The 56,914-nt window shown below is 67.5% G+C and carries 49 protein-coding genes, 1 tRNA gene and 1 pseudogene (2 of these 51 running past the window's edge); 32 read left to right on the top strand and 19 right to left on the bottom strand.

The features are described 5' to 3' along the window. A protein-coding gene (locus FHX72_RS06450; protein WP_338110059.1) for a dolichyl-phosphate-mannose--protein mannosyltransferase crosses the window boundary here: on the bottom strand, nucleotides 1-1,787 show its 5' portion. 46 nt of this gene lie to the left of the window's left edge; 1,787 of the gene's 1,833 nt are visible here — the first part of the coding sequence; its start codon is at nucleotides 1,785-1,787; the stop codon falls past the left edge of the window. Between the two features lie 69 nt (nucleotides 1,788-1,856). Here FHX72_RS06450 and rsmI point away from each other — a divergent pair, with 69 nt between their 5' ends. The 7 genes from rsmI (at nucleotide 1,857) to FHX72_RS06415 (ending at nucleotide 9,245) form a co-directional block, all read left to right on the top strand. Further along, a complete protein-coding gene (gene rsmI / locus FHX72_RS06445) occupies nucleotides 1,857-2,669 on the top strand; it encodes a 16S rRNA (cytidine(1402)-2'-O)-methyltransferase (RefSeq protein ID WP_068478689.1) in 813 nt (270 codons plus the stop codon). Nucleotides 2,670-2,738: 69 nt separating this feature from the next. After that, nucleotides 2,739-4,307, top strand: coding sequence for a methionine--tRNA ligase (metG, locus tag FHX72_RS06440; RefSeq protein ID WP_068478686.1), 1,569 nt, complete (start codon nucleotides 2,739-2,741; stop codon nucleotides 4,305-4,307). After that, nucleotides 4,304-5,278 (top strand): TatD family hydrolase, encoded by a 975-nt coding sequence (locus tag FHX72_RS06435; RefSeq protein ID WP_221186833.1) that lies wholly within the window; start codon nucleotides 4,304-4,306, stop codon nucleotides 5,276-5,278. Before metG ends, FHX72_RS06435 begins: the two co-directional genes overlap by 4 nt. Beyond that, nucleotides 5,275-6,126, top strand: a complete 852-nt coding sequence (gene rsmA, locus FHX72_RS06430; RefSeq protein WP_068478683.1) for a 16S rRNA (adenine(1518)-N(6)/adenine(1519)-N(6))-dimethyltransferase RsmA — start codon at nucleotides 5,275-5,277, stop codon at nucleotides 6,124-6,126. Before FHX72_RS06435 ends, rsmA begins: the two co-directional genes overlap by 4 nt. A 159-nt stretch (nucleotides 6,127-6,285) precedes the next feature. Further along, on the top strand, nucleotides 6,286-6,750 hold the full coding sequence (locus FHX72_RS06425) for a hypothetical protein (RefSeq protein ID WP_183623727.1): 465 nt from the start codon (nucleotides 6,286-6,288) through the stop codon (nucleotides 6,748-6,750). Between the two features lie 543 nt (nucleotides 6,751-7,293). Continuing rightward, on the top strand, nucleotides 7,294-8,613 hold the full coding sequence (locus tag FHX72_RS06420) for a hypothetical protein (RefSeq protein ID WP_183623725.1): 1,320 nt from the start codon (nucleotides 7,294-7,296) through the stop codon (nucleotides 8,611-8,613). A 35-nt stretch (nucleotides 8,614-8,648) separates the two neighbouring features. Next, entirely contained in the window at nucleotides 8,649-9,245 is a 597-nt protein-coding gene (locus tag FHX72_RS06415; protein WP_183623723.1) for a DUF1349 domain-containing protein, read from the top strand. 78 nt (nucleotides 9,246-9,323) lie between these two features. Here FHX72_RS06415 and FHX72_RS06410 read toward each other — a convergent pair whose 3' ends face one another. Then, nucleotides 9,324-9,731, bottom strand: coding sequence for a GNAT family N-acetyltransferase (locus FHX72_RS06410; RefSeq protein WP_068478658.1), 408 nt, complete (start codon nucleotides 9,729-9,731; stop codon nucleotides 9,324-9,326). Nucleotides 9,732-9,989: 258 nt separating this feature from the next. On the opposite strand from FHX72_RS06410, the gene FHX72_RS06405 reads away from it, so the two are divergent. The 4 genes from FHX72_RS06405 (at nucleotide 9,990) to FHX72_RS06390 (ending at nucleotide 14,740) form a co-directional block, all read left to right on the top strand. Beyond that, nucleotides 9,990-11,030: an LLM class flavin-dependent oxidoreductase gene (locus FHX72_RS06405; RefSeq protein WP_183623721.1), complete on the top strand. Its 1,041-nt coding sequence runs from the start codon at nucleotides 9,990-9,992 to the stop codon at nucleotides 11,028-11,030. Between the two features lie 19 nt (nucleotides 11,031-11,049). Further along, the gene (locus tag FHX72_RS06400) at nucleotides 11,050-12,390 is read left to right on the top strand and encodes an LLM class flavin-dependent oxidoreductase (protein WP_183623719.1); all 1,341 of its coding nucleotides are present in this window, start codon (nucleotides 11,050-11,052) and stop codon (nucleotides 12,388-12,390) included. A gap of 143 nt (nucleotides 12,391-12,533) precedes the next feature. Continuing rightward, nucleotides 12,534-13,883, top strand: a complete 1,350-nt coding sequence (locus FHX72_RS06395) for a M20/M25/M40 family metallo-hydrolase (RefSeq protein ID WP_183623717.1) — start codon at nucleotides 12,534-12,536, stop codon at nucleotides 13,881-13,883. 104 nt (nucleotides 13,884-13,987) lie between these two features. Then, nucleotides 13,988-14,740 carry a MerR family transcriptional regulator gene (locus FHX72_RS06390; protein WP_183623715.1) on the top strand — a complete coding sequence of 251 codons (753 nt, stop codon included), beginning with the start codon at nucleotides 13,988-13,990 and terminating at the stop codon, nucleotides 14,738-14,740. 102 nt (nucleotides 14,741-14,842) lie between these two features. Here the strand turns inward: FHX72_RS06390 and FHX72_RS06385 are convergent, their stop codons facing one another. The 3 genes from FHX72_RS06385 to FHX72_RS06375 form a co-directional block, all read right to left on the bottom strand. Further along, on the bottom strand, nucleotides 14,843-16,669 hold the full coding sequence (locus tag FHX72_RS06385; RefSeq protein ID WP_183623713.1) for an ABC-F family ATP-binding cassette domain-containing protein: 1,827 nt from the start codon (nucleotides 16,667-16,669) through the stop codon (nucleotides 14,843-14,845). 106 nt (nucleotides 16,670-16,775) lie between these two features. Beyond that, nucleotides 16,776-17,366: a MarR family winged helix-turn-helix transcriptional regulator gene (locus tag FHX72_RS06380; RefSeq protein WP_183623711.1), complete on the bottom strand. Its 591-nt coding sequence runs from the start codon at nucleotides 17,364-17,366 to the stop codon at nucleotides 16,776-16,778. Nucleotides 17,367-17,455: 89 nt separating this feature from the next. Continuing rightward, nucleotides 17,456-17,908 carry a YybH family protein gene (locus tag FHX72_RS06375; RefSeq protein WP_183623709.1) on the bottom strand — a complete coding sequence of 151 codons (453 nt, stop codon included), beginning with the start codon at nucleotides 17,906-17,908 and terminating at the stop codon, nucleotides 17,456-17,458. A 123-nt stretch (nucleotides 17,909-18,031) separates the two neighbouring features. Between FHX72_RS06375 and FHX72_RS06370 the strand changes: the two genes are divergently transcribed. The 3 genes from FHX72_RS06370 to FHX72_RS06360 all read left to right on the top strand — a co-directional run bounded on the left by FHX72_RS06370 (nucleotide 18,032) and on the right by FHX72_RS06360 (nucleotide 20,635). After that, a tRNA-Gln gene (locus FHX72_RS06370) sits at nucleotides 18,032-18,103 on the top strand. Nucleotides 18,104-18,177: 74 nt separating this feature from the next. Further along, the gene (glmU, locus tag FHX72_RS06365; RefSeq protein WP_183623708.1) at nucleotides 18,178-19,623 is read left to right on the top strand and encodes a bifunctional UDP-N-acetylglucosamine diphosphorylase/glucosamine-1-phosphate N-acetyltransferase GlmU; all 1,446 of its coding nucleotides are present in this window, start codon (nucleotides 18,178-18,180) and stop codon (nucleotides 19,621-19,623) included. 34 nt (nucleotides 19,624-19,657) lie between these two features. Beyond that, nucleotides 19,658-20,635 carry a ribose-phosphate diphosphokinase gene (locus FHX72_RS06360; protein ID WP_183623706.1) on the top strand — a complete coding sequence of 326 codons (978 nt, stop codon included), beginning with the start codon at nucleotides 19,658-19,660 and terminating at the stop codon, nucleotides 20,633-20,635. A 167-nt stretch (nucleotides 20,636-20,802) separates the two neighbouring features. Here FHX72_RS06360 and FHX72_RS06355 read toward each other — a convergent pair. Beyond that, nucleotides 20,803-21,483: pseudogene (locus FHX72_RS06355) on the bottom strand (response regulator). After that, nucleotides 21,480-22,199, bottom strand: a complete 720-nt coding sequence (locus FHX72_RS06350) for an ATP-binding protein (protein ID WP_221186723.1) — start codon at nucleotides 22,197-22,199, stop codon at nucleotides 21,480-21,482. Before FHX72_RS06350 ends, FHX72_RS06355 begins: the two are co-directional and overlap by 4 nt. 497 nt (nucleotides 22,200-22,696) lie before the next feature. Here FHX72_RS06350 and FHX72_RS06345 point away from each other — a divergent pair, with 497 nt between their 5' ends. Both FHX72_RS06345 and FHX72_RS06340 read left to right on the top strand, forming a co-directional pair. Next, complete coding sequence (locus tag FHX72_RS06345) at nucleotides 22,697-23,395, top strand: ABC transporter ATP-binding protein (protein WP_183623702.1); 699 nt, start codon at nucleotides 22,697-22,699, stop codon at nucleotides 23,393-23,395. Then, complete coding sequence (locus FHX72_RS06340; protein ID WP_183623700.1) at nucleotides 23,392-24,474, top strand: ABC transporter permease; 1,083 nt, start codon at nucleotides 23,392-23,394, stop codon at nucleotides 24,472-24,474. Before FHX72_RS06345 ends, FHX72_RS06340 begins: the two co-directional genes overlap by 4 nt. A gap of 138 nt (nucleotides 24,475-24,612) precedes the next feature. On the opposite strand, the gene FHX72_RS06335 is transcribed toward FHX72_RS06340, so the two are convergent. From FHX72_RS06335 to FHX72_RS06300, 8 genes are all read right to left on the bottom strand, one after another. Next, on the bottom strand, nucleotides 24,613-25,218 hold the full coding sequence (locus FHX72_RS06335) for an HD domain-containing protein (RefSeq protein WP_244963980.1): 606 nt from the start codon (nucleotides 25,216-25,218) through the stop codon (nucleotides 24,613-24,615). A 106-nt stretch (nucleotides 25,219-25,324) separates the two neighbouring features. Further along, the gene (locus FHX72_RS06330; protein ID WP_183623696.1) at nucleotides 25,325-26,716 is read right to left on the bottom strand and encodes a glycoside hydrolase family 32 protein; all 1,392 of its coding nucleotides are present in this window, start codon (nucleotides 26,714-26,716) and stop codon (nucleotides 25,325-25,327) included. Between the two features lie 82 nt (nucleotides 26,717-26,798). Continuing rightward, complete coding sequence (locus FHX72_RS06325) at nucleotides 26,799-28,412, bottom strand: ABC transporter substrate-binding protein (RefSeq protein ID WP_068478604.1); 1,614 nt, start codon at nucleotides 28,410-28,412, stop codon at nucleotides 26,799-26,801. A 68-nt stretch (nucleotides 28,413-28,480) separates the two neighbouring features. Then, a complete protein-coding gene (locus FHX72_RS06320) occupies nucleotides 28,481-29,353 on the bottom strand; it encodes a carbohydrate ABC transporter permease (RefSeq protein ID WP_235812661.1) in 873 nt (290 codons plus the stop codon). Between the two features lie 122 nt (nucleotides 29,354-29,475). Then, nucleotides 29,476-30,462, bottom strand: a complete 987-nt coding sequence (locus FHX72_RS06315; RefSeq protein ID WP_082775179.1) for an ABC transporter permease — start codon at nucleotides 30,460-30,462, stop codon at nucleotides 29,476-29,478. Beyond that, on the bottom strand, nucleotides 30,459-31,490 hold the full coding sequence (locus FHX72_RS06310; RefSeq protein WP_068478601.1) for a LacI family DNA-binding transcriptional regulator: 1,032 nt from the start codon (nucleotides 31,488-31,490) through the stop codon (nucleotides 30,459-30,461). Before FHX72_RS06310 ends, FHX72_RS06315 begins: the two co-directional genes overlap by 4 nt. A 181-nt stretch (nucleotides 31,491-31,671) precedes the next feature. After that, nucleotides 31,672-32,745 (bottom strand): alkene reductase, encoded by a 1,074-nt coding sequence (locus FHX72_RS06305; RefSeq protein ID WP_068478598.1) that lies wholly within the window; start codon nucleotides 32,743-32,745, stop codon nucleotides 31,672-31,674. A 174-nt stretch (nucleotides 32,746-32,919) separates the two neighbouring features. Beyond that, nucleotides 32,920-34,110 (bottom strand): ROK family protein, encoded by a 1,191-nt coding sequence (locus FHX72_RS06300; protein ID WP_338110058.1) that lies wholly within the window; start codon nucleotides 34,108-34,110, stop codon nucleotides 32,920-32,922. Nucleotides 34,111-34,237: 127 nt separating this feature from the next. Between FHX72_RS06300 and FHX72_RS19615 the strand changes: the two genes are divergently transcribed. The 5 genes from FHX72_RS19615 to FHX72_RS06280 all read left to right on the top strand — a co-directional run bounded on the left by FHX72_RS19615 (nucleotide 34,238) and on the right by FHX72_RS06280 (nucleotide 39,160). Beyond that, nucleotides 34,238-34,522, top strand: a complete 285-nt coding sequence (locus tag FHX72_RS19615) for a hypothetical protein (RefSeq protein ID WP_338110057.1) — start codon at nucleotides 34,238-34,240, stop codon at nucleotides 34,520-34,522. A gap of 9 nt (nucleotides 34,523-34,531) precedes the next feature. After that, nucleotides 34,532-35,518 (top strand): ABC transporter substrate-binding protein, encoded by a 987-nt coding sequence (locus FHX72_RS06295; protein WP_338110056.1) that lies wholly within the window; start codon nucleotides 34,532-34,534, stop codon nucleotides 35,516-35,518. A 174-nt stretch (nucleotides 35,519-35,692) separates the two neighbouring features. Further along, nucleotides 35,693-36,502, top strand: coding sequence for an ABC transporter permease subunit (locus FHX72_RS06290; RefSeq protein WP_183623692.1), 810 nt, complete (start codon nucleotides 35,693-35,695; stop codon nucleotides 36,500-36,502). Then, entirely contained in the window at nucleotides 36,502-37,395 is an 894-nt protein-coding gene (locus FHX72_RS06285) for a carbohydrate ABC transporter permease (protein WP_082775177.1), read from the top strand. Before FHX72_RS06290 ends, FHX72_RS06285 begins: the two co-directional genes overlap by 1 nt. A gap of 67 nt (nucleotides 37,396-37,462) precedes the next feature. Beyond that, nucleotides 37,463-39,160 (top strand): glycoside hydrolase family 13 protein, encoded by a 1,698-nt coding sequence (locus FHX72_RS06280; protein WP_183623690.1) that lies wholly within the window; start codon nucleotides 37,463-37,465, stop codon nucleotides 39,158-39,160. Between the two features lie 474 nt (nucleotides 39,161-39,634). On the opposite strand, the gene FHX72_RS06275 is transcribed toward FHX72_RS06280, so the two are convergent. Continuing rightward, the gene (locus FHX72_RS06275) at nucleotides 39,635-40,939 is read right to left on the bottom strand and encodes an HNH endonuclease signature motif containing protein (protein ID WP_183623688.1); all 1,305 of its coding nucleotides are present in this window, start codon (nucleotides 40,937-40,939) and stop codon (nucleotides 39,635-39,637) included. Between the two features lie 486 nt (nucleotides 40,940-41,425). Further along, nucleotides 41,426-43,423 (bottom strand): beta-galactosidase, encoded by a 1,998-nt coding sequence (locus FHX72_RS06270; RefSeq protein WP_068479571.1) that lies wholly within the window; start codon nucleotides 43,421-43,423, stop codon nucleotides 41,426-41,428. Nucleotides 43,424-43,498: 75 nt separating this feature from the next. Between FHX72_RS06270 and FHX72_RS06265 the strand changes: the two genes are divergently transcribed. Further along, nucleotides 43,499-44,530, top strand: a complete 1,032-nt coding sequence (locus FHX72_RS06265; protein ID WP_183623686.1) for an aldo/keto reductase — start codon at nucleotides 43,499-43,501, stop codon at nucleotides 44,528-44,530. Between the two features lie 8 nt (nucleotides 44,531-44,538). Here FHX72_RS06265 and FHX72_RS18825 read toward each other — a convergent pair whose 3' ends face one another. Further along, entirely contained in the window at nucleotides 44,539-44,970 is a 432-nt protein-coding gene (locus FHX72_RS18825) for a DNA glycosylase family protein (protein WP_068479567.1), read from the bottom strand. On the opposite strand from FHX72_RS18825, the gene FHX72_RS18820 reads away from it, so the two are divergent. From FHX72_RS18820 to FHX72_RS06225, 8 genes are all read left to right on the top strand, one after another. Next, nucleotides 44,954-45,388: a hypothetical protein gene (locus FHX72_RS18820; RefSeq protein ID WP_338110055.1), complete on the top strand. Its 435-nt coding sequence runs from the start codon at nucleotides 44,954-44,956 to the stop codon at nucleotides 45,386-45,388. The genes FHX72_RS18825 and FHX72_RS18820 overlap by 17 nt on opposite strands. A gap of 6 nt (nucleotides 45,389-45,394) precedes the next feature. Beyond that, nucleotides 45,395-45,688, top strand: coding sequence for a helix-turn-helix domain-containing protein (locus FHX72_RS18815; protein WP_338110054.1), 294 nt, complete (start codon nucleotides 45,395-45,397; stop codon nucleotides 45,686-45,688). Between the two features lie 284 nt (nucleotides 45,689-45,972). Then, on the top strand, nucleotides 45,973-48,558 hold the full coding sequence (gene nirB, locus FHX72_RS06250) for a nitrite reductase large subunit NirB (protein WP_068479593.1): 2,586 nt from the start codon (nucleotides 45,973-45,975) through the stop codon (nucleotides 48,556-48,558). Continuing rightward, nucleotides 48,555-48,974: a nitrite reductase small subunit NirD gene (gene nirD / locus FHX72_RS06245; protein WP_183623684.1), complete on the top strand. Its 420-nt coding sequence runs from the start codon at nucleotides 48,555-48,557 to the stop codon at nucleotides 48,972-48,974. The genes nirB and nirD overlap by 4 nt, the downstream gene beginning before the upstream one ends. Beyond that, nucleotides 48,971-50,206: a uroporphyrinogen-III C-methyltransferase gene (gene cobA / locus FHX72_RS06240; RefSeq protein ID WP_183623682.1), complete on the top strand. Its 1,236-nt coding sequence runs from the start codon at nucleotides 48,971-48,973 to the stop codon at nucleotides 50,204-50,206. The genes nirD and cobA overlap by 4 nt, the downstream gene beginning before the upstream one ends. Next, a complete protein-coding gene (locus FHX72_RS06235) occupies nucleotides 50,203-51,396 on the top strand; it encodes a uroporphyrinogen-III synthase (protein ID WP_068494484.1) in 1,194 nt (397 codons plus the stop codon). The genes cobA and FHX72_RS06235 overlap by 4 nt, the downstream gene beginning before the upstream one ends. A 59-nt stretch (nucleotides 51,397-51,455) precedes the next feature. Further along, a complete protein-coding gene (locus FHX72_RS06230) occupies nucleotides 51,456-52,208 on the top strand; it encodes a sirohydrochlorin chelatase (protein ID WP_183623680.1) in 753 nt (250 codons plus the stop codon). Nucleotides 52,209-52,357: 149 nt separating this feature from the next. After that, nucleotides 52,358-53,212, top strand: coding sequence for a formate/nitrite transporter family protein (locus FHX72_RS06225; RefSeq protein ID WP_068494530.1), 855 nt, complete (start codon nucleotides 52,358-52,360; stop codon nucleotides 53,210-53,212). Between the two features lie 450 nt (nucleotides 53,213-53,662). Here FHX72_RS06225 and gndA read toward each other — a convergent pair whose 3' ends face one another. Continuing rightward, the gene (gene gndA / locus FHX72_RS06220; RefSeq protein WP_068492730.1) at nucleotides 53,663-55,135 is read right to left on the bottom strand and encodes an NADP-dependent phosphogluconate dehydrogenase; all 1,473 of its coding nucleotides are present in this window, start codon (nucleotides 55,133-55,135) and stop codon (nucleotides 53,663-53,665) included. Between the two features lie 213 nt (nucleotides 55,136-55,348). Here gndA and FHX72_RS06215 point away from each other — a divergent pair, with 213 nt between their 5' ends. Beyond that, nucleotides 55,349-56,188: a hypothetical protein gene (locus tag FHX72_RS06215; protein ID WP_068479556.1), complete on the top strand. Its 840-nt coding sequence runs from the start codon at nucleotides 55,349-55,351 to the stop codon at nucleotides 56,186-56,188. Nucleotides 56,189-56,365: 177 nt separating this feature from the next. Then, nucleotides 56,366-56,914 carry the 5' portion of a 50S ribosomal protein L25/general stress protein Ctc gene (locus tag FHX72_RS06210; protein WP_068479554.1) on the top strand. It continues 51 nt past the right edge of the window, so 549 of the gene's 600 nt are visible here — the first part of the coding sequence; its start codon is at nucleotides 56,366-56,368; the stop codon falls past the right edge of the window.

Below are 56,914 nucleotides of genomic sequence, written 5' to 3'. Positions count from 1 at the left end.
GAGATCATCTGGCCGGTCCACACTGGCCAGAAGAGCACTGACACGAGCGCCATGACGACGAGCAGCACGCCGACGGCGGAGACGCCGATCGTTCGGGACGCCTGCGGGGTCTGGCGGTCGCCCGCGATGGTCTGGATGACCACGAGTGACGCGAGGATCATGAACGGCAGGAACGCGATCGCGTAGAAGTGGAAAACGGCCTGGCGTTCGAGGTACGCGAGCCACGGGAAGTAGCCGGCGCCGTAGCCGACGAGGATCGCGAAGTACTGCCACTTCGGGCGCAGGAAGCACATGATGATGAGGAACAAGATCGACACCGTGCCGAACCAGAAGATGATCGGGTTCGAGATCGACGTGATCGCCTCGACGCACTGCCCGACGTCGCAGGATGAGCCGTCGCCAGCCTCCGAGTAGACGTAGCTGAACGCGGTGGGACGGATGAGGAACGGCCACTCCTGCGGCCCAGACTGGTACGGGTGCTCGGCGCTCAGGCCGCGGTGGAAGTTGTACGCCTCGACCTGGTAGTGCCAGAGGCTCTGCAGGGGGAGCGGCACCCACGACAGCAGTCCCGTCCAGGCGTTGCCGGCCTGCTCGGCCCAGTCGCGATAGAAGCCGCCGGTCGTCGCGAGCCAGCGGGTCCACGTCGCGAGGTAGGTGAGGGCGGCGAGCGGCACGGTCAGGATGAACGAGACCGGGCCCTGCATGAGGATCGCGGCGGAGCCCCAGAACGTCACGCCGAGGCGCTTCCGCTCGATCATGTCGACAACAAGCGTGTACACGCAGAACGCGGCGAGGAAGTAGAGGCCGGACCACTTGACGGCCGACGCGGCGCCGAGGGTGACGGCGGCCGCCATGAGCCAGGGGCGCCACCAGAGGCGCGGCCCCCAGTCGGGCCCGACTGGCTTCACGTCGGGCGTGCGAGACGTGGTCGTGGCCTTCGTCGGAATCGGCTCGCCTTCGAGCCCCTCCTCCTTGCGCCACGCCATGATCTTCGTGCGCAGTTTCTTCTGCTGGTCCTCGCGGTCGAGCAGCACGAAGAGGAACGCGAGCAGCACGAAGAACATGAGGATGCCGTCGAGGATCCCGACCCGCGACATGACGATCGCGTGCCCGTCGATGGCGAGCATCCCGGCCCCGATCGTCGCGAGCACCGGCGAGCGGAAGAGCTTCTTCGCGACCACCCAGAGCAGCGGCACGGCGAGGGTGCCGACGAGGGCCACGCCGAACCGCCAGCCGAAGGGGTTGTCGGCGCCGAAGACGAGCATCCCGAGCCCGATGATGTACTTCCCGAGGGGCGGATGTACGACGTACGACGGGTCAGTCGTGTACCCGTTTGGGTCACCCGCGTTGAAGGCGTCGTTCGGGTTGTCGGGCCATTCGGCCTCGTAGCCCAGGTTGAGGAGCGTCCACGCATCCTTCACGTAGAAGGTCTCGTCGAAGATGAGGAAGTGGGCGCCGCCGAGGTTCCAGAATCGCAGGACGGCGGCGAGCAGGGTGACAACACCGAGGAGGATCCACTCGGTGCGCACGCGCAGCCGGAGCGTGCTCGTCACGCGGGCCCACAGGTCGTCGAAGACCGAGCCGCGCGCTACGGACACTTTCGGAGCTACCGCAGTAGCCGCAGGCACTGGCGCAGCCGAGCCGTCAGCCGCAGCCGAGCCGCTAGCCGCACCCGAACTGTCAGCATCGCCGTCAGCCGGAGCAGCGACTTGAGCCGTCGCAGAGGCCGTCGTCGCGGGTGACTTCGCCGCCTCGTCAGGTGTTCCGGTCTCTGCTTGCTCGCTCACCCAAGCAATCGTAGGGGGCGAGGTGCCAGACGCGTCGGAGGAGCCGAGCAGCGTGGGAGGATCGCAGCCATGATCATCCTCGCGGGCACCCCTATCGGGAACCTCGGCGACGCTTCGGCGCGTCTCATCGACACGTTCAAGAACGCCACCCTCGTGGCGTGCGAGGACACCCGCTCGACGGCGAAGCTGCTCGGGATGCTCGGAGTCGAGAATCGGCCACGCCTCGTGGCCCTGCACGAGCACAACGAGGACGAGCTCGCCAAGACGATCGTCGAGCAGGCGCGCGACTCCGACGTTGTGCTCGTGAGCGACGCCGGAATGCCGGGCATCTCGGACCCCGGCTACCCGATCGTCGCGCTCGCGGCGAAGGAAGGGGTGACGGTCACGAGCGTGCCCGGCCCGAGCGCCGTCATCACAGCGCTTGCGATCTCGGGCCTGCCTACCGACCGCTTCACGTTCGACGGCTTCCTGCCCCGCAAGGCGGGGGAGCGCGAGACGTTCCTGCGCTCGCTCGCGAACGAGCCGCGCACGGTCGTGCTGTTCGAGTCGCCGCACCGCCTGGCCCGGACGCTCGCCGACATGGCCGAGATCTGGGATGCTGACCGCCGCATCGCGGTCTGCCGCGAGCTGACGAAGCTCTACGAAGAGGTCAAACGGGGCACCGCGGCGGAGCTCGTGCCGTGGGCGGAGGAGGGCGTGCGGGGCGAGATCGTGATCGTCGTCGAGGGGGCTGCCCCCGCTGTGGTCGACGAGGCCGGGGCGCAGGCGATGGTCGCTGAGCTCGTGGCGAGCGGGATGCGTCTGAAAGAGGCGGCCGCTCAGGTCGCCTCCACGACTGGCATGAGCAAGCGAGACCTCTACCAGGGGCATCTCGCGAAATAGTGGTCCCGGGGTTGCTGCCCGGCGCACCTCGCGTCGTAACAGTCCCCAGCCGACAATAGGATGATCCCCATGGCTTCCGGCGAATCGTTCTACATCACGACACCGATCTTCTACGTCAACGACGTTCCTCACATCGGTCACGCGTACACGGAGGTCGCTGTCGACGCGCTTGCCAGGTGGCACCGTCAGCGCGGCGACACCACGTGGCTGCTCACCGGCACCGACGAGCACGGCCAGAAGATCATGCGGTCGGCGCTCGCCAACAACGTGACGCCGCAGGCGTGGGCCGACAAGCTGGTCAACGAGGCGTGGAAGCCCATGCTCGAGACCCTCAACATCTCGAACGACGACTTCATCCGCACGACGGACGAGCGGCACGAGACTCGCGTGCAGCGCTTCCTGCAGAAGCTCAACGACGCCGGCTTCATCTACGACGCCGAGTTCGAGGCGCTCTACTGCGTTGGCTGCGAGGAGTTCAAGCCGGAGTCGGAGATCGTCGCCGGCACTGGGCAGTACGAGGGCGAGAAGGTCTGCGCCATCCACTCGAAGCCGCTCGAACTGCTGCAGGAGCAGAATTACTTCTTCAAGCTCAGCGAGTTCCAGGACCGCCTGCTTGCGCTCTACGAGGAGAACCCCGAGTTCATCCAGCCGTCGTCGGCCCGCAACGAGGTCATCTCGTTTGTGCGTTCGGGACTCCGCGACCTCTCTATCTCCCGCACCACGTTCGACTGGGGCGTGAAGGTGCCGTGGGACGAGTCGCACGTGGTCTACGTGTGGTTCGACGCGCTGCTCAACTACATCACGGCCATCGGCTACGGCGACGACGACTCCGAGCTGGAGAAGTTCTGGCCGGCGCACCACGTCGTCGGCAAGGACATCCTCCGCTTCCACGCCGTCATCTGGCCGGCCATGCTCATGGCGGCCGGCCTCCAGGTGCCGGCTGGCATCTTCGCGCACGGCTGGCTGCTCGTCGGCGGCGAGAAGATGTCGAAGTCGAAGCTCACGGGCATCGAGCCGACCGAGATCACCGACGTTTTCGGGTCCGACGCGTTCCGCTACTACTTCCTGCGCGCCATCCACTTCGGCCAGGACGGCTCGTTCTCGTGGGAGGACCTGTCGGCCCGGTACCAGGCCGAGCTCGCAAACGGCTTCGGCAACCTCGCTTCGCGCGTCATCGCCATGGTTAACAAGTACTTCGACGGGGTCGTGCCGGAGCAGTCGACGCTGCTCGACTCCGAGCAGGCCATCATCGACCTCGCGACCGAGGTCGCGGCCAAGGCCGATGAGGCGATGCTCGCGTTCAATATTGACGGCGCGCTTGCGCACATCTGGCGGCTCGTGGATGCGCTCAACGGCTACATCACGGAGCAGGAGCCGTGGGCGCTCTCGAAGCAGGGCGACGAGGGGCGCGCGCGTCTCTCCGCAGTTCTCGAGGTCACGACCCGCGCGCTTGGCCACCTTGCCGTGCTCCTCAACCCGTTCATCCCGATCGCGGCCGAGAAGCTGTGGTTCGCGATCGGCGGAGATGGCGATCTCGCCACGACGCGCATCGACGACGCCTACAAGCTGGTCGGGTCGCGACCGCTCAGCGAGCTCCCGCCGCTGTTCCCGCGCATCGAGCAGGAAGTCCAGCGCTGACGGTGCCAGGTTCTCAGCAGGGCGAGGCGCAGCACGGCGACGGCGAGAAGCTGCGCCGCCGCTCGGCGAAGAGCGAGTCCGGGCACACGCGCATCCTCGCGTACCCGCCGTATCCGGAGGCACTGGATGTGCCCTGCTACGACAACCACACGCACCTCGAGATCGAGGACGGCGAGGAGGACGAGCGGCTCTCGCTCGAGGAGCACCTCGCTGCCGCGGTGGCCGCCGGTGTGAAGGGCGTTGTGCAGGTCGGCAACGACGTGCCCTCGAGCCAGTGGTCGGCGCGCATCGCCGCGACGCACGAGCGGGTGCTCGCGGCCGTCGCGTTGCACCCGAACGTCGTGCCAGAGCTCGCTGCGGCAGGCACGCTCGAGGACGCGATCGCGGAGATCGACCGCCTCGCGGCCGAGCCACGCGTGCGGGCCATCGGTGAGACTGGACTCGATTACTTCCGAACGCCGGAGCCCGCCGACCAGCGGTTGCAGGTCGAGGCGTTCGAGCGGCACATCGAGCTCGCGAAGAAGCACGGCATCGCCATGCAGATCCACGACAGGGATGCGCACGACGACGTCATCTCGACCCTCAAGCGGGTCGGGGCACCGGAGCGGACCGTCTTCCACTGCTTCTCCGGCGACGCCGACATGGCCCGCATCGCGGCCGACGCGGGCTGGTACCTCTCGTTCGCCGGAACGGTCACGTTCAAGAACGCCGCGTCCCTGCGGGAGGCGCTGTCGGCCACACCGATCGAGCGCATCCTGGTCGAGACGGATGCCCCGTTCCTCACCCCGGTGCCGTTCCGCGGGCGCCCGAACGCGCCCTACCTCATCCCGGTCACCCTGCGCGCGATGGCCGAGCACCTCGGCCTGCCCATTGATGAGCTGAGCGCGCAGGTCGGCGCGAACACCGAAGCTGTCTACGGCAGCTGGGACCTGGCGGCGAAGCCGGCATCGATCGAAGGAGCGACCGCATGAGCGCGAGCCTGCTTGGCGCCAACGAGATCCGCGAGCTTGCCGCAGAGCTCGAAGTGACCCCCACGAAGAAGCTCGGCCAGAACTTCGTGCACGACCCCGGCACGGTGCGGCGCATCGTGCAGACGGCGAAGGTCAAGCAGGGTGAGCACATCCTCGAGGTGGGGCCTGGCCTCGGTTCGCTCACGCTTGGCCTCCTCGAGACGGGCGCGAGTGTCACGGCCATCGAGATCGACGAACGTCTCGCGGCTCGCCTGCCGCAGACGGTTGCCGAGCACGCGCCTGGCGCGCAGCTCGACGTGATCGTCTCCGACGCGCTCCAGGTGCAGGATGTGCCAGGCGAGCCGGTCGCGCTCGTCGCGAACCTGCCGTACAACGTGTCGGTGCCGGTGCTCCTCCACCTCCTCGAGCGGCTCCCTTCGCTCGAGCGTGGGGTTGTCATGGTGCAGGCCGAGGTGGGGGAGCGCATCGTCGCCGGCCCCGGTTCGAAGGTGTACGGCTCGCCGAGTGTCAAGGCGGCCTGGTATGGAACCTGGTCGAGCGCGGGCCTCGTGGGACGCAAGGTCTTCTGGCCGGTGCCAAACGTCGACTCGATCCTCATCTCGTACACGGAACGTGACATGCGTCGCGGCTCGGAGGAGCTGCGCCGCAAGGTGTTCCGCATCGTCGACGCCGCCTTCGGGCAGCGCCGAAAGATGTTGCGCCAGGCGCTCTCACCGCTGCTCGGCGAGAACGCCGCCGCGACCTCGCTCGTGCTGGAGGCGTCCGGGATCGACCCCACCTCGCGTGGCGAGACGGTCGGGATCGACGACTACGTGCGCCTCGCCGAGGCCTGGAGCCCGGAGGCCTAATTCGCCGTCGTGACGGTCAGGCCGTGCAGGGTCCGCAGAGCCGCGCGGCAGGGCAGTTCTGCCCGGTCAGTGCCCTAGATCAGACCCCATTCCGGGAGGTAGGGTCGCAGCATCCGACCAACAACGGAGGTGAGCGGGGGGATACCTGGGGGTCGGCACATGGGAATTTTCGATCGCGCCAAGAGCGCATTCGGAGGCGGCAAGAGCAACGACGATTGGGCCGCTCAGGCGGTCGCGGCGCAGCAGTTCGCAAGCCAGCACCTCAAGGACGCCGGCTACAGCGACGGCGCCCCCGTGACCTCGGCCAACGTGGGCGAATTCAGCGGGCAGGCCTACGCCGACCGTGATGTGCTCACCGCCTACGGGCAGGAGCTGAATCGCATCATCGCCATCGGGCGGACGGGCCCAGCCGTCATCGTGGGCGCCGTCGACACTGGCGAACGAGTGGCAGGCAACCCCTGGTTCCAGCTCGACGTCGAGGTGACGCTGATCGGGGCGAGCCCCTACATCGTGTCGAAGCGCGAGATGGTCGCGCCCCAGTTCCTCGCGAACTACGCAGTTGGCACCGCGCACGGTGTGACGGTCGACCCGGCAGACGCGCAGAACATCGCCTTCACGAGCTGACCGTGGGCGTCTTCGGCGACATCGGGCGCCTCATGAAAGCTGGCCTGCAGTCGACGGCGCGCACCGACTACGCCGAGAACCTGCGGCAATCGGCCGATCTCGCCGAGGCGTACTCGGCCGGCACGCTCGACGGCACTCACGGAGCGGCGGGGGCGAATCCGTTCGAGAACATGAATATGTACGCGAGCATGGACGCGGTCGCTGGCACCGTCCTGAGCCTCGAACGTACATTCCGCGAAGTGCAGGGCGTTCCCGTCTACTCGGTGGAACTCGAGATCGAGGCCGACGGGCGCCCGCCATATCGCACCCGCTACGAGACGCTCATCGCGGCCGGCGCGAAAGCGAACTGGCAGCCGGGCAAGGTCCTGCCGTTTCGGGTCTCCAAGACAGACCCGCACCAGCTCATGCTCGGCCAAGCCACCGCGTCGGCGGAAAGATTCGGGCAAATTCGGGCTGGTTCGGGCCGACTTGATCTGACTCGGGCAGACTACGGGCCAGGCACCACAACGAAGTCGGTGCCCCGGAGCTTGGCAAGGAAGAGTCATGGACGAGTCACGGGCCACCGACGCCGACGTTCAGCAGCCGTCGCGCCGGGCGCGCACCATCACGATCACCGCGATAGTGGCGGTCCTCGCCCTCGTCGCCGGGTGGATCGTGCTCGGGTTCGCGGGTGAGCCCGACTCGACGGACGTGGCCTTCGTGGGCGAGTCGACGCTGCCCGGCTACCCGACTCGCGGCCCAGGCGCCGACCTCGACGATCAGCGGCCCCTCGTCGCCGCCGCCGAGCACTGGCGCGAGGCTGTTGAGGGCGGCGACTTCGAGCTTCCGAGGGGCCAGGTCATGGAGCTCCTGTGGGCCGGGAATGTGGATGCGACGAAGCTCGAGACCTCTGCCCTCAGGTCCGCGTTCTCGGCGGAACTGCTGATCCTCCGCTCCGACAACGCGGTCGCTGCCCTTGTCCGGCCACTCGACGGCACTGGCAGCGGCGACGAGACGGCCTTCTCGATGCTCGGCACCGCATCCATCGCCAGGAGCCGGTACGAGCGCGGCTTCACGGTCGCGAAGGGTGTGTTGCTCTTCAACGAGCGGATGCGGCCGGGCGCGTCGCTCGACACGGCCACGTTCTCAGCGGAGTCGGCGCCCGTCCTGGGTGAGTCCGGCACCGCCGACGGCCTCTTGCTCTTGGCATCGAGGTCGCTGCTGCGGATTCCCGACGCGGGTGGCCCGGCGGACGACGTGCGCGAAGGGTTCGCCTACGTGCACCCCAGTTCGGGACTCACGCTGCTGCAGACGGAAGACGCGAGCCGGGACTGGGCGGCGCTCACCGACTCCCTGCGGGGGAATCCCAGGTTCGCCGCACTGTCGCGAGGCATCATCACGGCGCGCGACGAGGGCCACGGGTTCCGACTGCGCGCGTCGATCCTCGACGAGCTGCAGTTACCGAGCGGTGCACCGCTCTCGCTTGTCGAGGTGGCGCACCTCGAGAGCCAGGGGCGCGGGTCCGGGGTCCTCTGGGCGACGGTCGTGGCGACCCGTGGAGACGACGATCCGACACTGCTTGGTGCTGGGCCGGTCGCGAGCCCCGTCAACGGTGCGCCGCAGCTGCCCGTCATCGCGGCGCGCTGGCTGCGTGACGACGCGGTTGACGTGCTCGCGGTGGCCGGGTCTCGCGACATCACCGGGTTCGAGGTCGTGGCCTCCGGCGGCACAACGAGGCGAGACGGGTCGAGCGGAGTCGTTGGGCGCGGCGAGCTCGGGCTCACGTGGGAGAACGCGGACGGCAGCAAGGTCACCAGGCCGGCGCTCGTGGTGATCGGTCGTTCCGAGGCGGGCCCAGTGCAGCCGCTCGAGCCAGTTAGCTGAGCGCGGACCCCGCGCGGACTGCTTGGATGACAGGCATGAACACGCAGAACGTCACGAACGTGCCCTGGAGCGACGGGCGCTGGACCAACGAGCCCGTGTCGGCAGACGTCGTCGACGGCGATCTCCTCGTCACGGCCACCGAGGGCAGCGATGCCTGGCGCACGACGTCGTACGGGTTCGTCCACGACACCGAGCACGCGCTGCTGCGTCCCCTCGAGCAAGAGTCGGCCGTCGAGGTCGAGTTCCTCGCGGACTTCAGCGAGCAGTTCGATCAGGCGGGCCTCTTCGTCAGAACGGATGAGACGAACTGGATCAAGGCGGGTGTCGAGCTCAGCGACGGTGAGGACCAGCTCGGCGCGGTCGTGACCAGGGGCGAGTCGGACTGGTCGCTTGCACCGGTTACGAGTTGGCGTGGGCGCCGCGTCACGGTGCGGGCGAGCCGGAGCGGAAACGCGGTCACCATCCGCGCTCGAGTGGATGCGGAGCCCTGGAGACTCGTGCGGGTCGCGCCGCTGGCCGCTGACGCGCCCGTGCAGGCCGGCCCGTTCTGCTGTGCGCCATCCCGCAGCGGCCTCGTCGTGCGCTTCCTCGCCTGGCGGTCCACCCCCGCAGACGCTTCGCTCCACGAGTGAGGTGCCGCGCCCGCGCCCGCGCCCGCGCCGCGGACCGGCCCGTTACGCCGCGCCGCTAGCGCCGCTAGCCGGCGAGCTCTAGCCCGCGAGCTCCAGCGAGAGCGCGAAGATCTGCGTCCAGGTCTCCTCGCCGTGCTCGAGCTCCGGGCGGCGCTCGAAGCCGAGCTGCTCGAGGAGGCGCTGCATGGCGACGTTCTCCTCGGCGACGTACGTGTCGATGCCGGCCGCGAGGTGCAAGTCGGCCCACGTGATGGCGGCCCGCGTGACGCGGGTGCCGATGCCGTTGCCACGCAGCTCTGGTGCAACCCAGAGCTCGTCGAAGACAAGCTCAGCACCGACGCCGTCGAGATCGCCGGAGAGCACAGCCGTCGCAACGACGCGAGTGCCGTCGAAGGGGATGGCGTGGAACTCCACGCGGTTGGCGCCCGCTCGGGTGGTGGTCACACGGACGGCGTTGCCGATCGACGTGTGCAGCCCGAGGCTCATTGCGGCGCCAGCCTGCCCGTCTCGACGCGCTGCTGGCACATGAAGTTCAGGCCTGTAGTCGTGTGTGTCATCTTCATGCTCCTTCCACGGTCGGGGTAGTGCGGTCCGCTCCTCGGTGGGGCGGGCTTGTGCTCGTGGTGGGTACCGTACGCCTCACTTCGCGGGGCGCGCATCCAGTGTTGCGTCAGAAGTCCTCCGGGGGCGGCAGGTGAAGCGCCAGCCGTCACACACTGACGCGCGGTTCGTATTCTGCAAGGCATGACTCACGAGAACCCGCCGTTTGCCATCGCCGTCGAAGCGGGCAGCGAAGGCGTCAGCCCGACGCGCATCCGCGCAGCCATCTCCGCCCTCGAGCGCTTCGGCGTGACGATCGCGACGTTCGAGGATGCCGGCTTCGCCGCCCTCGATGCGGATGCACCGCGACTGGATGCGATCACGCAGGCCGCGTTCGCCGCCCCGCTGTCGGGAGCGACCGGACTCGTGCCCCTCGTGCGCGTCTCGGCAGTCGAGCCCTTCCACCTCGCGACGCAGCTCGCGACGCTCGACTACGCGTCGCACGGCCGCACAGGCTGGATCGGCGAGGTCGACGGCAGCGAAGCGGAAGCCGCCGCCTTCGATCGCGCCCCGCTCGACGGGCCGGAGGCGCGCCGCACGGAACTGGACGACACCATCGAGGTGCTTGGCCGCCTCTGGGACTCGTGGGAGGACGACGCCGTCATCCGCGACGTCGAGACGGGCCGCTACCTCGACCGCGACAGGCTGCACTACGCCGACTTCGAGGGTTCACGCTTCAGTGTGAAGGGGCCCTCGATCATCCCGCGTCCGCATCAGGGCCTGCTCCCGACCTTCGCCGCGTACGGCTCGGCCGCGCCCGAACTCATCGACGTGGCGCTCATCCGCGAGCGCACGATCCTCGAGGCGAGCGCCGCGGCGGGGCAGGCCGACAACCAGGGCATCGCCAGAACGATCGTGGAGGTCGAGGTTTCGCTCGACTCGCGCGGACGTGCCGCGGCCGACCGTCTCGGGAACCGGGCGACCGACGCCGACGTGGCGGGGCGCATCCGCTACTCGGGCGACGCCGCGGGGCTCGTGGAGCTGATCACGGAGGTCGCATCGTTCGCGAACGGCGTGCGGCTGCTCCCGGTCGACTTCGACGTTGACGTCCAGGAGCTGGGCCGCGCCGTGCTTCCCGCGCTGCGCCGCGCCGGCGTCTTCACCTCGCCCAGGGCCGGCGAACATCTGAGGGATGCTCTTGGGCTCGCGCACCCTGCCAACCGCTACGCCGCCCAGGCGCTCTGACTCGCGAAGGACCAGCACGATGACACAGCACAGCACAGGCGAGACCCGGCCTTCGAACGCTTCGGGCGCAGGCCAGATCCAGTTCGGCGTCTTCTTCCAGGGGGTGAACTCGACCACCATCTGGTCGAGCGAGCAGAGCGGCTCTCAGACCGAGTTCGAGTCGTTCCGCCGCATCGCGCAGACGGCTGAGCGCGGCCTCTTCTCGGCGTTCTTCCTCGGCGAGGGGCTTCGCCTGCGCGAGCACCTCGGCAAGATCCACGACAACGACGTGGCCGGGCGACCGGACGGCATCACGCAGCTTGCCGCGCTTGCCCCCATCACCGAGAAGATCGGCCTCGTCGCGACGCAGAACACGACCTACAACGAGCCGGCCGACCTCGCGTACCGCCTTGCGAGCCTCGACCTCCTCAGCGAGGGGCGCGCGGCGTGGAACATCGTCACGACCGACAACGCGTGGACGGGTGCGAACTTCCGCCGTGGCGGCCACCTCGCGCACGAGCACCGCTACGACCGCGCGGCCGAGTTCGTGCGTGCCGCCAAGGAGCTGTGGGCGAACCGGGGCGGCGTCGACTTCGACGGCGAGTTCATCCGCTTCGTCTCAGACCGAGTCCTCCCTCAGAGCCCGCAGTCGAGGCCCGTCCTGTTCCAGGCCGGCGACTCGAGCCAGGGCCGCGACTTCGGGGCCGAGCACGCTGACGTCATCTTCTCCGCGCATCCCGAGCTGGAAGGCGCCACGGCGTTTGCCGCCGATCTCCGCGAGCGCCTCACGAAGTTCGGTCGCGCGCGGGACGAGCTTGCGTTCTTCCCCGGCGCGACTATCGTCGTCGGCGCAACGCCGAAGGAGGCCGAGGAGAAGGCGCGCTGGGTGCGCGAGCACCAGATCTCGCCCACGACGTCGCTGCGCTATCTCGAGCAGTTCTGGGGCAAGGACCTCTCGCACCTTGACCCCGACGGCCCGCTGCCCACCGAGGACCCGGTGGTCGCCGTCACCGACGGCACGCGTGGCACCGCGTTTCAGAACGCGAAGGCGCTCGAGCTCGCGCAGCAGTGGCGTGAGAAGTCCGAGGCGCTCGGCCTGTCGATCCGCGACTTCGTCATCCACCTGTCTTCGCAGCGCGGGTTCGTCGGCGGCGTCGACGAAGTCGCTGACACGCTCACCGACCTGGCACGCAGCGGGGCTGTCACCGGCATCAACCTGACGCCGTACCTTGTGCCGTCCGGTCTCGACGACATCGTCGACTTGCTCATCCCGGCGCTGCAGGAACGTGGCTCGTACCGCATCGAGTACCCGGGGACGACGCTGCGCGAGAACCTCGGCCTGCATGCCCTCGTCGAGGATCTGGTGCCCGCGGGCGCCTGAGGCTCCTCCCCAGAGCGCCGGCCGGCGCGCCATCGGCCGGGGAATGGGAGAGCGCGCCGCTTGCGGCGTCGCGCCCGGCGGCCACGTGACCCCGTGCAACGCCAAGGCACGTGGCTCCGCCACCTTTCACTCAAGATGGTGGGATGACTTCGCTTCGCGACGAGACAGTAGCCCTCCTGCAGCAGCTCATCCGCGCCGAGACCGTCAACGACGGTGCACTCGACTCGGGCAACGAGTGGCGCGCGGCGGCAGTGCTCGAAGAGTTCTTCGAGGGCAGCGGCGTCGAGCTGACTCGCGTCGAGCCGTTCCCCGGACGCGTCTCGGTCGTGGCGCGCCTCGTGGGCACTGACCCGCAGGCGGAATCGCTGGCGCTCGTCGGGCACACGGATGTCGTGCCCGTGAAGGCAGCCGACTGGGTGCATCCGCCGCACTCCGGCGAGCTGATCGACTGCGAAGTCTGGGGCCGAGGCGCCGTCGACATGCTCTTCCTCACCGCTTCGTACGCGGTCATCTTCAGGCGGCTCGCGACGAGCGGATTCGCGCCAACCGGTGATCTGGTGTTCGCGGCGGTTGCCGACGAGGAGCAGGGGAGCCGAGCCGGCGTCGGTTGGTTCTCCGAGAACGACTGGGCGACGGTTGCCGCGGACAACGTGCTCACCGAGTGGGGCGGCGCGCGACTCGGCGGAGTCGGCAGCACCGCCATCACGGTGGGCGTCGGCGAGAAGGGCGCGGCTCCGCGTCGGATCGTCGTGCGCGGCGACGCGGCGCACGCCTCCGCACCATGGGGGCGGTCGAACGCGGCCGTCACGCTGGCCAAGGTCATCGATCGACTGCAGGCCGGCGCCCCGAAGCCCCGCATCAGCGGGCAGTGGCTCGAGACGCTTACCGCGCTCGAGCTGCCCGCCGAGCTCAGCACACGCCTCGCCGACCCGCAGACGATCGACGACGCGATCGACGAGCTCAGCGCACATCCTGAGCTCGGCGAGCTCGCCCCATTCGTGCACGCCTGGACCCACACGACGGTCGCCGTCACGATCGTCGAGGCGGGCTCGAAGGTCAACGTCATCCCCGACAGCGGTTCGATCTCCCTCGACATCCGCGTGCTGCCCGGCGTCACCGCAGAAGACGTCGAGGCGCACCTCGCGTCGGTCGTCGCCGAGTTCCCCGGCCTCGTGAGCGTCGAAGGCGAGTGGTTCTCGCCGGCCAACGAGTCGGCCACAACAACTCGCCTGTACGCGCAGATCGAGGAGACGCTTGCCGAGTTCGTGCCAGGGGCCAGGCCAGCGCCGATCCTCGGCGTCGGCGGCTCTGACGCCCGCTTCTACCGCCTGCACGGCGCCAACGCGTTCGGCTTCGGCATCCTCAGCCCGGGGCTGACCTTCTCCGTCGCGCGCAACCGCTTCCACTCCGCGAACGAGCGCCTCGACCTCGAGTCGATCGACCTCACGGTTCGCGGCCTCGACCACGTCGTCAGGAACTTCCTCTCAGTGTGACGCTTGACCTTGACGTTGCGTCAACTTCTACAGTCGTTTTCGAGCGGTTGGCTTCTCCCGAAGATCGGGGGAGCCGCTTGCACGATCTGGGAGAGGATGCGGTCATGGAATGGTCGATCGGTGAGGTGGCGAAGCAGTCTGGCGTGACCTCACGCACGCTGCGGCACTACGAGAGCATCGGCCTGCTGCTGCCGAGCAGCACGGGCACGAACGGCTATCGCTACTACGACGAGGCCGCGCTGGTGCGGCTGCAGCGCATTCTGCTCCTCCGGGAGCTCGGCGTCGGCCTCACTGCCATCGCTGATGCGCTTGCCGGGCGAAGCGACGACGTCGCCGCCCTCGAGACGCACCTCGGATGGCTGAACGACGAACGCAGCCGCATCACGACGCAGATCGGATCGGTGCGCGCGACACTCGCCGCGCTCCAAGGGAAGGAGAAGCTCATGCCTGAGCAGATGTTCGAAGGGTTTGACCACACGCAGTACAAGGACGAGGTGGAGGAGCGCTGGGGCGCCAAGGCGTACGCCGACGGGGACAAGTGGTGGCGCGGCCTCGCTGAGGAGGGCAAGCAGAGGTTCCTGGAGGAGCAGACACGCATCCAGGATGCGTTCAGTGCGGCTCAGTCGGCCGGCCTCGGCCCGGGCAGCGACGAGGCGCAGGCAGCGGCCGCGCGCCAGTACGCCTGGCTCGGCGATAGCTGGCAGGGCAAGGCTCCGACGGCCGAGCTGTTCACGAACCTCGGCGAGATGTACGTCACCGACGAGCGGTTCGGGCAGAACTACACGCGCGTCCACGCCACGGGCGCCGAGTTCGTGCGCGACGCGATGCGCATCTACGCCGAGCGCAACCTCGCGTAGGGCGAGTGCCAGCCCTTCGAGTTGCCGCAAAGGGTCGCCATTCGCCGCGAATGGCGACCCTTTGGCGCAACTCGCGAGCTGCCTTGGAGGGGCGAGCTCAGGCTACGCCTCGAGGACCTCGGAGAGCTCGAGCCAGCGCTCCTCGAGGGCGTCGACCTCGGCGGCGAGCGCCTGGCGCTTCGCGGTGATGACACCGAGCCCCTCGTAGTCGCCCTGGTCGTGGGCAGCGAGTTCCTGATCGACCTTCTTCATCGACTGCTCGATCTTCTGGATCTTCCTCGCGATGCCCTGCACTTCCTTCTCGGCGCTACGGCGGTCGGCGCCGCCGATCGAGAGGCCGGAGGTGCTGGCGGCTGAGGCCGACGAGGAGCCGTCCGCGGCCGTATCCGTCGTGCTGGAGAGGGTTGCGGGGGCTGAGCCCTTGAGGCTGTTCGAGCGCAGTTCGAGGTACTGGTCGACGCCGCCTGGGAGGTGGCGGAAGCCGCCGTCCCACACTGCGTACTGCTGGTCGGTGACGCGCTCGAGCAGGTATCTGTCGTGCGAGACGACGAGCAGGGTGCCGGGCCAGGTGTCGAGGAGGTCCTCCATGGCAGCGAGCATGTCGGTGTCGAGGTCGTTGGTGGGCTCGTCCAGGATCAGGACGTTCGGCTCGTCGAGCAGGATGAGGAGCAGCTGCAGGCGGCGGCGCTGGCCACCCGAGAGGTCCTTGACGGGCGTCTGGAGCTGCGTGGTCGTGAACCCGAGGCGCTCCAGGAGCTGCGACGGCGTCATCTCCTTGCCGCCGGACACGTAGCTCGACTTCTGCCTGGCGACGACCTCACGGACGCGGTCGTTCTGATGCTCGTCGAGCTCGGCGAGGCGCTGGGAGAGCGTCGCGATCTTGACGGTCTTGCCGCGCTTCACCTTGCCGCTAGTCGGCTCGAGGGTGCCGGCGACGAGGTTGAGGAGGGTCGACTTTCCGGCGCCGTTCACACCGAGGATGCCGGTACGCTCACCCGGTGCGATGCGCCACTCGATGTCGCGCAGCACCTCCTTGTCGCCGAAGGTCACGCCGACGTCGAGCAGGTCGACGACGTCCTTGCCGAGGCGCGCGGTCGCGAGTTGCGACAACTCGATCGGGTTGCGCACGGGCGGCTCGTCCTCGATGAGCTGCGTGGCCGCCTCGATGCGGAACTTCGGCTTCGCGGTGCGGGCCGGGGCGCCGCGGCGCAGCCAGGCGAGCTCCTTGCGCATGAGGTTCTGGCGCTTCGACTCGATCGCGGCCGACTGGCGGTCGCGCTCGACGCGCTGCAGGATGTACGCGGCGTAGCCGCCCTCGAACGGGTCGAGCACGCGGTCGTGCACCTCCCACGTCGTCTGGCACACCGCATCCAGGAACCACCGGTCGTGCGTCACGACCACAAGCCCGCCCTGGTTCTTCGACCAGCGGGAGTTGAGGTGCCCCGCGAGCCACGCGATGCCCTCGACGTCGAGGTGGTTTGTGGGCTCGTCGAGCATGATGATGTCGTCGTCGCCGATGAGCAGGGCCGCGAGGGCCACGCGCCGCTGCTGGCCACCGGAGAGGTCGCCGATCTTGTCGGTCCACTCGAGGTCGCCGGCGAGGCCGTTCACGACGTCGCGGATCTTCGCGTCGGATGCCCAGTCGTGGTCGTCCATGTCGCCAACGATGGCCTGCTTGACGGTGAGCTCGGGGTCGAGGGTGTCGGCCTGGTCGAGCATCCCGACGCGCACGCCACGGCGCCGCGTGACCTTGCCGCCGTCTGGCTGGATGCGGTCGGCGAGGAGCTTCAGGAGCGTCGACTTGCCGTCGCCGTTGCGTCCGACGATGCCGATGCGGTCGCCCTCTTGGATGCCGACGGAGACGCTGTCGAAGACGACTCGAGTCGGGAACTCGAGATGGAGCGCTTCCGCGCCGAGGAGATGGGCCATCAGACAAGCTTAAGGCCGGGAGAGGACCACACCCTCCGAGCACAAGCACGAGCACGAGCACGAGCACGAGCACGAGGGCGGCGGGGCGAGAACGGGCGAGCTCTGCTCAGTGGGCCGGGTCGTCCATCCGGAGCGAGAGGGTGCGCAGCGCCGTCGCGAGGTCGTCGCGTGTTTCGAGGTCGAGCTCGGCGAGTAGTTCGCGCTCGGCGGCGACGAGCCGGGTCAGGGCCTCGTCGACGAGGTCGCGACCATCGAGGGTCATCGTGACGAGGATGCCTCGACCATCGTTCGGGTCGACCTCGCGAGTGACGAGGCCACGGCCCACGAGGCGGTTGATGCGGTTGGTCATCGTGCCGCTCGAGACGAGGTTCGAGGCGAGCAGGTGCTTGGGGCTGAGGCGGTGCGGGGAGCCGGCGCGCCGAAGGGCGGAGAGCACGTCGAACTCCCACAGCTCGAGGCCGGTTTCGGCGAACGCCGCCTTGCGGAGGGCATCGAGCTGCTTCGCGATGCGCTTCACGCGAGAGAAGATGCGGAGCGGGTCGACGTCGAGGTCGGGGCGCTCGCGCGACCAGTCGCGCACGATCGTGTCGACGGTGTCGACCGGATGTGCGGCGTGCGGGGACGGCGTTCCCGGGCTCAACTCAACCGCGGCGCGCGAAAAGTCACGCTGGTGAGTTGCACGTCGGGGGGCATCCATATGTTCCATTATGGCGATTCCCGCAGGCGCGAGCTGACGCGCCGGTGGTGGGGGCACGTAAAGGCGGCCGCAACGGGCGCGAGGTGGCCCTACGAGTTCGGGTGATGCGCGTCCACGTCCCGCTTCGTGCCGACGAGGCCGGACTCGGCGTCGACGGGCGCCGAGGTGTGCTCGTGTGCGATCACCCATTCGCCTTTGTGCTGCACGATCGCCCACGTGAGGCGGTTGTCCATCCACTCCTGCTCGCCTTCAGGGCTGTGCCAGGCATACCGCACGAAGCTCTCGACGACCACAACGTCGTGGTCTCCGTAGGCGCGCAGGTCGGTGAACGTTGCTGAGTGGGTGCCCGATTCGATGGAGTCGAACCAGCCGTCGAGGGAGGTGCCCCAGGATTCTGCGCCCTCGTGCGACCACGTGCTCCAGAGGTCGAAGACGCGAACATCCGGTGCGTAGAGCGACATGATGGCTGTCTTGTCGCGGCCCGTGACCGCTGCGGAGTAGGTGTCGGTGAATCGCTTGGCGATGGACATGGCTTCTGACATGACGCCTCCTCGGGGTTTCTGTGTCGACAGTCTGGCCCAATCACATCCACAGCACGACCGTGGCTGGCCCGCGGCCCTTCCGGTTCTGGCACAATTGGCGAGTGCACGCGTGAGCGAGCACGTTCCTCCTTGGTGTAACGGCAGCACGACAGCCTTTGGAGCTGTTAGGTCCAGGTTCGAATCCTGGGGGAGGAGCGGCGCGGGGGTGCTGCATGCCACCGTGGACCGTGATGGCGTTCGAATCACGGCGCCCACAACGAGGAGGATCTGTGACCGATCGAGAACTCGCAATCGTCATCCTGGCGGCTGGCCAGGGGACGCGGATGCGTTCGAGTACCCCGAAGGTGCTCCACCGACTCGGAGGGATCCCGCTCGTCGGGCACGTGCTGCACACGGCCGCCGAGCTTGGCCCGGCTCACACCATCACCGTGGTCCGCCACGACCGGGACCGTGTTGTCTCGGCCATCCAGGATCTTGCGCCTGACACGCAGTTCGCCGATCAGGATGATGTTCCCGGAACGGGCCGCGCGCTCGAGGTCGGCCTCGAGTCGTTGCCGGCGGACTTCGACGGCGTCGTCGTGGTCCTCTCGGGCGATGTCCCCCTTCTCGACTCGGGCACGATCGCCCGCATGATCGAGCAGCACCGCCGCGCGAAGAACCAGCTCACGCTGCTGAGCGCGTTTGTGCAGGAGCCGGCCGGCTTCGGGCGCATCGTGCGCTCGTCGGTCGGCGACTTCGACGAGATCGTGGAGCACAAGGACGCGAGCGAGGAGCTGCTGCGCATCTCCGAGATCAACGCGGGCGTCTACGCGTTCGACGCTCGCACGGTCCGCCAGGTCCTGAGCCGCATCAACGACTCGAACTCGCAGCACGAGAAGTACCTGACCGACGCGGCGAAGCTCATCAAGGCGGATGCGGGTCGCATCGAGGCGATTGCCGTCACCGATCCCGAAATTGTGCAGGGCATCAACGACCGCGTGCAGCTCGCGGAGGCGCAGCGCTACTACAACGCGCGCCAGATCAGGCGCTGGCAGCTCGAGGGGGTCACGGTGCACGACCCGGCGACGACCGTCATCGAGGGCAACGTGTCACTCGGTCGCGACGTCGAGCTCCTGCCAGGCACGCAGCTGCGCGGCGCGACGTCCGTTGCGGACGGGGCGGTCATCGGCCCAGACACGACGCTCGTCGACTGCGAGGTCGGGGAGGGCGCCGTCGTGAAGCGCACTGACGCAACGCTGAGCGTCATCGGGGCTGGCGCATCGGTCGGCCCGTGGGCTTACCTGCGCCCGAACACTCTCCTCGGAGCCGGCGGCAAGATCGGCACCTTCGTCGAGACGAAGAACACGCAGATCGGGGACGGCTCGAAGGTGCCGCACCTCTCCTACATTGGCGACACCGAGGTGGGCGTGAACTCAAATATCGGAGCCGGCACCATCACGGCGAATTACGACGGCGTGAACAAGCACCGCACGACGGTCGGCAGTCACGTGCGCTCCGGGTCGCACAACGTGTTCGTCGCCCCGGTTAGGATTGGCGACGGAGCTTACACAGGGGCCGGAACGGTGGTCCGCAAGGACGTTCCGGCTGGTGCACTCGCCATCAACGTCGCACCTCAGCGCAACGCTGAGGGGTGGGTGCTCAAGAACCGAGCAGGCACCGCCGCGGCCGAGGCCGCTGAGGCAGCCTCGTCGGGCGAATCCGAACCGAACGCGTAACAACAGAGCAAGCACAGGAAACGGGCGGTACAGCGTGTCTGGCATCATCACCTCCACTGAGAAGCGACTTGTTCTCGTCTCCGGCAGGGCTCATCCCGAGCTCGCCGAGGCAGTCGCGGCAGAACTCGGCATCGAACTGGGCGAGACCGAGTCGCGCACCTTCGCGAACGGCGAGATCTACGCTCGCTACGGCGAGAGCATGCGAGGGGCCGACGTGTTTGTGCTCCAGTCGCACTGCCCGCCGATCAACGAGTGGCTCATGGAGCAGCTCATCATGCTCGACGCACTCAAGCGTGCGTCGGCGAAGCGCATCACGGTCGTCGCTCCCTTCTACCCGTACGCGCGTCAGGACAAGAAGGGGCGCGGTCGCGAGCCGATCTCGGCCCGCCTCGTCGCGGACCTCTTCAAGGCGGCCGGAGCCGACCGCATCATGTCGGTTGACCTGCACGCGCCTCAGGTGCAGGGCTTCTTCGACGGCCCCGTCGACCACCTCTTCGCCATGCCTGTCCTGCTCGAGCACTTCCGCAAGAAGCTCGACCCGGCGACGCTCACCGTCGTCTCGCCCGACATGGGGCGCGTGCGCGTCGCCGACGTCTGGAGCGACCAGCTGGATGCGCCGCTCGCGATCATCCACAAGCGCCGCGACCCGAAGGTCGCGAACCAGGTGTCGGTCCACGAGATCGTCGGTGACGTGAAGGGCCGCGTCTGCCTGCTCGTCGACGACCTCATCGACACGGGTGGAACCATCGTGAAGGCGGCCGAGGCGCTCAAGGCGGCCGGCGCGATCGGCGTTGTCGTCGCGGCCACGCACGCCGTCTTCTCACACCCCGCTGTCGAGCGCCTCAGCTCGGACGCGATCGACGAGGTTGTTGTCACTGACACGCTTCCGCTCCCGCCAGAGAAGCGCTTCGAGAAGCTCACTATCCTGCCGATCGCGCCGACGCTCGCTCGCGCGATCACCGAGGTCTTTACCGACGGCTCGGTGACCTCGATGTTCGACGGTGCCGCGTAGCCAGAACGGCTGCCTGGGCTGACGCACGCCCCGTCGGAACCACTCGGTTCCGGCGGGGCGTGTGTGTTACTCGGTTGTTGCGTCTCTGGGTTCCTGCGTTTCTAGGCTCCTGGGCTCCTGGGCTTCTGTGTTCCAGGGCTCCCGGTCCCTGCGTCTCGGCGCGTCTGTCAGAGCCCGCCTGGCTCAAGCATCCCGCTCTCATAGGCGATGATCACGAGCTGCGCCCGGTCGTGAGCGTGGACTTTCGCCATGATGCGATTCACGTGCGTCTTGGCGGTGTGCGGCGAGATGAACAGGAGCTCGGCGATCTCGGCGTTGGAGTTACCGCGAGCGACGAGGAGGAGCACTTCGCGTTCGCGCTCGGTCAGCTGTTTGAGCTACTCGAACTGCGCGGGCATGACTGGCGACACTGTCGACGTTGCGCGGAGCACGTCCTTCGTGATGAGGCTGCGAGTAGCTGCAGGCGAGAGCAGGGCGTCGCCGGCGTGCACGGCACGAACGGCTCGCACAATGTCCTCGGGTTCGGCGCCCTTGCCGATGAATCCGCTAGCTCCGGCACGCAGGGCGGCGAGCAGGTACTCGTCCTCCTCTAAGGTGGTCAGGATGAGGACCCGCACGTCGGTGTTCTGGGGGTCGCCGCAGATGGCGGCGGTCGCCTCGATGCCGTCGAGCTCTGGCATCCGGATGTCCATGAGTACGACGTCGGGGTGCAGCGAGGCGACGAGCGCGACCGCCCCTCGGCCGTCGCGGGCCTCGCCGACGACCTCGACTCCGGCCTCGTTGCTCAGGATGTCTGTCACCGCTTGGCGGATGAGGGCCTGATCGTCGACCACGAGCACGCGGGTCATTCGAGCCCTCCTTGGGCAGAGGTGCTTGGCTGCGGCCGGTGTTGCCGTGGAAGGGTCACAGCGACACGGTAGCCGCCCGCCGCGGTGCCCGTCGTGACGCTGCCCCGCACAGACGCTACCCGCTCTCGCAGTCCGAGGAGCCCCAGGCCACCGGCTGCGCGGGCATCTGCCCCCTCTGCAGCGCGATCCGACGCCTCCCTGGAAATGGGACCGGAGATCGGGTTCGTGACGATGACGCTCAGCTCAGTGTCTGTCAGAGCCAGCAGGACGTGGGCGCGGTTCTCGGCGCCGTGCTTGTGCGCGTTGGTGAGGGCCTCCTGGACGACGCGGTGCGCGACGAGGCTCGTCGCACGTGAGACGTGCTCCATGTCGCCTTCGGATCTCAGGTTGACTTGGAGCCCCGCCTCGCCGAAGGACTCCATGAGGGCATCGAGCCGTTCGAGCCCAGGCTGGGGGACGGGCGTCGCCCCCGGGGCCTCCTCCTCCCTCGACCGCTCTGCTCGCTCGGCGCGTTCCGTGATGGCGACGATGTACTCGCGTCGGGAGCGTGTTGCGTCGCCGGCGGCGGCGGCGGCGAAGGCCAGCGTGACGGCGAACTGGATCGCGCGCGGGTCGAAGACGCTGCCGAGCGCCGCGAACAGGCTGAGGAGTGCGATGCCGAGGACGGCGCAGGCGGCCGTGATGATCGACCGGCGTCGGGTCGACTGCGTCGCCACGCTGAACATGGCGATAGCGGCGGCCAGGACAACGCCGGGGGAGAGCGTGCCCTGAGGGCTGTTGCTCCGTAGATCGCGAGCATCGCCGCCAGTACGGCGGCGGGCCAGCGTCGGCGGAATGGGAGCAGGACGGCCGGGGCGAGCACCATGACAAAAGCGAACGGGGTGCTCGGCCGGAACTCTTCGCCGCCGAAGGGCATGACGACGACCCCGACGATGAACAGGGCGGCCAGCGCATCCACAACCCACGAAGGCACTCGGGGGAGCATTCGGCTCGGGATTGAGGGCGGCGTGTGCGCCTCGGTCGGGCCCGGCACGGGAGAGCGGGAATCCTGCATGAACCCAGTGTGCCCGCCATGCCCGGCGCGCGCGTCACCCTTGCACGGCACGGCTGTACCGCAAGCGCGGTACACGGTGTCCGCGGAGGGGGGACGCGCGCCGAGCGGTTCGGGGCGAGCATCGAAGGGTCGAGTAATCGGCACGAGCTAGGAGGCAGCATGCCCGCACCGATCATCTCTGTCCGTGACGTACGTCGGTCGTACGGTCGCGGTCAGAACCGTTTCGAGGCTCTGAAGGGTGTGAGCTTCGACATCCGCGAGGGTGAGAGCGTTGCCATCGTGGGCAAGAGCGGCTCGGGCAAGTCCACGCTCATGCAAGTGCTCGCGCTCCTTGACGTGCCTTCCTCCGGCACCTTGGAGTTGGAGGCCACGGACACCCGCACCCTGCGCGGCAAGAAGCTGAACCGCACGAGGAACAAGACGTTCGGGTTCGTGTTCCAGGAGTTCTTCCTCACCCCGAACGTGTCGGTGCTGGAGAACGTCGTGCTGCCGATGAAGATCGCGGGTGTTCCGCGCGGTGAGCGGCGGCAACGCGGCCTGGCTGCGCTCGAGCAGCTCGAGCTCGACGACAAGGCGAAGAACAAGGCCCTCAATCTGTCGGGCGGACAGAAGCAGCGCACGGTGATCGCTCGCGCCCTCGTCAACAACCCGCGGATCATCTTCGCCGATGAGCCGACGGGCAACCTCGACACCGCAACGGGCGCGGTGGTCGAGGACATCGTCTTCGGGCTGAATCGGGAGAACGGGATCACGCTCATCGTCGTGACCCACGACGAGGAGATCGCGGCGCGCTGCGACCAGCGCATCCTCATCCGGGATGGGCTGATCGTCGAAGACTCTGCGCAGGTGGCCGCATGAAGACCCTGGACCTCATCGGCACCGCCGTCTCGAACACGTTCCGGTCGAAGACACGTCTGCTGCTCACGATCCTCGCGATCTTCGTCGGCGCGTTCACGCTGACGCTCACCAACGGGCTCGGTACCGGCATCAACGCCTACATCGACGACACCGTGAACGGTGTCGGCGCGGCCGACACGATGACGGTCACGAAGACGAGCGAGGCCACGGGCTTCGGTACCGGGGACTCGGGCCCGGCCGAGTACAACCCGGACGCTGTGGCGAGCGCCGGCCCTCCCGGGGCGACAGTCACGGCGCTGCTGCCCGCGGATGTCGACGCGCTTGCCGGCATCGAAGGCATCGTCGACGTGCCGGCTACGAAGTCGCTGTCCGTGGACTTCGTGCAGGCGGGCGCAGGCACCAAGTTCGCGGTGGGGGCAGGCAGCCTCGTGGAGGGGCAGACGGTTCAGCTCCTGGCGGGCTCGGACCCCGACGACGCGAGCGGGGAGCTGCAGCTGCCGCTCCCGACGTCGTACGTCGAGCGGCTCGGGTTCGCCGATGCGGATGCCGCGGTCGGCCAGACCGTGACGATCGGCAGCACGGATGCGCTTCGCGGCACCCACGAGACGCAGGCGGTTGTCGTCGGCGTCGCCGAGGAGAGCATCGCCTCGCCCGTGATCGACGGGATCGTGCTCGTGCTCAATGCGTTCGCCGTGATCGCGCTGCTCGCGGCGAGCTTCGGCATCGTGAACACCCTGCTCATGTCGGTGCAGGAGCGAACGCGCGAGATGGGCCTCATGAAGGCCATGGGGATGGGCAGCGGACGCGTGTTCACGCTGTTCAGCGTCGAGGCCGCCTTCATCGGGTTGCTGGGGAGCGCGATCGGCGCTCTCGTGGCCGTGGTGGCCGGCACGGTCATCAGCGCGGCGCTGGCGACGACGTTGCTGGCAGACCTTCCGGGGCTGACGCTGATCGCGTTCGACCCGGTCTCGATCGGCGTGGTCATCGTTGTGGTCATGATCATCGCGTTCCTCGCGGGCACGCTGCCAGCGGCTCGGGCCGCGAGGGCGGACCCGGTGGAGTCGCTGCGCTACGAGTAGAACCGCTTCGAGGAACGGGCCCGGGTCAGTCGGGCCCGTTCTTCGCGGATGCTGTGCGGATGCCGTGCCGAATCCGTGCCGAATCTGTGCCGGTTCTCGCGGGGCGATTCAGATCTCCTGGCTACCCGAGTCTGCTGGCTACCCGAGCGGCTCGAGCGGGTTCTCCTCGAGCTTCCGGATGAGCCCGCCGTCGACGAGCCTGCGGGCGGAGGTGTCTGGCTTCCGGGCCGCCTGATCGCTCACGCACGCGCCGAACTCGGCGGCGAGGGTGCCACGCGGGTGCATCGAGAGGACCTCCCGCAGGAAGACCTCTGGCAGCGCGTCCGGTCTGCTGCCTGTGATGTCGAGCCCGGTGGCGCGCTCGAGCAGGTACCCCTCGAGGTCGAGGGCCGGGTCGACGCTCGGCCAGTTGTGGTGGACGATGACGTCGAGCGCGCGCTGGCGGCGTGAAGGTGCCCACCCCGCACCGGCGGTCAGGGCGACGGCGACGTGCCCGCCGGCGTGCTCGTAGGAGACGGTGTGGTTGTCGTACTCGGTCACCGTGCCGATGTCGTGCAGGAGCGCAGCGACGTAGAGCAGCTCGTGGTCGATGCCGTCGTGCCCCTCAGCCGCAGCAATGCCCTCCGCCCAGAGCCACGAGCGGATGGCATGGGCGGTGATCGCGGCGGACTGGTACTCGGTGGCCAACTCAAGTGCGCCTCGGGCGGCGGCGGAATCCGGCATGGGGAAGTCGGCGATGCGCATGGCCAACTGTCGCATATGGGGGCGCGTGGAGCCGAACGCGGGCTGGCCCGCTCACCGATGCGGTGTCGAGGAGCGGGCCCGTGCGGCGGGGCTCAACGCGTGGGCGTCACGTGTGCCGAACGGTGCGTGCTGACCGCAGCGGTGCAGCGGGGAACACCTGCTCCGTCACCGTCTGAGCTCCGTCGCCGAGGAACACCTCGATGACGGTCGCGTCGACCACGATCTTGACGTTCATCGGAGACTCCAGGTGCGTTCCGATGGGCACGCGGTTGGGTGCCGCGAAGGTCGAGTGGAAGTCGGTGAGCCCGCTGTCCCCGCGTTCGAAGATCAGGTGGGCGCCGGCTTCATCGCGCTCGAAGTGGATCCGAACTTGCTCGTGCCCCATCCCGTCGGTGTCGAGGACGATGGTCGAACGTTGGCCGAGGTCCAGGGGGATCAGGTGCTCGCTCACCGTCACGCCGTCTGCGCGCACTGGCAGGATCGGGGTCTGGCGAAGGCGGCAGCGACCGTCTGAGTCACGTGTCAGGCTGATCTCGCGGACCAGGGACATCGCAGAGCGCCAGGGTGCGGTCGGCGTCTCGTTCGCGTAGTCCCAGTTGCTTGCCCAACCGATCATGAGGCGGCGGCCGTCCGGGGTGTTGTTGAAGGAGACCGCGGCGTAGTAGTCGCGCCCGTAGTCGAGCCAGTCGTAGGACTCGAGATCATCGGATGTGCTGAGCCGTTCGGCGACGAAGGTGGTGCCGTCGAAGTCGCCGATGAAGTACTGCGTGCCGGAGCCCCCCGCTCTCGCACCGGGGTTCATGCTGACGATGAGCACCCAGCGGGTCTCGCCGGTTCCGTCCACGCGGAGCGGGAACAGGTCCGGGCATTCCCAGACCCCTCCGGTGGCGTGCGCCGGACCGAAGTCCGACGCGAAGGTCCAATCGATGAGGTTCGGCGAGGTGTAGAAGAGCACCTTTCGGGCGACAGCATCCACGACCACCATGACCCAGTTCCCATCGTCACCGCCGTGCCAGAAGACCTTGGGGTCTCGGAACTCGGAGGAGCCGATGTCGAGCACCGGGTTGCCGGAGTACCGAGTCCACGTGGCGCCTGCATCGAGGCTGTAGGCGAGCGACTGCGCCTGCAGCCCAGGCACGTCGCCAGTAGGTGGGCGGGCGCTCGTGTAGATCGCGACGAGGGCTGTCTCGCGGTCTGCGGCGAAGCCAGCAGTGTTCCTGCTGTCGACGACGGCGCTGCCGGAGAAGGCCATCTCCTGGTCGGTCGCGGGAATCGCGATCGGCTGCTCTGTCCACGTGACGAGGTCGGTGGAGGTGGCGTGGCCCCAGGAGATGTTGCCCCAGGTGCTGCCGAACGGGTTGGTCTGGAAGAACAGGTGGTAGGTGCCGTCGTAGTAGACGAGACCGTTGGGGTCGTTCAGCCAGCAGCTCTGTGAGGCGAAGTGGGCGGAGGGTCTCAGCGGGGTCGTGGCCGTTGTCGTCGGGGGAATCATGGTCATCGAGGGGGTTCCATTCCTGGGTGCACGCGGACTGCAGTGGGGATCGTGCGGCGAGACCGAGGTGGACCCGCCGCACGTTCGACTACTCGCCGCCCTGCTGGAAGCGGTCGTAGGCCTGCTGGTAGATGTCAGTCACCTCGGCGACGCCGAGGCCGTCGAGCTGGGCCGTGTATGTCTCCCACTCGGCGCCGATGTTGCCGTTCACCACCCAGCTGGCGAACTTCTCCTTCACGAGGCTGTTGATGTCCGTGAGCGCGAAGGCAGTTTGGTCGAGTTCCTCGTTCGAGAGGAGCACGGGCGGGTAGGCCTCATTGGCGGCGTATGGTGCGTAGTTCTCGGTGACAAGTTCCTGGCGCTCCTTCGCGCGGGGTTCGGGCGCGACGACTGTCTCGAAATCCTGGGCTGTGGTGATCTTCGGGCCGCCTGGGGCGACCTTCTGGCGACGCTCTCCCTCAGACTCACCCTCGGGGGCTGGGATCTGCACGAGGAGACCTGAGGGATCCTCTTCCAACGTCACACCGATGGGTCCCCAGCTCGACTGTGCGGACATGACGGGATCGAAGAGGCGGTCTGCCCACCGGATGGTGGCCGAGGGGTACTGATTCGCGCGCGTGAGGGCCATCGCACCGCGGTTGATCTCCTGGTTGTTGGAGACGCTGGCGAGGCGCTCCCCGTGTGTTCCCTCGAGAATGCCGACCAGCTCGTAGTCGGCGCTCTTCTCCTCGCCGACCATCTCCTCGAGTTCCCACCAGAAGAACGAGCCGAGGATGGGAGTCTCGGATTTGCCTTTGGAGAGGTAGGCGACGTCGTCTTGCGAGAACGACTCGGGGTCGATGATTCCATCCGAGTACCACTCGCCGAGCGCTTCGACGCCGGCGCGGTATTCGGGGGTGTTCGCCGTGAACTCGACCACTCCATCGCGGACAATGCGGTGGTCGTTGTTCTCCGGCTGGCCGCCGAGGGCCGTGATGAGGTCTGACGGGTTGGCGGCGAAGGAATCGGTGCGGAACGAGAGGGGAATCTCGTCTGCCTTGCCGTTGCCGTTGGGGTCGCCGGTCTTGAAGGCCTCGAGTGCGGCCTTGTATTCGTCGATCGTGCGCGGCATGGGAAGGCCGAGAGCGTCGAGCCACTTCTTGTTGATATACAGGAAGTTCGGATGCTGCAGGATCCCCAGTTCTTCTACGGACGGGAGCGTGTAGATGTGACCGTCGGACGCGGTGAGGGCAGCTCTGATGTCGGGCCGAGCGTCGAGGATGCCCGAGAGCGTCGGCGCATGCTCCGCGATGAGCTCTTCCAGGGGCAGCAACGTTCCGTTCGAGCCGTTCTGCACGATCTCGGAGTCGCTGAGGCCGGTGTTGAAGAGGACGTCCGGAAGCTCGTCACCCGCGAGCATGAGGTTCTTCTTCTCGGCGTAGACCTGCTCCGGCAGGTTGCGCCAGTCGATCGTGATGTTCGTGTCCGTTTCCCACTGCTGGACGAGCTCCATGGTGGCGTAGTCGGGAGCAAGCGGGGACTTGGTCCCGCCGAACGTGAGCGTCAGAGGCTCGGTGACGATGGGAAGACCGTCGGTGTTGAAGCCGTAGTCGGCTGAGAGGTCGGTGAGCTCTGCGCTGCCGCCCCCGCCAGAGCACCCTGTTAGAAGGAGGCCGCTGACGGTGACGAGGGCGATCGAAGTCGCGAAACGTCGCTGTTTCATAGTCGTTTTTCTTTCTGTCATGGTGGAGATGAGACGGATATGCCTGTTGGAATGACGCAGGAACGGGATCAGCTCTTGACCGCGCCGATCATTGCTCCCTTGGTGAAGTGCTTCTGCATAAAGGGAAGAACGATGAGGAGGGGGAGGCTCGAGATGACGATCATTCCGTATTTCATGAGCTCACCAAGGCGCTGGGCTGCTGCATAGGAATCGAGGGCGCCTGTGCCTCCCGCGGAATTCACCTCCGACTGGATCAGCACGTTTCTGAGGACAAGCTGCAGCGGATACTTGCTCTCGTCGTCGAGGTAGATGAGCGCGTCGAAGAACGCGTTCCAGTTCGCCACGACATGGATCATGATCATGAGGAAGATCAGTGGCTTCGAGAGTGGGAGCACGATCTGGAAGAAGAAGCGGAAATCGTTGGCACCGTCGAGCTGAGCGGCCTCGCGAAGTTCGCTTGGCACGTTGTTCTCGAAGAACGCTCGAGCGATTATGAGGTTCCAGACGCCGACTGCACCCGGGAGGACAACAGCCCAGATGGTGTCGAGCATCCCGAGGTCTCGGACGACGAGATACCTGGCAATCAGGCCTCCGTCGATGAACATCGTGAGGATGAAGACCAGCATGAGGAACTTCCTGCCGTAGAGGTCCTTCCTCGAGAGGGCGTAGGCGCCGCAGAGAATCGACACGACGCTGATGAGCGTCGCGACGCTGGTGTAGAGGACCGAGTTGCCGAACCCCTGCCAGATCGCAGCATCAGCGAAGATGTGTGCGTACCCCTCGAGCGTGAACCCCTGCGGCCACAACCACACGTTGCCGTTCAGGATCTCTGACGGCTCGCTGACCGACGCGATCACGATGAAGTACAGGGGGTAGATGATGGCCGCGATGGCAAGTATCAGGGTGCCTACCGCGAACACGTTGAAGATCGGGTCAGCCATGCGTCTGCGCCAGGATTCCTTCCGGCGACTGGCCGGTGGCGGGGACCCGGGGCGGTTCTGGGCGGGGATGTGGTGCTCGGTTGGCTCGTGCCGAGGCGCAGAAGTCGTAGAGGTCATGTTCGTCACCAGAGAGTCGACTGGCCTGCACGCTTCGCGACCCAGTTGAAGGTCAGGAGCAGCACCATGTTGATGAGGGAGTTGAAGAGGCCGATGGCGGCTGAGTAGCTGAACTGGGCCTGCTTGAGTCCGGCTTGGTAGACGTAGGTCTGGATGACCTCGGAGGTCGGCAGGTTGAGGTCTGTCTGCATGAGAAGGACCTTCTCGAAGCCGAGGTTGAAGAGGTTCCCGATCGCCAGGATGAAGAGGATCGTGATGACGGGCAGGATGCCTGGAATGTCGATGTGACGGATTCTCTGCCACTTGTTCGCACCGTCGACTCGGGCCGCCTCGTGCAGTGATGGATCAATGGCCGTCAGCGCGGCGAGGTAGACGATCATCGAGAATCCGGCGTTCTGCCAAATGTCGGAGCCGATATACAGGGGCCTAAACCATTCCGCTGATCCCATGAAGAAGACCGGGTCGCCGCCGAACACGGTTATGGCGTTGTTGACGATTCCAGAGCGTGGAGAGAACAGCAGGTAGATCATTCCGACAACGACCACGACGGAGATGAACGAGGGGGAGTAGAGCACTGTCTGAGTGAACTTCTTGAACCGCTCGCTCTGGAGCTGATTGACGATGAGCGCCAGGATGATCGGCACAGGAAAAGCGATCAGCAGACCCAGGGCGTTCAGTGTCAAGGTATTGGCGATCAGGCGCTCGAATTGAAACGAGTTGATGAACCGCTCGAAATGCTCGAGACCCACCCACGGACTTCCGGCGAACCCGTCCGCCGGGTTGTAGTCGCGGAACGCGATCTGCGCGCCGTACATCGGCCAGTACTTGAAGACCAGAACCGAGACGAGGGCAGGCGTTAGTAATACGTATAACTGCCAGCTGCGCAAGGCTCGACGGAACTCTGTCTTGAGATTTCGTCTTGGGTGCCTGGTCAAGAAGGGGCGACGGGGTTGCTTGCCCGTCTCCGCGGGGGTGGTGATCTTCGTGGTCATGCCTTGGCCTTTGCTACAGACCCGCGAGTAACGACGGTGCACTCGAGTGGGATGTGAAGGGATGGGGAGGGTGTTGGGTTGAGGAGGAGATCTATGGCGGTCCCGGCCATCTGCTCGTAGGGGAGAGCGACTGTGGACAGGCCTGGGTCGAGGTGGGGCGCGAGCATTTCGTGGTTGTCGAATCCGATGATCGAGCAGTCGTCTGGCACGCTCAGGCCGCGTGCCTCTAGGGCTCGGTAGGCGCCCCAGGCGGTCCTGTCGTTGCCGCAGAAGATCGCCGTCGGTCGGTCTTCGCCGTCCATGAGCTGAGCGGTCAGGCGGAGTCCGTCCTCGACGATTCCGGTGCCGGAGAGGAGCCAGTCCGGTCGTGCCGACAGTCCGGCCTCCGTGAGTGCTCTTCGAAACCCTGCGCGGCGACCGATGCCTGCCGGCAGGTCGCTCACTTCGGGCTGAATGTTGATCATGGCGATCTTGGTATGCCCCGCGTCGACGAGCTGACGTGTCGCGGCGTATCCGCCCATCTCCTCGTCGGGGAAGACGCTTGGGACGAGTCCCGCACGGTCCTGGGCGTTGACAACCACCGTGGGTACTCCGCTCAGTGCCTGGGGGACGTCGATGACGCGGTGGTACATGGAGGCGTAGACGACGCCGCGAACCCGGTAGGACTGCATCATCTCGACGGCTGCCTGCTCGAGTCCCGCGTCGTTGTAGGTGTCGACCGTCAGGATCACGTTGCCGTTCTCCCAGGCGAGGAGCTGTGCTCCCTTCAGGAGACCGCCGGCGAAGGGGGAGCTTGCCACCTCGTCTGAGATGAAGCCGATCATCTCGGACTCGCCGCTGCGCAGCGTCTTCGCGAAGGCGTTGGTTCGGTAGTCGAGGTCGCGCACGGCGTCGAGCACTCGCTCCTTGGTGGCCTCGGCGACGCGCGAGCCCGCGACGTTGTTCAGGACCAGCGACACTGTGGCCTGGGATACGCCAGCATGCTCCGCGACCTGTGCCATCGTGGTCGTCTTGGGGCGCCTCGCCATTGCCCACCTCCTTGTGGATCAGTTAATCGTATAACGCATGCTAGCACGGTGGATGGATCGCGCAAGGGCCGCGCCTGGATCGCGCACGCATCCCACCAGGCCCGAGGTGTAGGGGCACGGAACGCCGCCCGCCAGAGGTCTCTGGCGGGCGGCGTTCCCATCGGGATTCTCCTGCAGCTGCCTACGCGGAGAGGCGCGGGTAGTCGGTGTATCCGACCGCGCTGTCGCCGTAGAAGGTCGCCGGGTTCGGCTCGTTCTCGGGGTGGTCTCCCATCCAGCGCTCGACGAGGTCCGGGTTGGCGATCGCGAGGCGGCCGACGGCAACCGCATCCGCGTTGCCCTGCGTGACGAGGCTCTCGGCTTCCTCGCGGGTCGTCACACGGCTGAAGCCGCTGTTCGCGATGAAGGCGCTGCCGGCGCGCGCACGCAGGTCCTGGACGAGCTCGCCCTCTGGGTCGCTGTGGAGCACGCTCAGGTACGCGAGCCCAAGCGGGGCGAGGCCGTCGGTCACCGCCTCGTACGTCGCGCGCACGTCGGCGTCGTCGGCCTCGACGACGTCCTGGATGTTGTGGGCCGGGGAGAGGCGGACGCCGACGCGTCCGGCACCGATGGCGTCTGCGACGGCCGTCGTCACTTCGATGAGGAAGCGCGCGCGGGCGGCGGGTGATCCGCCGTACTCGTCGGTGCGCACGTTCGATACGGGCGACAGGAACTCGTGGAGGAGGTAGCCGTTGGCTCCGTGGACCTCGACGCCGTCGAGCCCAGCTTCGATGGCGCGACGTGCCGCATCCACGAATTCCTCGCGGACAATGGCGAGCTCGGCAGTGGTGAGCGCGTGAGGAACCGGGTACGGCTGCTTGCCGTTGGGCGTACGCACCTCGCCGTCGATCGCGACGGCGCTCGGTGCGACGATGCGTGGCGTGCCCGTGATATCCGGGTGCGACACTCGCCCGCCGTTCATGACTTGCATGACGATGCGGCCGCCCCTGGCGTGTACGGCCTCGGCGACCTGGCGCCAGCCTTCGACCTGCTCGGGCGTGACGATGCCCGGCTGCCCAGGATAGGAGCGCGACTCGGCGCTCGGGTACGTGCCCTCGGTGATGATGAGGCCCAGGCTTGCGCGCTGCGCGTAGTGCTCCGCCATAAGCTCGCCCGGAACACCCTCCGCGCTCGCACGCGTGCGAGTCAGCGGCGCCATGACGACGCGGTTGGCGAGCTCAATGTCGCCGAGGGTCAGAGGAGAGAAGAGGTCCACAGGTAGTGCCTTTCGGTTGAGGGCTGAACGCTGGTGCGCAGCCCCACAGTTCGAACAGCACGTGTTGCCGCCGCATTCCGAAAGGCGTGTCGCGGGAGTCGCGCTCGTCTCTCGCCGTCGTCCTCGCCCCGTGGACGTGCCCCGCGCAGCCGGGACACGTGCACGGCGGCGAGCCTAGAGATCGAGGATCCCGTCCCGGACGGACCGCAGGGCGTGCTGCACAGCGCCCACCGAGACGACGCCTGCGCCCAGCTCGGAACGGACAAGCTGCGGCACGGGCAGGTGCAGCAGCGCGGGCAACTCCTCGCGGGCGGCCGCGATGAGCCCCTCGGCTCCTGGCGCGATGCCACCGGCGACGATGACTCTTGCCGGGTCGAAGAGGCTTACCACGAGGCCGGCGATGCGTGCCAGCATGCCGCCGACCTCGGCGACGATGTGGCTCGCGTCGGCGTCGCCGTCCCTAGCGGCCTCGAGGACGAGCTTGCCATCGATGTCCTCGCCCGGCACGCTGAGGAGAGGGCTGCCAGGGGCCACCCTGTTCTGCGCCACGGCCGCCCGAGCGAGTCGCGACGCACGCAGGCCCAGCCCGGCGACCCCCTCCGCGCCAGCGACGAGCTCGAGTCCGAGCATCTCGCCGACGCCCCCGTGCGCCCCCCGCAGGAGTCGCCCGTCGACGACGATGCCGGCGCCGAAGCGCTCACCGCTGAGGAATGTCACGAAGTCGTTGCAGCCCACGCCGGCGCCGACGCTGCCCTCGGCGACCGCCGCGAGCAACGCGTCGTTCTCGACGCGGATGATCGGAACCTCGGCGTCGAAGACCGTCACGAAGTCGGGGTTCGTGCGCTGCCAGAACCCGTCGATGTGTGCGGGGGATAGGCCCCGAGCATCCACGGGGGCGGGGACGCCGATGCAGATCCCGGCCACCCCATCCAGGTTGTGGCCGGTCGTCCGCAGCTGCTCCGTGACGACACGGCGCAGGAGCTCTCGTCTGGTCAGGGGGGAGTCGGCTTCAGGGTCGACCTCCACCTGGCCCGAGCTGAGGGTCTTGCCGCGCAGGTTCGAGACGGTTGTGGTGAGGTGCTCGCGCCCCGCGTCGACTCCCACGACGACGGCCGCGTCCGACGTGAACTGGAAGCGCCGAGCCGGGCGGCCCTTCTGGTACGTGCCGTCCTGGCGGGAGTTGGGGAGCTTGGTCACCAATCCGCAGTCGGCGAGCTCGTCGAGTAGGTCGATGATCGTCGACCTGGTGAGGCCGATGCTCATCGCATCCGTCGCGGTGAACGCACCGGAGGCCCACGCGTACTCGAGCAGCAGCTGCAGGTTGGCGTGCTTGAGCGGCGGAGGTGTGCTGGGGAGTCGGAACACGGTGTTGACCTTTCGCTGACCGTGGGCTTACATTACCTCCAGCAGTAAATTTAGCGATAAAATTTAGTGTTCGTTTCAATGTCTGACCAGCCAGCACGGCTGCCAGCTCAGCCCAAGGGACAACGACGTGCCATCACCTTCGAAACGCTTCCGGCCCCGCGCCCTGCTCCGCGCCCTCGTGGCCGCGCTTGTGCTCGTGCTCACCGGTTCCGGCCTCGCCGCCTGTACCGCCACCGGCCCCACGGAAGTGCGCTTCCACCTCAGCAAGCCGGAGGCCATCCCGTACTTCCGCGAGCTCATCCAGGAGTACAACTCGTCGCAGAGTGAAGTGCGCGTGGTGCTCGACAGCTCCTCGAACCTGCAGGCGGGCTTTCTCCGGGGCAACCCACCGGACCTCGGCCTCCTCAACTAGAACATGGAGATGGCTCGGTTCATGGAGCGCGGTGCGCTCTCCGACCTCTCCGACCTGCCGGAAGCCGAGCGCATCCTCCCCGAGATCCAGGGCCTCGTCGACCAGTACGCGAGCTACCCCGGACGCACGAGCGTGCTGCCGTACTCGGTGATGGCGGCATCGGTCATCTACAACAAGGACATCTTCGAGGAGCAGGGGCTCGAGGTGCCGACGACTTACAGCGAGCTCATCGAGGTCTGCGACCAGTTGAAGGCGGCGGGCATCGACCCCTTCTACGCGACGTTCAAGGACCCGTGGACGGTCAGCCAGGGCTGGTTCGACTACACAGTCGGCGGCTCCATCGACGTCGCCGGCTTCTACGACGAGCTCAACGCGCTCGGTACCGAAGTCGGCCCGGACTCACCCGTATCGTTCGAGTCGACCATGACCGAGTCGGTCACGCGCATGACCGAGCTTGCCAGCAACTACACGAATGCGGATGCGGGCAGCCGCGGCTACGGCGACGGCAACGTTGCCTTCGCCGAAGGCAAGGCCGCCATGTACCTGCAGGGGCCGTGGGCGCTCGGCGAGATCGCGAAGACGAACCCGGATGCGCAGCTCGGGATGTTCCCGCTGCCCATGACCGAGAACGCCGACGACCGCGAGGTTCGGGTGAACATCGACCTCGCCGCCTGGATCCCCGAAGCGTCGAAGCACAAGGAGGAGGCGCGCGAGTTCCTGCAGTACCTCTTCCAGCCTGACGTGATCAACGCCTACAACGCCGCACAGCTCGGCTTCGGCACCACGATCGACGCCGACCCGGTCACCGATCCGCGGCTCGTCGAGCTGCAGCCGTACTACGAGAGCGCTGCCTTCTACCAGGGGCCGTCGAAGGCAATCCCGCTGACCATCCCCACTGAGAACTACATGCAGGGGCTCGTCACCGGGGGAGCGAGCGTCGATTCGACGCTCAGCACGCTCGACGCCGACTGGGCCCGCCTCGCGCTGCGCCAGTAGTCCCGCTCATGACAACGGCCAGCACTCGATCACGAACCGGAATGGAGACAACAGTGTCGACCACCACCGAGGCGATCCGCACCGACGAAGCAGCGCGCGAAGGGCAAGAAGCTCAGGCCACGCAGCACACGTCGAGTCGACCGCGTCCACTACCTCTTCCTCGTCCCGACGCTCGTGCTCTTCACGATCGCCATCACCATCCCCGCCGTCATCGGCATCTTCTTCAGCTTCACGAACTCCATCGGCTTCGGCGAATGGAACTTCGTGGGGATCACGAACTACGTCGCCATGTTCGGCGATCCCGCCATCTGGCAGAGCTACGGCTTCACGATGGGCTTCGCGGCCGTCACCGTGATCCTCGTGAACGTGCTCGCGTTCCTGCTCGCGGTGGGCCTCGTCGCGCGCATCCGCCTCAAGGCGCAACTGCGCACGATCTTCGTGATCCCGATGGTCATCTCCGGGATCGTCATCGCCTTCGTCTTCAACTTCCTGTTCTCCAACGCGTTTCCCGCGCTCGGACAGAGCCTCAATATCCCGTGGCTGTCGGAGAGTATCCTCGCGAACCCCAGCCTCGCCTGGGTCGGCATTGTCATCGTCACGGCGTGGCAGGCGATCCCCGGCACTCTGCTCATCTACATCGCCGGACTCCTCGCGGTGCCGGGCGACGTGTACGAGGCCGCCGAGCTCGACGGGGCGACGAAGCTGCAGCAGATGCTGCAGATCACGCTGCCGCTCGTCGCCGGCTACGTCGTCATCAACGTCATCCTCGGCTTCAAGAACTTCCTCAACGCGTACGACATCATCGTCGGCCTCACCGACGGTGGGCCCGGCACCTCGACGCGCAGCATCGCGATGACGATCTTCACCGGCTTCAGCGGAGGCGACTACGCCTACCAGATGGCAAACGCGACCTTCTTCTTCGTGATCGTCGTCGTCATCTCCCTTCTCCAGCTCCGCCTCACACAGGGAAAGAACCAACTCTGATGGCACTTCAGCAGCCCATCGTCAGCCGCGCGGGCGTGGCACCGGCGAGCAAGAATCTCGGCGGACGCCGTCGTGGCCGCGGCAGATGGTCGACGACGATCATCCTGCTCCTCTGCACCGTGACCGTGCTCATTCCGCTGTACGTCACCGTGGTGACGGCCTTCAAGACCACCTCGCAGGCCGTGAGCGGCAATGTGTTTGCGCTCCCTGCCCCGTTCAGTTTCGACGGCTTCGTCGAGGCATGGAACCTCACGAACTTCCCGCAGGCGTTCGGGGTCTCCGTGTTCATCACGGCGGGCACGGTCGCTGGCGTCATCCTGCTCGCGGCGTTCGCCTCGTACGCCATCACACGGAACTGGAACAACCGCTTCTTCCGAGGCTCGTTCTACTACCTGCTTGCTGCCATGTTCTTGCCGTTCCCGGCGGTCGCGCTGCCGCAGATCCAGATGAGCGGGCTCTTCGGCCTCGACAACCCGCTCGGTGTCATCATCCTGCACGTCATGTTCCAGCTGAGCTTCTCGATCCTGCTCTTCACGGCGTTCCTGCGGTCGATCCCTGGCGAGCTCGAGGAGAGCGCGCGGATCGATGGCGCCAGCACCTGGCAGACGTTCTGGCGGGTCATCTTCCCGCTGCTGGCCCCGATGAGCGCCACGGTCGGCATCTTCGCCTTCCTCGCCTCGTGGAACGACTTCATGATGCCGTCGCTCATCATCTCCGACCCTGCCATGCAGACGCTGCCCGTCGTGCAGAAGATCTTCCAGACGCAGTTCAGCAACAACTACAACGTGTCCTTCGCCTCCTACCTGATGGCCATGGCGCCAGCCCTGATCGCCTACCTGTTCACGCAGCGTTGGGTCATGGAAGGCGTCACGCAGGGCGCCGTCAAGGGCTGACGACGTTACTTCAGCTCCAGATTCTCGCCAACCACAGACCACCAACAGCCCAAGGAATGCCCCCGCTATGAGCTCGACCTTCTCGGCAGAGACCGACCTCCTCACCCGAACCAACCCGCACGACGCCGACTGGTGGCGCCAGGCGGCCGTCTACCAGATCTACCCGCGCAGCTTCGCGGACGCGAACGGCGACGGGCTGGGCGACCTGCCCGGCATCACCGCCAAGGTGCCGTACCTGCAGGGCCTCGGCATCGATGCCGTTTGGCTCAGCCCCTTCTACCCGTCGGAGCTCGCCGATGGCGGCTACGACGTCGCTGACTACCGCGACGTGGATGCGCGTCTCGGCACGCTCGAGGACTTCGACGCCATGGTCGCGGCGCTCCACGCCGCAGGGATGCGGGTCATCGTCGACATCGTGCCGAACCACTCGTCCGACCGCCACGAGTGGTTCCAGGCGGCGCTCGCGGCAGGGCCAGGCTCCCCTGAGCGCGACCGCTACATCTTCCGCGACGGCAAGGGCCCGGATGGAGCAGAGGCTCCGACCGACTGGGAGTCGGTGTTCGGCGGGCCCGCCTGGCACCGGGTTGAGGACGGCCAGTGGTACTTCCACAACTTCGCGGTCGAGCAGCCCGACTTCAACTGGGCGAACCCGGAGGTGCGGGCCGACTTCCTGCACACGCTTCGCTTCTGGTCTGACCGGGGTGTTGATGGCTTCCGCATCGATGTGGCCCACATGCTGATGAAGGACCTCAGCGGCGAGCTGCCGTCCAAGGCTGAGCTCGACGCGATGCCGTTCGACGGTCAGCACCCGATCATCGACCGCGACGACGTGCACGAGGTCTACGCCGAGTGGCGCAAGGTCTTCAACTCGTACGACCCGCCCCGGACGGCCGTTGCTGAAGCGTGGGTCGAGCGCGACCGTCGGCCGCGCTACGCCAGCCCCGAGGGGCTCGGGCAGGCCTTCAACTTCGACCTCCTCGAGGCTGATTTCGATGCTGCGCAGTTCTCGAGTATCGTCGCCGACAACCTCGAGCTGGCCGAGCGCTCGGGTTCATCGACGACTTGGGTGCTGTCGAACCACGACGTGGTGCGCCACGCGACTCGGTACGGTCTGCCGCATCCGGAGCGGAACGCGAAGGGGCACCCGCTCGCGAAGCACGGCTCGGAGTGGTTGCTGTCTGGTGGGGAGCGTCCGGTCTTGGACGCCTCGGGCGGCCTCAGGCGTGCCCGAGCGGCGACGCTGTTCACGCTTGGTCTGCCCGGCTCGGCGTACCTGTACCAGGGCGAGGAGCTCGGACTGCACGAGGTGGCACAGATCCCGGATGCGGACCGTCAGGACCCCACGTTCTTCCGCAACCCGGGCGTCGACATCGGCCGCGATGGCTGCCGCGTTCCCGTGCCCTGGGTGGCGGAGGGCCGGTCGTTCGGGTTCGGGGAAGCGGATGCGCACCTTCCCCAACCCGAATGGTTCGGCGCGTCTGCGGTCGAGGTTCAGGACTCAGACGATGCCTCCGTGCTCGCGCTGTACCGTCGGGCGCTCGCGCTGAGGCATGAACTGCAGAGCGGGGAGCAGCTCGAGTGGCTGCCGAGCGGGAACGATGCGGTGCTGCGCTTCGCTCGCCCGAACGGGTGGGAGATCGTCACGAACTTCGGCGCCGAGCCGTTCGAGCTCGGACCTGACGCCGAAGTGCTGCTGCGCAGCGACCTGGAGGAAGGGACGACGCTCGCGGGCGAGACCACCGCTTGGGTGCGCCGCCGCGACTAGTCAGCTCGGACGGCCAGCTCGGCTAGCCAGCTCGGCTAGCGAGCTCGGCTAGCGAGCTCGGCTAGCCAGTTCGGACAGTCAGTGTGGTGCGCCCTCTCTCGACCAGGGCTCTTTCGACCAGGGCTTTCTCGACCAGGGTCGTCTCTACCGGGGGAGAGGGCGTACCTCCGCGCAGAACATCGTCGGGTCAGAACGGTGGTGTTCTTGTCCGTCGTCCGAGTCCCGGCGATGGGTAATCGCCAGAGCCAGAGCCAGAGCCAGAGCCAGAGCCAGAGCCCGGGCTAATCCTCGCGTCCAGCTGCGGGGGCCGATCCGTCGGTCTGAAGAATTGACCGGTGGGTCTGAAGAGTTCGTCGGTGGGTCTGAAGATCATGCCGTGGGGTTCGGGTCTGCTGATGTAGACCTTCCCGCTTGGGGTGGTCCATTCGAGGACCCCGCCGCCGAGTTGTTTCACTTTCCAGACGGTGTGGTGTTTCACGATGTGGTGGTGTTTGCAAAGTCGCTGAGGTTCCAGACCGCGGTCTTGCCGCCGTATTGGTAGTCCTTGGTGTGGTCGAGTTCGCAGTTGATGGCGGGTTGTCGGCAGCCGATGAAGCGGCAGTGGATGTCGCGGGCCTGCAAGAACGCCCGCATTGCCGGGGACGGCTTGTAGGAGTCGACGGCCTGCACCGCCCCGGTGATGGGATGCGTGAGCACGCGCACGAAGGCTGGTGCGGTCGCGGCGAGGCGTTTCGCGTCTTCGATGGGCATGGGGGTCATGCCGTCGAGCAGTGCTGGTGCTTGTCCGGCTGTGGGCTTTTTGGTGAGTGCGGTCGTGATCGGGATGGAGAGTTGCACGTTGGCTTGGATGCCGGCGGCGGCGGAGTTGCCCATGGGGTCGCTGGTGAGGAGCATGTCGGCGACGACGTCGGACATGACCTCGTTGAGGCTGCGCTCGTCCGGCTCCTCGGCAGTCTCTGCAGTCGCGGCGCTCGCGCGGGCGTCGTCGACAGCGCCCCCGAACGCGCTCCCGCCTCCGGATGTCGCTGTTCCGTCTGCGGCTTTATCGCCGCCGTGGAGTGCAGCTCCGGGTTTCGGTCGCGCTTTGATGATCGCGAGCGCCTGCTTGCGCACTCGGTCCCGGATTGCGTGCGCGACGAACGTGTCCGTCGTGACCCGGAGGATGCTCATCCCGTCACCCAGATCCTCCACGGTCGCGCGGCGTTGTCGCTTCGCTCGTGCGTGGCGCTGGTCGATGGATTCCCCGGTGAGCTCTTCCGCGACCCGCTCCGCCGCCTTCTGCAGCGCCCGCGGTGGCAGCGGTTCTTGCCGGATGCGTTCGAGCATCACGTCCACGAACAGGGCTCGCCGTTCGGCTTGCTCGCTGGGGTCGTCGTGGTTGACCTTGAATCCCACCTCGACGAGTTTCTGCACCTGGGCGGGCGTCGCGACGTTTTTGTCGAGCGCGACGAGGAGGGCGGGGAAGTCGTCGCGCGTTTTCGATGCGAGCGCCAGCTGTCCTTGCGCGACCCCCGAGGACACCTTCACAAGCAACGCGACCTCGTCCGCGATCGAGCAGACATGCATGGCGGACTCCGCGCATCCGTCAGCGACATCGAGCGCGTGCCCGAAGTTGTACGCTGCCGCGTGCGCTCGCAACTGCAGTGCAGTACCGCTCGCGATCATCGCGGCCGCCTGCTCCTCCATCGCGAGGATCTCCGTGCGCCGGGCCGCGACCGACGCCGGGTCCGAGGGGTCAAACCCAAGGCCCGGAAGGTCGGCATCGCGGTGCTGTTGCATGCCCCCAACACTACGGACCACCACCGACATTTCGTGAGGGTCGTGGATAACTTCCCATCCCGAAGCTCGCCGTCCACAGGGGCCCTTCCGAGTTCTCCCCAAATCTGGAGTGAACTCAGGATCGCTAGTATTCGTATACGTGTTCTATCACTCGCACTCTTCTGCAGCGAAACGGAAGTAACTAAAAATCTTCGCGGAGTTTTCAACCAATCTCGACGCAGCGCGCGCTGCGGGCTCTAAATCGTCCGCCCGCGATGCCCCATGCGGTCCGGCCGTCTCTGACTCGCTCAGGTAGTCGCGGACTCAGAGTCGCTGTTCAGCAGCTCCGGGATCGCTGGGCGGCCGCACCCAGCCCTGCCGAGCATGTCGGAAGGCCTTTGGAGTGCGTGGAGCCATGCACTCTTGCGGAGTCGTCAACCCCGGGTCAAGATCCTGAGTGCCTCCAGCAACCTGATCTGGGACTATCCGGTTTCCTGGGCTGAACTCTCACCCCTGCTCATCACGAACGGCCACGACGCGGACGCTCCCCGCAGGCACTGGCTGGTCCGCCTCCACCGGGGTGCCGCTCAGCAGGTCCAGTCCTGAAACCCCGGCTCCCGCATCCGTCGCTCCGTGGTTGATCTGGAACACGTAGTCGACGCCCTCGCTTCGCCGGACGACGGTTTCGACATCGCCGATGGGGGAGTAGGCGACGCCTGCGTCGTCGAGGACCCCCGTCACGAACGCGTCGAGGTCGGGGCCGTCGATCGCCGTCGCGAGATACCACGCAGAGCTCTTCCCGAAGCTGTTCCGTGTCACCGCCGGACGACCTGCGCCAGGCCCGTCGGCGAACGCGGCGACGCTCGTTGCGCCCCGGAGCTCGATGTCGTCGCTCCAGATTCGCCCGCGCGACCCGTCGCTCAACGCGACTCGCTCGCCCGCACGCAGCGGCAGGAACTCCTCGATGACGAGTCCGAGTAGGTCCCTGAGCTGTCCTGGGTATGGGCCAGCGGGCACGTTGTCGTTCGTGGAGACGATGCCCGAGAAGTAGGAGAACGCGAGCGTGCCACCCTGCGCCGCGTACTCGCGGAGGTTCTCTGCGGCGTCATCCTCGATGAGGTACAGCGAGGGCGCGAAGACAGCGTCGTAGCTGCTGAGGTCGGCGTCGGGGTGCACGAAGTCGACCGTCACGCCGCGGTGCCAGAGGGCTGCGTAGAAGGCTTCGATCCGCTCCCGATGATCAAGGTCGACCGATGGTCGCCAGTCGAGGTCCTGCGCCCAGAACGACTCCCAGTCCCAGGCGATCGCGACCCGCGCATCCACTCGTGAACCCAGAACGGGCGCGAGTGCGGCGACGTCGGCGCCCAGGGCGACCGACTCCCGCCACTTCCGCGACGCCTCTCCGGCCTGCGGGATGAGTGCCGAGTGGAACTTCTCCGCGCCGCGTTGTCCTGCGCGAATCTGGAAGAAGAGCACAGCGTCGGCGCCGCGAGCCGCGTGCGCGAGGCTGTTGCGGCGCATCTCGCCTGGACGCTTCGCGATGTTGCGAGGCTGCCAGTTGACGGCCGAGGTCGAGTGCTCCATGAGGATCCACGGCTTGCCGCGCGCGAGCGAGCGCGTGAGGTCGGCGGCGCGCGACAGCTGGATGTGGTTGTTCTCCTGCTCGGCGGACAGGTAGTGGTCGTTGGCGACGATGTCGACCTCGTCTGCCCACTTCCACAGGTCGACGCTCGGGCACATGCCTGCCATGAAGTTCGTCGTGATCGGCTGCGGGGCGTGCTCGCGGATCGCGTCGCGCTCGGCGGTGAAGCACTCGAGCAGCGCTGCCGAGCTGAACCTCTGGAAGTCGAGGCGGTGGGCGGGGTTGCTCGCCGTGCCGGATGTCCGAGGCGCGTCGATCTCGTCCCACGAGCCGTAGCGCTGCCCCCAGAAGTTCGTGCCCCAGGCGGCGTTGAGTGCATCGAGCGACGAGTGGCGTTGCTGCAGCCACTGCCTGAACGCCCCGACGGAGGCGTCGTCGTAGCTCTCCGTGACCGGGGTGCCGTACTCGTTGTGCACGTGCCAGAGCACAACTGCCGGATGCTCGGCGTAGCGTTTCGCGAGCCTCGCCGCGATTGCGGTCGCGGCCTGTCGGTACTCCGGCGAGCTTGGGCTGACGATGCCTCGCGAGCCGAAGGCGAGTGGTATCCCGTCGCGGGTCACTGCACGAGCGTGCGGGTACTTGCGGTAGAACCACGCGGGCGGCGAAGCGGTCGGCGTGGCGAGGTCCACGTCGATGCGAGCGGCGTGGAGGAGTTCGACGATCTCGTCGAGCACGGAGAAGTCGTAGACGCCTTCCTCGGGTTCGAGGAGCGCCCACGAGAAGATGCCGATGCTGACGAGGTTGACTCCGGCCTCGCGCATGAGGCGGATGTCTTCATCCCAGACCTCGCGAGGCCACTGTTCTGGGTTGTAGTCGCCGCCGAAGCGGATCGTCTGGCGGCCGGGTATCCACGTCGATGTCATCACCCGGACAAGCTTACGTCATCGTAAATTCCTTGCGCCATTGACTTACGAATGCGAAAGTGGCTGAATCGGTGCATGACTGCAGAAGCTCGCGATGTGTACGGGGCCGCCCCCGATCGATACAAGCGGATGCGCTACGCCAAATCAGGGACGAGTGGCCTCAAGCTGCCAGAGCTCTCGCTTGGGTTGTGGCACAACTTCGGGCGCGAGCGGTCTCTCGAGATGCAACGCGCGATTATCCGCCGGGCCTTCGACCTGGGCATCACCCACTTCGACCTTGCGAACAACTACGGCCCGCCTCCCGGCTCTGCCGAGGAGAATTTCGGCCAGATTCTTGCGGAGGACCTTGCTGCCTACCGAGACGAGATCATCGTGTCCTCGAAGGCCGGCTATTCGATGTGGCCCGGGCCCTACGGGGAGTGGGGGTCGCGCAAGAGCGTGCTCGCCTCGCTTGACCAGTCGCTCACGCGGCTCGGGCTGGACTACGTGGACATCTTCTATTCGCACCGCTTCGACCCGGAGACGCCGCTCGAGGAGACGATGGGCGCGCTCGCAACGGCCGTGACCTCGGGAAGGGCGCTTTATGTGGGTGTCTCCAACTACAACCCGGCGCAGACGCGCGAGGCGGCGGGCATCCTGGCCGGGCACGGCATTCCTCTGACGATTCACCAGCCCCGCTACTCGATGTTCGACCGACACATCGAGGAGGGACTGCTGCCTGTGCTCGATGAAGTTGGCGCGGGTGGGATCGTCTTCTCGCCGCTGGCGCAGGGGTTGCTCACCGATCGCTACCTCGACGGTGAGGTGCCCGCGACCTCTCGCGCAGCGACGTCGAAGTTCCTCTCGGCGTCAGGCATCGACGACGAGTACCTGGCGCGCGCTCGAGCGCTCACTGAGATCGCGGCCGAGAGGGGCCAGACGCTCGCGCAGCTGGCGCTGAGCTGGGTGCTGCGTCATCCGCAAGTCACGAGCGCGCTTATCGGCGCCTCGAGTGTTGCGCAGCTCGAGCAGAACGTCGCAGCTCTGGACGCACCCGCGCTCACACTCGGGGAACTCGCGAAGATCGAGCCGCTGGCGGTGGATGGCACCGGCCAGGTCTCCAGGTAGCCGCTGTCCTAGGGGCGGCGGGGTGCCCGGCCGCGCGCGATTTCGTGCGTTCGCTCCTCTCGGGATGCGCGCAGGTGCACCCCGGCCCAGGCGCGGAACGGATGCCACGCCTGCGTGATCTGCTCGATGGTGCGGTCGGTCCCGTACTGTTCGGCGATCTCCGCCTCAAGGCGGCGCTCGTTCCGGGGGAGTACGTCGGGGAAGTTCGCTCCGCGGATGATGATCAGTTCTGCGGCGAATGGGCCGATCCCGAGGATCTCGCGCACCTGTCGGAGCGCCTCATCGGCATCCAGGGAGCGGAGTCGCTCGCCAGAGAGCACGCCGTCGAGTGCGGACGACGCGACGGCGCTGAGGTACTCGGCCTTGCGTCCCGGAAAGTCCAGGTCCAGGCTCAGCAGCGCCGCCGACGCCGACCTCATCGTCGTGCCGTCCTGGATCAAGGACGGCGTCCCACCTGGCCCCGCGCTGACACGGATGCTCCGGAAACGGCACGCCCTCGGCACACCGATCGTCGGTCTGTGCCTCGGCGCAAACGCGCTTGCCGACGTCGGGCTCCTCGCCGGGCGGAGCGCCGTCACTCACTGGACAAGCACGGCGGAGCTCGCGGCGCGGCACCCGGACATCGACGTCCAGCCGGCCGCGCTGTACCTCGACCACGGCGACGTCCTGACCTCGGCGGGCACTGCATCCGGGATCGACGCCTGCCTCCATATCGTGCGAACCAGACTCGGGTCGGAGGTCGCGAACCAGGTCGCCAGGCATTTGGTCGTCGCGCCGCACCGCGAAGGCGGCCAGGCCCAGTACATCGAGCGGCCGGTCGCTCTCGAATCCTCCGGGGGAGCGATCGCGTCGGAGTGAGCGTTTGTGCTCCAACACCTGGGCGAAGACCTCAGCGTCACCCGGCTGGCGGAGTCCGCTCACATGAGCCAGCGCTCGTTTGTCCGTGCCTTCCGCGAGACCACGGGGGCGACGCCTGCCGCCTGGGTGAGGTCCCGCCGACTCGACGAGGCGCGACGCCTGCTCGAGCGCAGCGACGCCTCGATCGACCAGATCGCCGATGCCTGCGGATTCGGCAGCCCGGTCACCTTCAGGCAGAACTTCGCAGCCGCCTTCGGCAGCACGCCATCGAGCTACCGGCGCCGCTTCGACGCTCGGTGAGAGCACCTGCCAGGCCCGAACGACAGGGTCGGCGATTTCCGGTTTCTCACTTCTCACACCCTCCGCGGAAAGGCGTGCCGAGGAAGTTGCCTCGGGGAAACAGGAGCACGCACCCCGCGAAACATGCGGTTTCTACGCTCTGAGCATGTCAGCGACCGACCGTCGCCGTTCATCCACGGAGGAGCCACCATGCGCACACCAACTCGAAGCAACCGAGACGAGCTGTGATGAGCACGAAACAAATGCCGCACGGTGACGAAACATCCCCGACCTACGCTCACGACATGCTCCCCCCGGCACCACGCTCTCGTCACGTCGTGGTGATCGGCGCGGGCATGGTCGCGCACCGCTTCATCGAGTCGCTTCGAGCGCAGGACTCCAACGGGGTGTGGGCGATCACCGTCATCGGCGACGAGCCGTGGCGTCCCTACGACCGGGTGCAGCTCACGAGTACCTTCTCCGGCGTCGACCCGGCCGCGCTGGAGCTGGGCAGGCCGCTCATGTGGTCGCACCCCAACGTGACGCTCCGCACCTCCGAGACGGTCACGAGCATCCACCCGGAGACCCGCACCGTCGTCACGTCGCTCGGCGCGACCGAGCACTACGACGAGCTGGTCGTCGCGACCGGGTCTGCGGCCGCGAAGCCGCCCATCGTCGGGGTGGATGCGCCGGGCGTGCACGTCTACCGCACGGTCCAGGATGTGGTCCAGCTCAAAGCGGAGGTTGCCGAGTTGTCACAGCGGCTCGGCCGCACCGTCCGCGGCGCGGTTGTCGGCGGAGGGCTCCTCGGCCTCGAAGCCGCCGGCGCCATGGTTGCCCTCGGAGCCACGTGCACCGTCGTGCAGTCGTCTGGCCACCTCATGTCGGCCCAGCTCGACGCCGGCGGCGGCGAAGCGCTCCGCCTCCTCATCGAGCACCTCGGCGTGGATGTGCGCACCGGGTCCCGCGCAAGCGCCGTCGTGCTCGACGCGGACGGCCGCGCCGCCGGGCTCGTGTTCCCCAACGGTGAGCCGGAGCCCGCCGACCTCGTCGTCTTCGCCGTCGGCATCACTCCTCGCGACGAGCTCGCCCGCGGCGCGGGGCTCGCGCTCGGCGCTCGCGGTGGCATCGAGGTCGACGAGGCCTGCCGTGCATCTGTCCCAGGCATCTCGGCGATCGGCGAGGTTGCCTCGATCGACGGCGAGTGCTTCGGGCTCGTGGCCCCCGGCTACTCCATGGCCGAGGTCGTCGCGAACCGGCTCACCGGGGGAGAGGCGACGTTCCCCGGTGTCGACCTCTCGACGAAGCTCAAGCTCACGGGCGTCGACGTTGCGAGCTTCGGTGATGCGTTCGCCGAGTCACCCGGAGCGCTCGAGGTCACCTACGCCGACCCTGTTGGCGGCGTCTACAAGAAGCTCGTCATGTCGGATGACGGCAAGGTGCTGCTCGGCGGCATGCTGGTCGGCGACGCCTCCGTCTACACCTCGCTGCGTCCCATGGTCGGTCGCGAGCTCGGCACCGACCCCGCCGCTTACCTGCTGCCCGCGGACGGCGTGCCCGAGGTCGGTGGAGACCTGCCTGACGACGCCACGGTCTGCTCCTGCAACAACGTCTCCGTGGGCGCGGTGCGCGGTGCGGTCACCGACCACGCCTGCACCGACCTCGCCGGGGTCAAGGCCTGCACCAACGCGGGGACCGCCTGCGGCTCGTGCGTGCCGCTCGTCAAGAAGATCTTCTCCGCCGAGCTCGCCAAGACGGGCGTCGAGGTCAGCAACGCGCTCTGCGAGCACTTCGCGCTCTCCCGGGCCGGGCTCTTCGACGCCGTGCGCGTCACGGGCCTCACCACCTTCACCGGCATCATCGAGCGGCACGGCAACGGCGGACGCGGCTGCGACATCTGCCGTCCGGTTGTCGCCTCGATTCTCGCCTCGCTCGGCAATGGGCACATCCTCAAAGGCGAGCAGGCCGCCCTGCAGGACACGAACGACCATGTCATGGCGAACATGCAGAAGGACGGCACCTACTCGGTCGTCCCGCGCATCCCGGGCGGCGAGGTCACCCCCGACGGCCTCATCGCGATCGGCGCCGTTGCGAAGGAGTACGGCCTCTACACGAAGATCACGGGAGGCCAGCGCATCGACCTCTTCGGCGCCCGCATCGAGCAGCTGCCGGAGATCTGGAAGAAGCTCATCGACGCCGGCTTCGAGTCGGGCCAGGCGTACGGCAAGGCGCTGCGCAACGTGAAGTCGTGCGTCGGCTCCACCTGGTGCCGGTACGGCGTGCAGGACTCGGTCGCCATGGCGATCTTCCTCGAGCTCCGCTTCCGCGGCCTCCGCTCGCCACACAAGCTCAAGTTCGGGGTCTCGGGATGCGCGCGCGAGTGCGCGGAAGCGCGCGCCAAGGACGTCGGCGTCATCGCCACCGAGAAGGGGTGGAACCTGTATGTCGGCGGCAACGGCGGTTTCACGCCCCGCCACGCGGAGCTCCTCGTCGAGGACCTCAACGACGAGCAGCTCATCACCGCCATCGATCGCTTCATCGGCTACTACATCCGCACGGCCGACCGGATGCAGCGCACCGCTCGCTGGATCGAGGACCTCGAGGGTGGCATCGACACGCTCAGGGCGGTCGTGCTCGAGGACAGCCTCGGCATCGCGGCAGACCTCGACGCCATGGTCGCGAACCACGTCGACAACTACAAGGACGAGTGGCAGGAGGCGCTGAACGACCCGGAGGTCATGCAGCGCTTCGTCTCCTTCGTCAACGCCCCAACCACCCCAGACCCCTCGCTCGGCTACGTGCCGGAACGCGGCCAGCTCCGCCCGGCCAACGACGCAGACCGCAGCGCAGGCACCGTGATCGCAGGAACGACCTTGGAGGTCCGACGATGACCATCGCATTCGACACCCGAAACGCCACCATCGACCACCCGTTCCACGAAAGCGCTCACCACTGGGTCGGCGTCTGCGCCCTCGCCGCCCTGCACCCCGAGCGCGGCGTCGCCGCCATCCTGGACGGAACCCAGATCGCCCTCTTCCGGCTCGGTGACGACCAGGTGTTCGCCGTGCAGCAAGCCGACCCGTACTCGGGCTCGCAGGTCATGAGCCGCGGCCTCGTCGGAACGCGAGGAGGCCGCGTCACCGTCGCGTCGCCCATGTTCAAGCAGGTCTTCGACCTGGCGAGCGGCGAGTGCCTCGACACCGTCGGCAAGGAGGCGCGCACCCTCAGCACCTACCAGGTTCGTCTTGAAGACGGCACAGTGCTTGTGGATATGGGTCCTCGCGTCGAGGGAGGGGAATCCAGATGAGTACGCTCATGGCGCTCGACTTCACCGGCCGCGATGTGCTCATCGTGGGGGCAGGAGCCGTCTCCGCGAGGCGCGCCCAGAAGTTCGTCACGGCCGGCGCATCCGTTAACGTCGTCGCACCGGACCTCGGCGGCTCGCTCGGCGGCCTTGTCGCCGACGGGTTCGTCACCTGGCTGCAGGAACCCGTGCGCGCCGATCACTTGGACGGAGTCTGGTTCGTGCACACCGCAACGGGCGATAGGGCGACCGACCTGCTCGTCGCTGAGTGGGCCAACGAGCGACGGGTGTGGTGCGTGAACGCGAGCGACGCATCCGCCGGCAGCGCCAAGACGCCGGCCACCTCTGACGCAGGGGCCGTCGAGATCGGCGTCGTCTCCAAGCAGGGCGCCGACCCCCGTCGCAGCCGCCTCATCTGCGACCAGCTCGCCGAAGGCCTTCGGGCTGGCGACATCGACCTGCGCAGGCACCGTGCGGGCACCGGCCGCGTTGTGCTCGTCGGGGGTGGCCCGGGCGACGCCGACCTCCTGACGCTCCGCGGCCGCCGAGCCCTCGCGGAAGCCGACGTTGTCGTGACCGACCGGCTCGGGCCGCGCTCGGTGCTCGCCGAGCTGCCCGCCGACGTCGAGATCATCGACGTGGGCAAGCAGCCCAAGCACCACCCCGTGCCGCAGGAGGAGATCAACCGCATCCTCGTAGAGAAGGCCAAGCAGGGGCTTGTCGTCGTACGGCTCAAAGGCGGCGACCCGTTTGTCTACGGCCGCGGCGGCGAGGAGGTGCTCGCATGCAACGACGCTGGCATCGACGTGGAGGTCGTGCCAGGCATCAGCAGCGCGATCTCCGTGCCGGCCGCCGCCGGCATTCCCGTCACGCACCGCGGCGTCGCGAACTCCTTCCAGGTCGTCACGGGCCACCAGCGCCTCGGCGCCGAGCTCCTCCGATCCGTCAAGGGCGACACCTGCACACTTATCGTGCTCATGGGCGTCTCCGCGCTCGGCCGCATCTGTGGGGAGCTCGTGGATGCTGGAGTGCGCGACGACATGCCCGTCGCCATCATCGAGAATGGGCACACCCCTCGGCAGCGCGTGACGCGGGGGAGCCTCCGAACGATCGACGCCACTGCGCGCAGCGTCGGCGTCGCCAACCCGGCCATCATCGTCATCGGCGAAGTGGCCCAGTTCGGGCTCCTGCAGGCCACTCGTTCGCTCCAAGAACAGGACGCACTGTCAGCATGAGCCTCCCACCAGCGAGCGGGGCGCGCGGCCGCGCACCCCAGGAACAGCACCTGGCCGGCGTTGTCGTCGTCGTGACGAGCGACCGCCGCTCCGGTGAGCTCGCGACGGCGCTCGAGCGACGCGGGGCGATCATCCGCCACTCGCCGTCCCTCAGCATGACCGCGGTGGAGGATGACGCCGACCTGCTCGACGCGACGAAGCGCGTCATCGCCGACCCGCCGGACATCGTCGTCGCGACCACGGGCGTGGGCTTCCGCGGCTGGATCGACGCGGCGGATGCCCACGGGCTGGCCGAAGACCTCGTCGCGGTGCTCTCCCGTGCCCGGATCGTGGCACGGGGCCCGAAGGCGCGCGGCGCGATCCAGGCAGCGGGCCTCAATGCCGATTGGGTCGCCGAATCCGAGACCTCGGCTGAACTCGCACAGTTCCTCCTCGCGGAAGGTGTTGAAGGAGCGCGCATCGCGCTCCAGCACCACGGCTCCGGCGCCGACGGCCTCGACGAGCAGTTCGCCGAGGCCGGGGCCGACGTCGAGAGCCTCATCGTGTACAAGTGGGGGCCTCCCGCCGACCCCGCGCTGCTCGCCCGCTGGGCCATCAAGGCGGCGGACGGCGAGGCCGACGCCATCGTGTTCACGTCGGCGCCAGGCGTCTCCGCGTGGCTCGACTCGTTCTCGAGCGGGGCGGATGGGGAGCCAGCCGGGGACGACGTGTCCGCCGGCGCCGGCGCACTCGAACGACTCAAGGCCCGCTGCCGAGACGGCTCGCTCGTGACCGTCGCCGTCGGGCCCATCACGGCCGCGCCGCTGCGAGCCGTCGGGATCGAGCCGGTTGTGCCGAAGCGCGGGCGCCTCGGAGCGCTCATCCGGGAGCTCATCGAGCACTACGCGCAGCGTGGGGCCGAGGGCATCGAGACCGAAGCCGGACGGCTCTTCCTCCGCTCGAGCTGCGCAGTCATCGGCGACGACGTCATCGAGCTCTCGCCCGGAGCGCTCCGCGTGCTGCGCCTACTCGCCGGCAACCCGGGAGGTGTCGTGAGCCGGGAGCAGATGCTCGCGCGGCTCCCCGGCAACCCAACGACGAACCACGCCGCAGACGTCGCGGTCGCACGTCTGCGAGAGGCGTTTGGCGACCGGGCGCTCGTGCAGACGGTCGTGAAGCGCGGCTACCGGCTGCGTATCCGCTCGCAGTAGCCCTCCGCCGAAAACAAGCCCGCCCGAGACCAGCTTCGACCGCAGAGAGCGAGCCCAGAATGACCACGCACCCCTCGCGTCCCACCATCCTGGTTGGTGCTTCCCACGGCACCGATAACACCGAAGGCCAGGCCGTCATCCGCGAGCTGCTGCGCCGCGTGCAAGCGATGCGGCCCGGCGTGCCGGTGGTCGAGGCGTTTGTCGACGTGCAGCAGCCCAGCCTCGTCGACGTGCTGGCTGGGCTCCCCGCTGACGCTGACGTCGTCGTCGTCCCCGTGCTGCTGACGGTCGGCTTCCACACGCAGGTCGACATCGCCGAGGCCGTAGCCGCGCGCCCTCGAACGACGGTCGCGGCGCCCCTGGGCCCAGACTCCAGGCTGTCGCAGCTCCTCTGGGAGCGGTTCCTCGAAGCTGGCGGCAGTGTCGACGACGGGGTCGTCATTGCCATCGCGGGCTCCACGGCGGCCGCCGCCGTGCCCCGCTTCCATGAGCTGCGCGAGCAGTTCAACGCCATCGGCGGGGCGGATGCGCTCCTCGGCTACGGGGCGGCGCTCGACCCGCGCGTCCCGGCTGCGGTCGAGCTCGCCAGAGGTGGCGCCGGTGCAGGAGGCGGGACCGAAACGCACCGAGTGAGCGTCGCAAGCTACCTCCTCACCCCCGGCTTCTTCCACGACCGTGTCACCGAGGCAGGAGCCGACGTCGTCGCCGCCCCCCTCGGCGTCGACGACCGCATCGCGGAGATCATCCTCGAGCGCTTCGACGCCGCGGTCCTCGCCGCTGCCGCTGCCGCTGCCGTCGCAGTCCCCGTCTGAGCACACTTCTCACAGCCGCCAGGAGAGGGCGAGAGGGAAAAGAAACCAGAACGCACCGCACGAGCCACGGGGCCGAAACTGCGCCCGAATAGCTTGTGGACATCGGGCCGAACATGGCCGCAGAGCATCGCCAAAGCGAAGGGGAACCCGTGTCCTACGTCAAGCCGAATGACCTCGTCACCACCATGATCGATGCCGGGGAGAGCAAGATCTTCCTGTCGACCCGCGACACCATCATCCGCTCCATCATGGGAGGCGCGTTCCTCACGATCGCCGCCGCCTTTGCCGTCACCGTCAGCGTCACGACCGGCGTGCCGCTCCTCGGTGCGCTGCTCTTCCCTGTGGGCTTCATCATGCTCTACCTGCTGGGCTACGACCTCCTCACTGGAGTCTTCGTGCTCGGCCCCCTTGCGTGGCTCGACAAGCGGCCGGGCGTCACACTCCGCGGAGTGCTCCGGAACTGGGGCCTGGTCTTCGTCGGCAACTTCATCGGCGCCTTCGTCATCGCCGTCCTCATGGCCATCGTCGTGACCTACGGCTTCTCGACCCCGCCAAACGAGGTCGGCGAGGCGATCGGCCACATCGGTGAGGGCCGCACCGTCGGCTACGCCGAGCACGGCGCGTCAGGCATGCTCACCCTCTTCGTCCGCGCCGTGCTCTGCAACGCCATGGTCGCCACGGGCGTGGCCCTCGCCATGATCTCGAAGAGCGTCGCAGGCAAGGTCATCGCGATGTGGATGCCCATCATGCTGTTCTTCTTCATGGGCTTCGAGCACTCCATCGTGAACATGTTCCTGTTCCCATCCGGCCTGCTGCTCGGCGCCGACTTTACGATCATGGACTACCTGATCTGGAATGAGATCCCCACGGTCGTCGGCAACCTCGTCGGCGGACTCCTCTTCGTCGGACTCCCGCTGTACTACACGCACGGCCGCACCCGGGCATCCCGAGCAATCGCGCCGAAGCTCGCCGAGACTGAGGCAAAGACCCCCGCCGCGGTCTGAGTTCCTTCCTTCACCCGCCTCCACCCTTCTCCCGCCTCCACCCCGAAAAGTCAGCCAGATGCATGCCCCTTCGTTCGGGAGCCTGCTTCTGGCTGACTTTTTCAGCGCTCCCGAGTTGGTTTCAGCTCTCTGCCTGCCTGCCTGCTTGCTTACCCGCCCGCCCTGCCTGGCCCACACCCCCGGCAGCAGAAGTTGGTGAGTTGCACGCGCACAGTGTCGTAAAGGTGCGTCTGGCTGACGCCTGCGGTTGCGGTTGCGGGCGCGCCTGCGTATGCGGATGCGGATGCGGCGGTTGCGGTGCGAAGGAAGGGCTTCTCCTGCGGCAACAGAGCAGTGGGGAAGCAGCGGGGAAGCTCCGCGGCTTGTCCTCGGACGCAGAAGGCCCCGGCCTTCAGGCGGTTGCCTGAAGGCCGGGGCCTTCTGCGTTACGTCGGCCGCTGGCCGTGCGAGTTAGGCGTTCGACTCGGTGCGGTCTCCGGACCAGTCGGTGTGGAAGACGCCGTCGCGGTCGATGCGCTTGTAGGTGTGGGCGCCGAAGAAGTCGCGCTGGCCCTGGATGAGGGCGGCGGGGAGGCGCTCGGCGCGCAGCCCGTCGTAGTACGACAGCGACGAGGAGAACGCGGGGGCTGGGATGCCGGCCTGCGCTGCCTGCACGACGACGCGACGCCACGCGGCTTGCGCGGTGTCGACGGCGTCGGTGAAGAAGGGCGCGGTGACGAGGGCCACGAGGTTCGGGTTCTCGGCGTACGCCTCGGTGATGCGGTTCAGGAAGCGGGCGCGGATGATGCAGCCGGCTCGCCAGATCGCGGCGATGTCGCCCTTCTTGATGTCCCACCCGTACTGCTCGGCGCCCGCGATGATGGCGTCGAAGCCCTGCGAGTAGGCGATGATCTTGGACGCGTAGAGCGCGAGGCGCACGTCCTCGACGAACCCGTCGGCGTCCTCGACCTGGAAGCCGTCGGGGCCGGGGAGGGCGCGGGAGGCGGCACGCTGCTCGAGCTTGGAGGACACGGACCGGGCGAACACGGCTTCCGCGATACCGGAGACGGGCACGCCGAGGTCGAGGGCGGTCTGCACGGTCCACGCGCCGGTGCCCTTGGCGCCGGCGGCGTCGAGGATGACGTCCACAAGCGGCAGCTGCGTGTCGGCGTCGACCTGGCGGAGCACTTCCGCGGTGATCTCGATGAGGTACGACTCGAGTTCGCCCGTGTTCCACTCGGCGAAGATCTCGGCGATCTGGGCGGGGGTTTTGCCGGTGCCGCGGCGGATGAGGTCGTAGGCCTCGGCGATGAGCTGCATGTCGGCGTACTCGATGCCGTTGTGGATCATCTTCACGAAGTGGCCCGCGCCGTCGGTCCCGACGTGGGTGACGCAGGGCTCGCCCTCCGCGACCGCGGCGATGGTGCGCAGGATTGGTCCGAGCGTTTCGTACGACTCGGCGGTGCCGCCCGGCATGAGGGAGGGGCCGTTGAGGGCGCCCTCTTCGCCGCCGGAGATGCCGCAGCCCACGAAGTGGATGCCCGTCTCGCGCACGGCTGCCTCGCGGCGGCGGGTGTCGGTGAAGAGCGCGTTGCCGCCATCCACGATGATGTCGCCCGGCTCGAACGCTTCCACGAGCTGGTCGATGACCGCGTCGGTGCCGGCGCCCGCCTGGACCATGATGATCGCGGTGCGCGGCTTCTGGAGCGACGCCGCGAAGTCCGCGACCGACTCGGAGGGAACGAAGCCTGCTTCCGGGTGCTCGCTCACGAGGGTGCGGGTGCGCTCGGGGGAGCGGTTGTACACGGCGACGGTGTTGCCCTCGCGGCTCGCGAGGTTCCTGGCGAGATTGGAGCCCATGACGGCCATACCGACAACGCCGATGTTCGCGCTTGGGGACGAGCCGGTTTCCGGGGAGATCGAGGGGGCAGCGTCAGTGGTCATAGATGCGTCTCTTTCAAAGTGGATGCGAGCTCCCGTCAGGGCGATGCACGGGACACTCCACGGTATTGCACGACGGGCAGTCGTACCCTGACTTGTGGCACGAGCGAGGCAACCATTTCCGAACATGACGAAACGGCGCCGAACTTGGCACACAGCCAGGACGATAGCTGGCTGCGTGCGTGACCGCGAGCACCAAGACAGGGAGACACTCCAGTGGCTGATCACGACGCCCGTACGAGAGCCTACGATTTCGGGCGCCCAGACGATGACGGCGACGCCATCACCGACGAGCAGCCGACGACGGCGATGCCGAGGACTCGGGCGACGCCAAGCGCACCTTCGTCCCCGCGAGGCTCATCCTCCAGCTTGTACGCGGGCAGCGAGGAGTCGACGCGCGTCATCCCGCAGCAGGCCCCGCCGCCCGCCCCGGCAGCGGTTGCGCCGAGTCGTCCAGCCAAAGAAGCGCGGCAGCAGCCGCGGGCGGCGCAGCAGGCTGGTCTGACGGATGCACGCGGCGGCGACGGCAGGAACGGCCGAGGCCGCGAGTCGGCCAGCCCCAGTGTCTGGGCTCGCATCGGATCTGTCTTCCTCGCCGTCCCGCTCTACGTCATCTGCCTCGCTGCCTTCAGCGCCATCCCGGTGCTCATCATCGTGTCGGGGGTCTCCTCTTCAGCCGGCAGCTTCCTCGGCGATGGCGGCGGCGTTTCGCCCGTCTGGACGATGCTCGTCACGATGCTGGCGGCTGTCGGCTTCTTCCTCATGGCCCTGACGATGCGGCTGTCCGGCACGGGATCCGTGGTTGCGGGAGCCCTCTCCGTGCTCGCGGGGCTGGGTTGCTTCCTCCTCCACGCGCAGATCACTGCGGCCATCGCTGCCGCCCCGCTCTGGCAGGACGAGCTCGCGACCTTCGCGCTGTTCGCTGGCCCTGCATCCGGAATGGCGGTCTCGCTGCTCGCCGCCGAACTGGTGGTCTTCGGGTTCGCGATGCTGGGCGCAGGGGCCGCAGTGAGCAGCGCTCGCCGTCACGGTTGGCGCAAGGCAGTCGGCTTCTGACAAAGCTGACTGCACGACTTTTCGAGAAGGAGCCCCCTCAGCGCTCGGCATGACGTAAAGTAGGGGGCTGAACTTCGGCGAGGGGCCGTTAGGCCCGTGATCGACGCGGTGATGTGTCCTTGAATGGGCCTCCACACGCTTCCTCAGTCTGTCGAGAACCACCATCAAGGAGACAACATGGCAGAGACCAACAAGCTCAGCGTTGAACTGCGCGACAAGTTCGGCAAGGGTGCAGCCCGCAAGATCCGCGCTGCTGGCAAGATCCCCGCAGTGCTCTACGGCCACGGCACCGAGCCCCGCCACCTGACCCTCCCGGGCCACGAGACGATGCTGCTCATCCGCAAGGCAAACGCGCTCATCGAGCTCGACATCGAGGGTGACGCGCAGCTCGCGCTTGTCCGCGACGTCCAGCGCGACCCAGTGCGCCAGATCATCGAGCACCTCGACCTCGCGGTCATCCGCAAGGGCGAGCGCGTCGAGGTCGACGTGCCGCTGCACCTTGTCGGCGACCCGTTCCCCGGAACGATCGCGGTCCAGGACGCGACGACGATCCTCGTCTCCGCAGACGCCACGGCTATCCCGAGCTTCATCGAGGTCTCGGTCGAGGGCCTCGAGGATGGCACGCTCATCCACCGCAACGACCTCAAGCTGCCAGAGGGCACCGAGCTCGTCGACCTCGCTGAGGACGCCGAAGAGGTCGCTCTCGTCTCGATCCAGACGCCTCGC

This window comes from Pseudoclavibacter helvolus (assembly GCF_014191305.1).
GTDB lineage: Bacteria > Actinomycetota > Actinomycetes > Actinomycetales > Microbacteriaceae > Pseudoclavibacter > Pseudoclavibacter helvolus.
The sequence above is the reverse complement of the archived record's forward strand: the minus strand, read 5'-3'. Positions and strand labels throughout refer to the sequence as shown.

What these genes read in the sequence shown, in the direction of transcription:
- rsmI (WP_068478689.1), top strand. Translation starts at nt 1,857, where the DNA reads ATGATCATCCTCGCGGGCACCCCTATCGGGAACCTCGGCGACGCTTCG.
- metG (WP_068478686.1), top strand. Translation starts at nt 2,739, where the DNA reads ATGGCTTCCGGCGAATCGTTCTACATCACGACACCGATCTTCTACGTC.
- rsmA (WP_068478683.1), top strand. Translation starts at nt 5,275, where the DNA reads ATGAGCGCGAGCCTGCTTGGCGCCAACGAGATCCGCGAGCTTGCCGCA.
- FHX72_RS06425 (WP_183623727.1), top strand. Translation starts at nt 6,286, where the DNA reads ATGGGAATTTTCGATCGCGCCAAGAGCGCATTCGGAGGCGGCAAGAGC.
- FHX72_RS06420 (WP_183623725.1), top strand. Translation starts at nt 7,294, where the DNA reads ATGGACGAGTCACGGGCCACCGACGCCGACGTTCAGCAGCCGTCGCGC.
- FHX72_RS06415 (WP_183623723.1), top strand. Translation starts at nt 8,649, where the DNA reads ATGAACACGCAGAACGTCACGAACGTGCCCTGGAGCGACGGGCGCTGG.
- FHX72_RS06410 (WP_068478658.1), bottom strand. Translation starts at nt 9,731, where the DNA reads ATGAGCCTCGGGCTGCACACGTCGATCGGCAACGCCGTCCGTGTGACC.
- FHX72_RS06405 (WP_183623721.1), top strand. Translation starts at nt 9,990, where the DNA reads ATGACTCACGAGAACCCGCCGTTTGCCATCGCCGTCGAAGCGGGCAGC.
- FHX72_RS06400 (WP_183623719.1), top strand. Translation starts at nt 11,050, where the DNA reads ATGACACAGCACAGCACAGGCGAGACCCGGCCTTCGAACGCTTCGGGC.
- FHX72_RS06395 (WP_183623717.1), top strand. Translation starts at nt 12,534, where the DNA reads ATGACTTCGCTTCGCGACGAGACAGTAGCCCTCCTGCAGCAGCTCATC.
- FHX72_RS06390 (WP_183623715.1), top strand. Translation starts at nt 13,988, where the DNA reads ATGGAATGGTCGATCGGTGAGGTGGCGAAGCAGTCTGGCGTGACCTCA.
- FHX72_RS06385 (WP_183623713.1), bottom strand. Translation starts at nt 16,669, where the DNA reads ATGGCCCATCTCCTCGGCGCGGAAGCGCTCCATCTCGAGTTCCCGACT.
- FHX72_RS06380 (WP_183623711.1), bottom strand. Translation starts at nt 17,366, where the DNA reads ATGGATGCCCCCCGACGTGCAACTCACCAGCGTGACTTTTCGCGCGCC.
- FHX72_RS06375 (WP_183623709.1), bottom strand. Translation starts at nt 17,908, where the DNA reads ATGTCAGAAGCCATGTCCATCGCCAAGCGATTCACCGACACCTACTCC.
- FHX72_RS06345 (WP_183623702.1), top strand. Translation starts at nt 22,697, where the DNA reads ATGCCCGCACCGATCATCTCTGTCCGTGACGTACGTCGGTCGTACGGT.
- FHX72_RS06340 (WP_183623700.1), top strand. Translation starts at nt 23,392, where the DNA reads ATGAAGACCCTGGACCTCATCGGCACCGCCGTCTCGAACACGTTCCGG.
- FHX72_RS06335 (WP_244963980.1), bottom strand. Translation starts at nt 25,218, where the DNA reads ATGCGCATCGCCGACTTCCCCATGCCGGATTCCGCCGCCGCCCGAGGC.
- FHX72_RS06330 (WP_183623696.1), bottom strand. Translation starts at nt 26,716, where the DNA reads ATGACCATGATTCCCCCGACGACAACGGCCACGACCCCGCTGAGACCC.
- FHX72_RS06325 (WP_068478604.1), bottom strand. Translation starts at nt 28,412, where the DNA reads ATGAAACAGCGACGTTTCGCGACTTCGATCGCCCTCGTCACCGTCAGC.
- FHX72_RS06320 (WP_235812661.1), bottom strand. Translation starts at nt 29,353, where the DNA reads ATGGCTGACCCGATCTTCAACGTGTTCGCGGTAGGCACCCTGATACTT.
- FHX72_RS06315 (WP_082775179.1), bottom strand. Translation starts at nt 30,462, where the DNA reads ATGACCACGAAGATCACCACCCCCGCGGAGACGGGCAAGCAACCCCGT.
- FHX72_RS06310 (WP_068478601.1), bottom strand. Translation starts at nt 31,490, where the DNA reads ATGGCGAGGCGCCCCAAGACGACCACGATGGCACAGGTCGCGGAGCAT.
- FHX72_RS06295 (WP_338110056.1), top strand. Translation starts at nt 34,532, where the DNA reads ATGGCTCGGTTCATGGAGCGCGGTGCGCTCTCCGACCTCTCCGACCTG.
- FHX72_RS06285 (WP_082775177.1), top strand. Translation starts at nt 36,502, where the DNA reads ATGGCACTTCAGCAGCCCATCGTCAGCCGCGCGGGCGTGGCACCGGCG.
- FHX72_RS06280 (WP_183623690.1), top strand. Translation starts at nt 37,463, where the DNA reads ATGAGCTCGACCTTCTCGGCAGAGACCGACCTCCTCACCCGAACCAAC.
- FHX72_RS06275 (WP_183623688.1), bottom strand. Translation starts at nt 40,939, where the DNA reads ATGCAACAGCACCGCGATGCCGACCTTCCGGGCCTTGGGTTTGACCCC.
- FHX72_RS06270 (WP_068479571.1), bottom strand. Translation starts at nt 43,423, where the DNA reads ATGACATCGACGTGGATACCCGGCCGCCAGACGATCCGCTTCGGCGGC.
- FHX72_RS06265 (WP_183623686.1), top strand. Translation starts at nt 43,499, where the DNA reads ATGACTGCAGAAGCTCGCGATGTGTACGGGGCCGCCCCCGATCGATAC.
- nirB (WP_068479593.1), top strand. Translation starts at nt 45,973, where the DNA reads ATGCTCCCCCCGGCACCACGCTCTCGTCACGTCGTGGTGATCGGCGCG.
- nirD (WP_183623684.1), top strand. Translation starts at nt 48,555, where the DNA reads ATGACCATCGCATTCGACACCCGAAACGCCACCATCGACCACCCGTTC.
- cobA (WP_183623682.1), top strand. Translation starts at nt 48,971, where the DNA reads ATGAGTACGCTCATGGCGCTCGACTTCACCGGCCGCGATGTGCTCATC.
- FHX72_RS06235 (WP_068494484.1), top strand. Translation starts at nt 50,203, where the DNA reads ATGAGCCTCCCACCAGCGAGCGGGGCGCGCGGCCGCGCACCCCAGGAA.
- FHX72_RS06230 (WP_183623680.1), top strand. Translation starts at nt 51,456, where the DNA reads ATGACCACGCACCCCTCGCGTCCCACCATCCTGGTTGGTGCTTCCCAC.
- gndA (WP_068492730.1), bottom strand. Translation starts at nt 55,135, where the DNA reads ATGACCACTGACGCTGCCCCCTCGATCTCCCCGGAAACCGGCTCGTCC.